Source organism: Virgibacillus sp. W0430 (genome assembly GCF_051846935.1).
In the GTDB taxonomy this organism is placed as follows: Bacteria; Bacillota; Bacilli; order Bacillales; family Amphibacillaceae; genus JBPYCR01.
In genome coordinates, this window is record NZ_JBPYCS010000006.1 from 57,672 (window position 1) to 115,342 (window position 57,671).

Annotated in this window: 54 protein-coding genes and 1 pseudogene (2 of these 55 cut by a window edge); 11 read left to right on the forward strand and 44 right to left on the reverse strand. The window is 38.6% G+C overall.

Translation table 11 applies throughout. The features are described from left to right. From ACLIBH_RS04930 to ACLIBH_RS05005, 16 genes are all read right to left on the reverse strand, one after another. A protein-coding gene (locus ACLIBH_RS04930; RefSeq protein ID WP_439315582.1) for a hypothetical protein crosses the window boundary here: on the reverse strand, window positions 1-83 show its 5' end (the start). The gene continues 280 nt to the left of window position 1, outside the view; the window shows 83 of its 363 coding nt (coding positions 1-83); its start codon is at window positions 81-83; its stop codon lies off the left edge, out of view. 47 nt (window positions 84-130) lie between these two features. Beyond that, complete coding sequence (locus tag ACLIBH_RS04935; RefSeq protein WP_439315583.1) at window positions 131-685, reverse strand: HNH endonuclease; 555 nt, start codon at window positions 683-685, stop codon at window positions 131-133. Next, the gene (locus ACLIBH_RS04940; protein WP_439315584.1) at window positions 678-806 is read right to left on the reverse strand and encodes a hypothetical protein; all 129 of its coding nucleotides are present in this window, start codon (window positions 804-806) and stop codon (window positions 678-680) included. The genes ACLIBH_RS04935 and ACLIBH_RS04940 overlap by 8 nt, the downstream gene beginning before the upstream one ends. A gap of 21 nt (window positions 807-827) precedes the next feature. Continuing rightward, window positions 828-968 (reverse strand): hypothetical protein, encoded by a 141-nt coding sequence (locus ACLIBH_RS04945; protein ID WP_439315585.1) that lies wholly within the window; start codon window positions 966-968, stop codon window positions 828-830. A gap of 86 nt (window positions 969-1,054) precedes the next feature. Then, window positions 1,055-1,294 (reverse strand): helix-turn-helix domain-containing protein, encoded by a 240-nt coding sequence (locus ACLIBH_RS04950; protein ID WP_439315586.1) that lies wholly within the window; start codon window positions 1,292-1,294, stop codon window positions 1,055-1,057. A gap of 41 nt (window positions 1,295-1,335) precedes the next feature. Further along, a complete protein-coding gene (locus tag ACLIBH_RS04955) occupies window positions 1,336-2,127 on the reverse strand; it encodes a hypothetical protein (protein WP_439315587.1) in 792 nt (263 codons plus the stop codon). Between the two features lie 65 nt (window positions 2,128-2,192). Next, the gene (locus tag ACLIBH_RS04960) at window positions 2,193-3,392 is read right to left on the reverse strand and encodes a hypothetical protein (RefSeq protein WP_439315588.1); all 1,200 of its coding nucleotides are present in this window, start codon (window positions 3,390-3,392) and stop codon (window positions 2,193-2,195) included. A 437-nt stretch (window positions 3,393-3,829) separates the two neighbouring features. Further along, window positions 3,830-4,057, reverse strand: coding sequence for a hypothetical protein (locus ACLIBH_RS04965; protein ID WP_439315589.1), 228 nt, complete (start codon window positions 4,055-4,057; stop codon window positions 3,830-3,832). A 588-nt stretch (window positions 4,058-4,645) separates the two neighbouring features. After that, on the reverse strand, window positions 4,646-5,212 hold the full coding sequence (locus ACLIBH_RS04970) for a DUF3102 domain-containing protein (protein WP_439315663.1): 567 nt from the start codon (window positions 5,210-5,212) through the stop codon (window positions 4,646-4,648). A gap of 375 nt (window positions 5,213-5,587) precedes the next feature. Continuing rightward, window positions 5,588-6,457, reverse strand: coding sequence for a tyrosine-type recombinase/integrase (locus ACLIBH_RS04975; protein ID WP_439315590.1), 870 nt, complete (start codon window positions 6,455-6,457; stop codon window positions 5,588-5,590). 795 nt (window positions 6,458-7,252) lie between these two features. Next, a complete protein-coding gene (locus tag ACLIBH_RS04980; RefSeq protein WP_439315591.1) occupies window positions 7,253-8,020 on the reverse strand; it encodes a helix-turn-helix domain-containing protein in 768 nt (255 codons plus the stop codon). A 176-nt stretch (window positions 8,021-8,196) separates the two neighbouring features. Beyond that, window positions 8,197-9,132, reverse strand: coding sequence for a tyrosine-type recombinase/integrase (locus ACLIBH_RS04985; protein WP_439315592.1), 936 nt, complete (start codon window positions 9,130-9,132; stop codon window positions 8,197-8,199). A 160-nt stretch (window positions 9,133-9,292) separates the two neighbouring features. Continuing rightward, window positions 9,293-10,822, reverse strand: coding sequence for a glutamine-hydrolyzing GMP synthase (guaA, locus tag ACLIBH_RS04990; RefSeq protein WP_439315593.1), 1,530 nt, complete (start codon window positions 10,820-10,822; stop codon window positions 9,293-9,295). A 52-nt stretch (window positions 10,823-10,874) separates the two neighbouring features. Next, entirely contained in the window at window positions 10,875-13,040 is a 2,166-nt protein-coding gene (locus ACLIBH_RS04995; protein WP_439315594.1) for a transglutaminaseTgpA domain-containing protein, read from the reverse strand. Continuing rightward, a complete protein-coding gene (locus tag ACLIBH_RS05000) occupies window positions 13,033-14,277 on the reverse strand; it encodes a DUF58 domain-containing protein (RefSeq protein ID WP_439315595.1) in 1,245 nt (414 codons plus the stop codon). Before ACLIBH_RS05000 ends, ACLIBH_RS04995 begins: the two co-directional genes overlap by 8 nt. Then, the gene (locus ACLIBH_RS05005) at window positions 14,277-15,239 is read right to left on the reverse strand and encodes an AAA family ATPase (RefSeq protein ID WP_439315596.1); all 963 of its coding nucleotides are present in this window, start codon (window positions 15,237-15,239) and stop codon (window positions 14,277-14,279) included. Before ACLIBH_RS05005 ends, ACLIBH_RS05000 begins: the two co-directional genes overlap by 1 nt. Window positions 15,240-15,728: 489 nt before the next feature. Here ACLIBH_RS05005 and ACLIBH_RS05010 point away from each other — a divergent pair, with 489 nt between their 5' ends. Further along, a complete protein-coding gene (locus ACLIBH_RS05010; protein ID WP_439315597.1) occupies window positions 15,729-16,586 on the forward strand; it encodes a YihY/virulence factor BrkB family protein in 858 nt (285 codons plus the stop codon). An 877-nt stretch (window positions 16,587-17,463) separates the two neighbouring features. On the opposite strand, the gene ACLIBH_RS05015 is transcribed toward ACLIBH_RS05010, so the two are convergent. From ACLIBH_RS05015 to ACLIBH_RS05035, 5 genes are all read right to left on the reverse strand, one after another. Then, entirely contained in the window at window positions 17,464-18,960 is a 1,497-nt protein-coding gene (locus ACLIBH_RS05015; protein WP_439315598.1) for an amidase, read from the reverse strand. Window positions 18,961-19,259: 299 nt separating this feature from the next. Continuing rightward, window positions 19,260-19,466, reverse strand: coding sequence for a transposase (locus ACLIBH_RS05020; RefSeq protein ID WP_439315599.1), 207 nt, complete (start codon window positions 19,464-19,466; stop codon window positions 19,260-19,262). Between the two features lie 329 nt (window positions 19,467-19,795). Next, window positions 19,796-20,518 (reverse strand): amino acid ABC transporter ATP-binding protein, encoded by a 723-nt coding sequence (locus ACLIBH_RS05025; protein ID WP_439315600.1) that lies wholly within the window; start codon window positions 20,516-20,518, stop codon window positions 19,796-19,798. Further along, the gene (locus ACLIBH_RS05030; protein ID WP_439315601.1) at window positions 20,518-21,159 is read right to left on the reverse strand and encodes an amino acid ABC transporter permease; all 642 of its coding nucleotides are present in this window, start codon (window positions 21,157-21,159) and stop codon (window positions 20,518-20,520) included. The genes ACLIBH_RS05025 and ACLIBH_RS05030 overlap by 1 nt, the downstream gene beginning before the upstream one ends. A gap of 92 nt (window positions 21,160-21,251) precedes the next feature. Next, the gene (locus ACLIBH_RS05035) at window positions 21,252-22,109 is read right to left on the reverse strand and encodes a transporter substrate-binding domain-containing protein (protein WP_439315602.1); all 858 of its coding nucleotides are present in this window, start codon (window positions 22,107-22,109) and stop codon (window positions 21,252-21,254) included. Between the two features lie 274 nt (window positions 22,110-22,383). Between ACLIBH_RS05035 and ACLIBH_RS05040 the strand changes: the two genes are divergently transcribed. After that, window positions 22,384-22,938 carry a DJ-1/PfpI family protein gene (locus ACLIBH_RS05040; protein WP_439315603.1) on the forward strand — a complete coding sequence of 185 codons (555 nt, stop codon included), beginning with the start codon at window positions 22,384-22,386 and terminating at the stop codon, window positions 22,936-22,938. Between the two features lie 116 nt (window positions 22,939-23,054). On the opposite strand, the gene ACLIBH_RS05045 is transcribed toward ACLIBH_RS05040, so the two are convergent. From ACLIBH_RS05045 to ACLIBH_RS05090, 10 genes are all read right to left on the reverse strand, one after another. After that, entirely contained in the window at window positions 23,055-24,266 is a 1,212-nt protein-coding gene (locus ACLIBH_RS05045; protein ID WP_439315604.1) for a CynX/NimT family MFS transporter, read from the reverse strand. Between the two features lie 125 nt (window positions 24,267-24,391). Further along, a complete protein-coding gene (locus ACLIBH_RS05050; protein WP_439315605.1) occupies window positions 24,392-25,618 on the reverse strand; it encodes a NupC/NupG family nucleoside CNT transporter in 1,227 nt (408 codons plus the stop codon). Window positions 25,619-25,714: 96 nt separating this feature from the next. Further along, window positions 25,715-26,533 carry a purine-nucleoside phosphorylase gene (locus ACLIBH_RS05055; protein ID WP_439315606.1) on the reverse strand — a complete coding sequence of 273 codons (819 nt, stop codon included), beginning with the start codon at window positions 26,531-26,533 and terminating at the stop codon, window positions 25,715-25,717. 51 nt (window positions 26,534-26,584) lie between these two features. Then, on the reverse strand, window positions 26,585-27,148 hold the full coding sequence (locus tag ACLIBH_RS05060) for a TetR/AcrR family transcriptional regulator (RefSeq protein ID WP_439315607.1): 564 nt from the start codon (window positions 27,146-27,148) through the stop codon (window positions 26,585-26,587). 177 nt (window positions 27,149-27,325) lie between these two features. Continuing rightward, window positions 27,326-27,712, reverse strand: coding sequence for an ectoine synthase (locus ACLIBH_RS05065; RefSeq protein ID WP_439315608.1), 387 nt, complete (start codon window positions 27,710-27,712; stop codon window positions 27,326-27,328). A 256-nt stretch (window positions 27,713-27,968) separates the two neighbouring features. Then, on the reverse strand, window positions 27,969-29,234 hold the full coding sequence (locus ACLIBH_RS05070) for a peptidase (RefSeq protein WP_439315609.1): 1,266 nt from the start codon (window positions 29,232-29,234) through the stop codon (window positions 27,969-27,971). Between the two features lie 16 nt (window positions 29,235-29,250). After that, window positions 29,251-30,432, reverse strand: coding sequence for a thiolase family protein (locus ACLIBH_RS05075; RefSeq protein ID WP_439315610.1), 1,182 nt, complete (start codon window positions 30,430-30,432; stop codon window positions 29,251-29,253). Window positions 30,433-30,844: 412 nt separating this feature from the next. Continuing rightward, on the reverse strand, window positions 30,845-31,507 hold the full coding sequence (locus tag ACLIBH_RS05080; RefSeq protein ID WP_439315611.1) for a 3-oxoacid CoA-transferase subunit B: 663 nt from the start codon (window positions 31,505-31,507) through the stop codon (window positions 30,845-30,847). Further along, entirely contained in the window at window positions 31,492-32,169 is a 678-nt protein-coding gene (locus ACLIBH_RS05085) for a CoA transferase subunit A (protein WP_439315612.1), read from the reverse strand. The genes ACLIBH_RS05080 and ACLIBH_RS05085 overlap by 16 nt, the downstream gene beginning before the upstream one ends. Further along, the gene (locus tag ACLIBH_RS05090) at window positions 32,166-33,545 is read right to left on the reverse strand and encodes an aspartate aminotransferase family protein (protein WP_439315613.1); all 1,380 of its coding nucleotides are present in this window, start codon (window positions 33,543-33,545) and stop codon (window positions 32,166-32,168) included. Before ACLIBH_RS05090 ends, ACLIBH_RS05085 begins: the two co-directional genes overlap by 4 nt. 191 nt (window positions 33,546-33,736) lie before the next feature. On the opposite strand from ACLIBH_RS05090, the gene ACLIBH_RS05095 reads away from it, so the two are divergent. Then, window positions 33,737-35,392 (forward strand): PucR family transcriptional regulator, encoded by a 1,656-nt coding sequence (locus ACLIBH_RS05095; protein WP_439315614.1) that lies wholly within the window; start codon window positions 33,737-33,739, stop codon window positions 35,390-35,392. A 168-nt stretch (window positions 35,393-35,560) separates the two neighbouring features. Here the strand turns inward: ACLIBH_RS05095 and ACLIBH_RS05100 are convergent, their stop codons facing one another. From ACLIBH_RS05100 to nadX, 4 genes are all read right to left on the reverse strand, one after another. Further along, window positions 35,561-36,301 carry an amino acid ABC transporter ATP-binding protein gene (locus tag ACLIBH_RS05100; protein ID WP_439315615.1) on the reverse strand — a complete coding sequence of 247 codons (741 nt, stop codon included), beginning with the start codon at window positions 36,299-36,301 and terminating at the stop codon, window positions 35,561-35,563. Beyond that, window positions 36,298-36,963 (reverse strand): amino acid ABC transporter permease, encoded by a 666-nt coding sequence (locus ACLIBH_RS05105; RefSeq protein WP_439315616.1) that lies wholly within the window; start codon window positions 36,961-36,963, stop codon window positions 36,298-36,300. Before ACLIBH_RS05105 ends, ACLIBH_RS05100 begins: the two co-directional genes overlap by 4 nt. 99 nt (window positions 36,964-37,062) lie before the next feature. Then, window positions 37,063-37,932 carry a transporter substrate-binding domain-containing protein gene (locus tag ACLIBH_RS05110; RefSeq protein ID WP_439315617.1) on the reverse strand — a complete coding sequence of 290 codons (870 nt, stop codon included), beginning with the start codon at window positions 37,930-37,932 and terminating at the stop codon, window positions 37,063-37,065. A 1,079-nt stretch (window positions 37,933-39,011) separates the two neighbouring features. Continuing rightward, window positions 39,012-39,791 (reverse strand): aspartate dehydrogenase, encoded by a 780-nt coding sequence (gene nadX / locus ACLIBH_RS05115; protein WP_439315618.1) that lies wholly within the window; start codon window positions 39,789-39,791, stop codon window positions 39,012-39,014. 868 nt (window positions 39,792-40,659) lie between these two features. Between nadX and ACLIBH_RS05120 the strand changes: the two genes are divergently transcribed. The 5 genes from ACLIBH_RS05120 to opp4C all read left to right on the forward strand — a co-directional run bounded on the left by ACLIBH_RS05120 (window position 40,660) and on the right by opp4C (window position 46,799). Then, window positions 40,660-41,649 (forward strand): ABC transporter ATP-binding protein, encoded by a 990-nt coding sequence (locus tag ACLIBH_RS05120; RefSeq protein WP_439315619.1) that lies wholly within the window; start codon window positions 40,660-40,662, stop codon window positions 41,647-41,649. Next, the gene (locus tag ACLIBH_RS05125; RefSeq protein WP_439315620.1) at window positions 41,646-42,683 is read left to right on the forward strand and encodes an ABC transporter ATP-binding protein; all 1,038 of its coding nucleotides are present in this window, start codon (window positions 41,646-41,648) and stop codon (window positions 42,681-42,683) included. Before ACLIBH_RS05120 ends, ACLIBH_RS05125 begins: the two co-directional genes overlap by 4 nt. Before the next feature lie 256 nt (window positions 42,684-42,939). After that, on the forward strand, window positions 42,940-44,751 hold the full coding sequence (locus tag ACLIBH_RS05130; RefSeq protein WP_439315621.1) for an ABC transporter substrate-binding protein: 1,812 nt from the start codon (window positions 42,940-42,942) through the stop codon (window positions 44,749-44,751). 161 nt (window positions 44,752-44,912) lie between these two features. Beyond that, the gene (locus ACLIBH_RS05135) at window positions 44,913-45,878 is read left to right on the forward strand and encodes an ABC transporter permease (RefSeq protein WP_439315622.1); all 966 of its coding nucleotides are present in this window, start codon (window positions 44,913-44,915) and stop codon (window positions 45,876-45,878) included. 15 nt (window positions 45,879-45,893) lie between these two features. Beyond that, on the forward strand, window positions 45,894-46,799 hold the full coding sequence (opp4C, locus tag ACLIBH_RS05140; protein ID WP_439315623.1) for an oligopeptide ABC transporter permease: 906 nt from the start codon (window positions 45,894-45,896) through the stop codon (window positions 46,797-46,799). 679 nt (window positions 46,800-47,478) lie between these two features. Here the strand turns inward: opp4C and ACLIBH_RS05145 are convergent. Continuing rightward, window positions 47,479-47,800 (reverse strand): annotated as a pseudogene (locus tag ACLIBH_RS05145) (IS5/IS1182 family transposase); the annotation flags it as partial. A 306-nt stretch (window positions 47,801-48,106) separates the two neighbouring features. On the opposite strand from ACLIBH_RS05145, the gene ACLIBH_RS05150 reads away from it, so the two are divergent. From ACLIBH_RS05150 to ACLIBH_RS05160, 3 genes are all read left to right on the forward strand, one after another. After that, window positions 48,107-48,781: an HAD family hydrolase gene (locus ACLIBH_RS05150; RefSeq protein WP_439315664.1), complete on the forward strand. Its 675-nt coding sequence runs from the start codon at window positions 48,107-48,109 to the stop codon at window positions 48,779-48,781. Window positions 48,782-48,880: 99 nt separating this feature from the next. Continuing rightward, window positions 48,881-49,396, forward strand: a complete 516-nt coding sequence (locus tag ACLIBH_RS05155; RefSeq protein WP_439315624.1) for a methylated-DNA--[protein]-cysteine S-methyltransferase — start codon at window positions 48,881-48,883, stop codon at window positions 49,394-49,396. Between the two features lie 109 nt (window positions 49,397-49,505). Next, window positions 49,506-50,471 carry an NADPH:quinone oxidoreductase family protein gene (locus tag ACLIBH_RS05160; protein ID WP_439315625.1) on the forward strand — a complete coding sequence of 322 codons (966 nt, stop codon included), beginning with the start codon at window positions 49,506-49,508 and terminating at the stop codon, window positions 50,469-50,471. A 295-nt stretch (window positions 50,472-50,766) separates the two neighbouring features. On the opposite strand, the gene ACLIBH_RS05165 is transcribed toward ACLIBH_RS05160, so the two are convergent. The 8 genes from ACLIBH_RS05165 to ACLIBH_RS05200 form a co-directional block, all read right to left on the reverse strand. Further along, entirely contained in the window at window positions 50,767-50,973 is a 207-nt protein-coding gene (locus tag ACLIBH_RS05165; RefSeq protein WP_439315626.1) for a hypothetical protein, read from the reverse strand. Window positions 50,974-50,985: 12 nt separating this feature from the next. Then, window positions 50,986-52,179 (reverse strand): ABC transporter permease, encoded by a 1,194-nt coding sequence (locus ACLIBH_RS05170; protein WP_439315627.1) that lies wholly within the window; start codon window positions 52,177-52,179, stop codon window positions 50,986-50,988. Next, window positions 52,176-52,874, reverse strand: a complete 699-nt coding sequence (locus tag ACLIBH_RS05175; RefSeq protein WP_439315628.1) for an ABC transporter ATP-binding protein — start codon at window positions 52,872-52,874, stop codon at window positions 52,176-52,178. The genes ACLIBH_RS05170 and ACLIBH_RS05175 overlap by 4 nt, the downstream gene beginning before the upstream one ends. Beyond that, window positions 52,871-53,968 (reverse strand): efflux RND transporter periplasmic adaptor subunit, encoded by a 1,098-nt coding sequence (locus ACLIBH_RS05180; RefSeq protein WP_439315629.1) that lies wholly within the window; start codon window positions 53,966-53,968, stop codon window positions 52,871-52,873. The genes ACLIBH_RS05175 and ACLIBH_RS05180 overlap by 4 nt, the downstream gene beginning before the upstream one ends. Window positions 53,969-53,971: 3 nt before the next feature. Next, on the reverse strand, window positions 53,972-54,643 hold the full coding sequence (locus ACLIBH_RS05185; protein WP_439315630.1) for a Yip1 family protein: 672 nt from the start codon (window positions 54,641-54,643) through the stop codon (window positions 53,972-53,974). A gap of 105 nt (window positions 54,644-54,748) precedes the next feature. Continuing rightward, on the reverse strand, window positions 54,749-55,858 hold the full coding sequence (locus ACLIBH_RS05190; protein WP_439315631.1) for a LolA family protein: 1,110 nt from the start codon (window positions 55,856-55,858) through the stop codon (window positions 54,749-54,751). Next, the gene (locus ACLIBH_RS05195) at window positions 55,855-57,303 is read right to left on the reverse strand and encodes a HAMP domain-containing sensor histidine kinase (protein WP_439315632.1); all 1,449 of its coding nucleotides are present in this window, start codon (window positions 57,301-57,303) and stop codon (window positions 55,855-55,857) included. Before ACLIBH_RS05195 ends, ACLIBH_RS05190 begins: the two co-directional genes overlap by 4 nt. After that, on the reverse strand, window positions 57,300-57,671 hold the 3' portion of the coding sequence (locus ACLIBH_RS05200) for a response regulator transcription factor (RefSeq protein ID WP_439315633.1). The gene runs 330 nt beyond the window's last position; the window shows 372 of its 702 coding nt (coding positions 331-702); its start codon lies beyond the right edge, outside the window; it ends in the stop codon at window positions 57,300-57,302. The genes ACLIBH_RS05195 and ACLIBH_RS05200 overlap by 4 nt, the downstream gene beginning before the upstream one ends.

A 57,671-nucleotide genomic window follows, 5' to 3' on the forward strand; every position in this document is an offset into this window, starting at 1 on the left:
CATGGTTTGTCGAGTAAACATCGTCCATTGCCAGCATAAGTTGCGCAATTATTCTTAACGTGTTTTTGTATATCTCGCTGCATTAGTCCGCATCCTCTTTTTCGATAGATTACTATAATTAACCATCAACTTATCCGTCCTCCGTTTTATGTTCTTGCATATAATCGTCATACTGCTGTTGCAATTCCTGCTCAACTTCTTCATACGTCCTTTTTGACAAGTGCGCTTTAACCTTTATTACGTAATTTAGATTCGCCCAGTGGAAACTTGGATTTTCTTCATAAAAAACTAGCAAGGGCTTATTACCTTTCCGTGAATTACATGTCTTGCAAATAATTGCGAAATTACTCGTTACGTGCCTTCCTCCCAAGCTCAAAGGCGTAATATGGTCAAATTCAGGTGTCGAATCGTAAAACTGAAAACAATACGTACACCTATCTGCATTTAATTCGTATAGCTTTTCAAACGATTCTTTATATGTTTCAACCGGAATCGGGTACTTGTCTTGTCGTTCGAACAATCTTCTAAACGCTTTTGCTGGTTTGGTGTTAGATTCAAACTTACAAGCCTTACACCGTGTCGTATATCCGCTTTTATACCTCTTATCAATCTCGAATAAATCCAATGTCTTTTTCTCGTTACATATTCTGCATGCTTGCGTTTGTTTGTCGATAATTTTACTCATTACTGCCACTTCCGGCGATTTCTTCGGTATCACGTAACTTAATAAGTGTCTGCTTAGTGTCAATCGTTAATATTCCTGCTACGGCTAAAAACGGTAAAACAATTAAAGTGATAATCTCCACTCCATTCCATCCCCATTCCATTCATTTTTTTAATTTTAACTCGGTTTCAATTTCCTTTATGACCTTATCAATCTCTCGATGTACATAAGTTTTATTAGTCTGCTGTAATATAGCAAGTGCTTGCAAGTAGCTTGTTAATGCTTGCGCTCTTTTATCATCCATTCCGTTCCCCTTTCTGTTTGTAAAATTTCCTGCTTGACTTTAAAAGCAGGTTGACATATAATTAAATTGGGTAATTATTGAATTAATTAAATTGAAACATTAAAAAAATAATTATTAGTGTGATTACGACGTTCTCGATATTCCATAAAGTCCGCGTCTGTTACATCGAATTTCAAAGCAATTTTTGAAGCTAATCCCTCCGAAACTGGTCTGTAATTTGCTTCGACGTTTGCAATAGTGGAGTAATGTACGCCTAACCATTCTGCGAAGCGTTCTTGAGTTAAACCTTTATACATTCGAATGTCTCTAATTAAATCGTTTTTCATTGTTAAACCTCCTTTGATTTATTAATATCTCACTATTAAGCCTAAAAAATAGGCTCTGAACTTTTCCCCTCTATAATATAATGTAACGTGTCTGCCCTATCTTTGACCTTTTTTGACCTTTTGTCAGAATATCTTTCACTCTCTCGTCTTCTTTTTGCATTAACTTTGCAGCTTGGTCTTAAATCGCAATATTTCCGCCTCATATCGTGCTTATAATAAACCTCACCGCACTCCTCGCATATCGCTATATGTTCAATATCTAAGCGTTTAATGCGTTTCAATGTCGCTTTATAGTCCTTGTGATACTTTTCCGAATAAGTTGATGCATATTCCTCCGCATTTGCTTTAACCTTCTCGATCATATCCATAAACCCGTCGACTGTCAGCGCTGGCTCAACTTCCTCGATAAAATCCAGGTATAAATCCCCTCTCGCTTGATACACGTTAAATTCCGTGTATAACCCCCGAGGCTTATCCTCGGCCTCGTCCTCATCGTCGTATCTATCAGTAAAATCAGTGGGCGTCTCATGTTCGTTTATACTGTTATCTCGATTCGCCTGTGTCTGCGGACTAACGGTTAATTTCGTTTCGTCGTCCTCTGCTCGAATTATAAAATCTCCGAGTATCTCTGCGACTGGATATTTCTTAAACTTAACGTCTGATTCTCGATGATAATATGCCGGGTGTCTAACTGAATATGTAGTTATATCGTAGCCCTCTGTATATTGGTCGATAAATTCCTGCGCTAATTCTGCTCGATCCTCGTCGTTTGCTTTCGTGTAATGCTTATACCACAAGTCATATAATGCGCCTTGAATAATGTTTGTCGTCAATTCTCATATCCCCTTTTTAGTTGAATTTTAGTTGTTGTCCCCTTATATAGTGAAATGAACGCTTTTTATATCTCGTAGTTAGCCCACTGCTTCAATAATCTACGCATACGCAATGAAGGTAAATATAAATTAATAGGATCGCCGTTTCTGATGCGCGACCTCCACACCCACTGAAGCATGTCCGATAAAGCGAGTAATTCCTCGTTTACCCTTACTCCGTTATCTTGAAAGAATGATTTTTCATAAGGATTCATAAAGCGACTGAATACGTACATTAGCGCGTGCCTATCCGCATAATCGTTGGTAGCTCTCGTATTAACTGGAATGAAACCTTTACTGTACCCGCGTCCTTTTAAATCGTGCTCAAAGTCCTTTAATGTCGTCCATAAAACCTCGTCTGACTTAGCTTTTGCAATACGTCGAATAAACGAATACATACTACGTTGTATTGCTTTGATTTCACTTTCAGTTCGTCGATTCATCCAACCTTTACTGAATGAGAATTCGCTATTCTCGCCGTGCTTGTTATGATCTCCCTCGTATAAATTGATTAACTTAAATAGCTCGGCTCTATCGTCTGCTTTGTTGTCATAATCTACAATCTCGTTATCTATCAAGCTATGTTTTTGATATGGTATATCGTACATGTCGAAATAGTACCGCTGTACTTGCGCATCGAATAAATACGTTAAGACGATTACTTTATTAAAAGCAGCGAACACTCGTGGCGGGAACGCCCATATTAGAAATTTATTACGGTGATAGTAAAGATTGCCCGCCTCTGCCAATAATCGAATGTCATCGAACCGACCGCTTTCGTATTCCGCCTGCGTCGCCGTCCATTTGACCGCATTATTTTCGAGTTTAATAAATTCTTTATCGAGCAATACTCGCATATCCGACGATGAAACAGTCGCCTTATCGATAACGTCCATTACCTCGTCAAGTATTAGCGTATAATCTGACGCCTCTAATAATTCGATAAGCTCATCGTCTGCCATCTCGAAAAGTGAATGAGTAGCCACAATATTCTTTCCGTCCTCGATAAGACGTTTTAAGCTCGTTAGCTTGCGTCCGCCTTCTACGTTATTGCTTGGCGCTTCAAACTTGCGTGACTTGACCGAATTTTGAATACGGTCGATTTCGTCAAGGAACGGCGTTATATAAATAAACTTGCGCCCTTCTTCCGCGTTCTCTATTTCCTCGATCATCTTCGTTGTCTTTCCTGCGCCCATTACTGCGTCGATAACTCGTACATTTTCCATTTAATCGTCTCCCTTTTCGTTGTATTTTAGTAGTACGTGCGCATCAAATGTGCACGCCTTATTTTTCATCTCCGTTTATCGACCGTTTACTCGACTATTCTACCGTTTACTACGCTATTTGATTAACGCCCTTATAGGAGGTATAGCTAAATGTGCACGCATATAATAGTTATTATCGACAGTGTTTTATACAAGGTGTGTTTGTTATTAATGAAGCGTTCGAGTTATGCGGTTTTTGCATAATCTCGATATGTTTTAAGTTCTTTAAGTTCAAGAGATACCGATTCGGGCTATCGCCCTCATCGGACGTATCGTTTATTAACCCTATATCGAATATTTAAGTTCTGCCGAAAATTAATATACAGCCGTTTTATATCGGTGCACATTTTCGACTACTCCCTATAAGGGAACGACTTACAAACGTTGATATGAAGCGGTTAGCGTGGTGCGCCGTGCACATTTGATGTGCTGGCGGAATTATCTTCGCCCTTTATTCTTCGCATAATATCGCTGAATGCCTCGTCAAACTCTCGGCTGGCTTCGAACTTAACGACAACCTTTCCGCTGTACTTGCGTGAAGTAGCGAAGTCCACGACGTGAAAGCCTCGGGCGATTAGTTCCCTCGCTACTCGAAAGCTCAAAACACTCCGTAATTTATTCGACATTGATTGACCTCCTTTCTTTTCTATCCGTTTTCTCACATCGTAATAAAATATATAAGCAAGCTCTCAAGCCTGCCGCGTTTCTCATTCTTATAAATAACTGGGCGTGTTAATAGCACCCATCACATCTAAATTTTTGGAATGGTACTTCCACCTCTTATAGTGACTAACCACTTAAAAGTTCGGTTAAATCATGAAATCGCCTTTTCCTCTCATCCATAAGGTACGTAATCGGCTAAAAGTTAAGTACCCCCCCCAACCATTGTTAAGTCTGTTCGGGGTACACCCTTATAGGTACGTAATCGCCCGTTTGTTACTAAGTATATAAACCTCTCCTCATATTAAGATAATTGAACCAAACGCCTAAAAAGCGGAATTAATTACGAAATTAATTCCCCTCCCCTGCGTATTAAGATAAGTGAACTAAACGCCTAAAAAACAACCAAAAAAGCTAATTGTCACAAATTCGTCACATTTGAGGGTATATCCGAACTAAATCCCTCGCTTTTTAAAAGTTAGTCGCAAATATTCGCCCTACATACTTATCCGAAGCTATAACGTTATTTCGCACGTTTCAACTCCCGCAATTCCTTAACGGTCAAATCCTCCGAACTTTTCCGCATACGCTTCGAGTCTCCGCTTAACCTCGTCGTAATCATGAGGCGTATTATCTATCTCGACGTATTCCGTCTTAGTTTCGTACCTAACTTCAACAGGCTTGTCTGCTTTCTCTGCAAGCTCCTCGTTTTCAATCTCTATCCGCTCCCTTTCCGCCTGCTCCGCTTTTAGTCTGCGCTTCAACTCTCGCAATTCCTTAACGGTCATATCTTCGGGCTTTTTCGTTTCGCCTCTAGCGGTAACGTGTTCGGATTCGCGTTCGGCGGGCGGAATCTGTACAAGCTCGTATAATGCGTTAATCCCTAAATTACGTGACGTCACGTGTTTTGATTCCCCGAATTCCTCATACACTCGCACGAATCTCCGTGCCGAGTCCTGCGTCATATTAATCGTTTCGAGCCATGCCATCCATTCCCCATGCGCTAAGTCGTTCTCCTTTACGTGCTTCAACCGCCTGCCTATCTCGAATATAGCTTCGCCTGCTACGCGCTGATATGCGTTGATTTCCGCCGTGATAACGTTAATGTCTTGCGATAGAATTAATCCCCCTACTACAGTATCGTCCTGAGAACCTTAAAAAGTGGGACAATTAAATGCAAAAAACAAACCTGCGTCAACAAGTCCGCCTTACTTTTCGGCTCTATTACGCCCGTCAAAGCGTTTTCCCGTTGCGGAATTGTAAAACGTCGATGAAACGGAAGTTATTTCATAGATAGGCCCGCCCCTCTTTTCAACCCCCCAAGTGAAAAAATATTGCGCGAATCCTTGACCCCCTTGGAACGGAAACAATATCGAGCCTACCCGCGGGGGTATCTACGAAATATAAAAAGAGACGAACGAAATTAATCGCTCGCCTGCTCCGATAGCTCCCTCGCACTCTATTCATATCTTGTCGTCATAACTACATCCTTCTATTTAATCGTATAAATTCTCAATTGCTTTTGCTTTCTCTTCTTCACTTGGCGATGAATACCAAGCGATCATGTCCGCGGAAGTATGACCTGACAAGCTCATAATTAAAGCCGTTCCATGTCCGTTGTCTACGAGCTGCTTAACGTAAGTATGTCGAAGCTGATGCGGAGTAACTTCGTAATGTTTTAACATCGTTTGAACGCTTCTCCGACTGATTCGCTTGCCGAGTTGCGAAGTAAATAGAGCTTCTTTCCGGTCATTCCCTCGCTGCTCTAAGTAGATGCGAATTGCTCGCCTTGTCTCCGCTCCTATCGATATTGTTCGCTCTATACCGCCCTTGCCGTCCCTAACGTGTACCTCGCCTTTGCGCTCCCCTATCGTCACATCTGACCTATCCAAAGCTACCAACTCGCCTACGCGCAAGCCAGCGCCCAGCAACGTCATAACGATAGCATGATCCCGCTTGTTCGCCTTCCTATCCGTAAGCCTTATTATCTCATTGCGCTTATTTCTCGATAACCATTTCGGAGCTTTACTGTGATTACGTGCTATCCGAATGATCCGTATATCCTCGATGGCTTCCGATTTGCCCGCCCACTTGCTAAACGCCCTTATCGCTGCATACTCTCGATTGACGCCGCTAGGCTTGCGCTTCTCGACCGTTTCAAGCCGTTTGACGTATGCTTGCACGTCTGATCTAGCATATCCCCGCAAGTCCGTTCCTGCGCCGTTTAGGTAGCGTTTGAAGCGTTCTAGCGACTGCCGATAGGCTTTAATCGTATTATCCGCCCTGCCTCGCAAGCCTTCCTCTATGAAGCGATTAATGTCCGCATCATCTGCCGTTCTAAACTCGATTACGTCCGCCCTATTCATCGCCCAATCCCTCCGATAATAATTATGCGCAGGTTTTTCTTACTGCTAATCCGTCGAATATGCCGTCATTGCCTGCGTTTCTATTTCGAATATAGCACATAATACTAATTATGCGCAAGTTTTAAAAGTGGGAATTACGGCAAAGCAGCGCTGGGAATCCGTATTATATTCGAAAAGCAAGGGCCGATATTTCGGAGGTTCTAAAGAATCGATAAAGGCGTATATTTGACAACCTCAAAGCGTTTAGGGAGACGTCTGCCAAAGCCCCACGTTTGATAAATCTAAATACTTGCACCTAAATCTCCGCAAATACTAAAGTGTACTAAAACGCCCTAAATCGTAATGAATCCTATTCCTTCTATATACCGTCAAGTATAAACGCTTGATATTTGCCGTTTTAGTAAACGTCTTTATCGCTATAACAACCCCCTAAGTTTTCGGAAGGGCTTCGCTAGGATCGCAAAGGCTCATTAAGGCGCATATTCAACGTATGCAAAGCGTTTGGGTAAGGTCAAGCAAACGCCTCTCGGCTCGTATTTGTTGCGAAATGTTAACGTAATATAACGCAAATACTCGCATATACTAGCGCCTAATTGTCCGATATTGTCGGCAATTTTCGGAAGGTAAATTCGCGATTTTACTAACGTGTACTAAAGCGAACTAATTAGCCATAAATCCCGTTCCTTCTATATACTGTCAAGTAAAAATGCTTGACTTACTTCGTTTTAGTAAACGTCTTTCTCTCGACTTCCGATCGCATCGGACATCGCCCTATTTTCGCATGCTAGTCCGGTGTTATGTCCGTGCAACATTATCGAGAAATAAACGCCTTGATAACCGCCTTATGCTCGCATATAAATAAGCCTCTAAGTTTCGTATATGACCGTCTTTATATCGTCTTATGACGTCGAATATACATGCTTTAAACGCCTTTAAATGCGACTCTATGCGTATATTTGCATGCGGTCGATACTTCGCCTTAAACACGATGCCCACGTACTTATATAGCTCGCTGCCGTAGAAGAAAGGCGTTAGCATATCGACGATTTCGGCTGGCGTGTTATTTCGAATTGATTCGTTAATAAGACGTTCATTCTCGATTCTATCCGTATGGGTATCATATGTATTACTTGAATTATTGCTTAAAGAGTAAATAGTTTCGAAACGATCTTCCGCCCCTTCATCGCTTGCCTGCGTTGGTTCTTCGACTTGCTCTCGCTCTGACATTTCCGCGCTGACATTCGAAGATAAAACAATGTAAATATTAGCGCCATGCCCGCCCGATTTCTCTCGAATAAATTCCTTGCGCTCAATCATGTCCAAACGTTCCAGCTTGCGAATAGAACGCTGTACCGTGCGTGTAGTTCTGTCGATAGCCTCAGCGATAGTGTCCGCCTTTAAATGCGCTGCGCCTTTATATTTAACTGAATAACGCCCGATCATAAGAAAAATATTGCGGTCTGTTTCGTTTAGCTCGTATTGATTGCGCTGGATATGATCGTTAATAGATTCGTTTAATTCTTCGACTGATTCAAACGTAGAATAATCGTGTAAATAATTCATTTTCGATAAGCCTCCCCAATATTAGAAGGCGCTACACACAAACGTATGTTCGTTTAAAAGACGTGAATAAATAAGCCTTTACATTTCGTCTTTTTTTCAATACAATATAACTTAGTCGGGTAGCATTGTATAGACGTTCTTTATACGTTTGTATGATGCGCCTTTTTTGTGTATTTTTATATTAATTTAATAGGTATGTCGTTTAATGGACTTGTTTTGCGTCCTATCGAGATAATATCGTTTATGTCTAACCCTCTTAGGTATTGCGCCGTAATGTCGATATTGCTATGACCTAGCAAGCGCGATAAGGTATAGACGTCAATGCCTTGTCGTATATGCTTCTGCGCAAAGTAATGACGGCAATCATGCGGACTACAACGTATTTCTTTTCTTATACTAACTTTCTTGCCTGCTCGATTGAGTATTTTATTAACATTGGAACGAGACATGCCTTCCGCCTCTTGATTAAGAAAATAATTATCGTCGATAAATTCATTCGGAATATGTTCAAAGCGCAATCTCCGCGCCCTTTCATATCGCTTCATCTGTCGCCTCATCTTTTTAGATATATAAATAAAGCGCTCATGACTTCCCTTCCCGCGAATGAATATGCGGTCAATGTATATGTCCTCGTTCTTAATGCCGACTAATTCACTAACTCTGACGCCTGTTTCAAACATGAATACGAGTACAGTCTTGTCTCGAATATTGCTATAAGTTTGCGAGCCGGTCGAATCAATAAGCTGTTTAACTTCATCGTCCGTAAACGTCGTTATAACCGTGCGCCCCTCTTTTAAGTTCTTAATATCAACCGCTGGATTATCTTCTTTTGCGATAATCTCCAATTCTACGAGAAAGTTAAAGAACACTTTAAGCGTGGCTAGCCGGTTGTTTATTGTGATATTCTTCTCGCTCCCCAGCCGTTGCCTATGACGTATAAATAGCTTTATATGACGCGGTGTAACTTCCGTAACGTCGTCGATGTTTAGCTCGTCGATCGTGTATGTTTTCCAATCATTTAAGCGCCATTGACATAACGAGATATACTTTTTAGATAATCCTCTAATCTGTTGCTCGAACTCAAATTCTTTTATAGCCTCAACGATTTTCAACGCAAAAAAGCACCTCCTCTACTTGTAATAAAGTAAAAGAGGCGCTCATAAAAATACTTTTTATAGTTGCGCGTTTTCTCGTATTATTTTATATCGTGATGCCGCGAATAGCTTAGCGTCAATATCTGCGCTGATCATCCGTATTACCGAACAAATGTTCTCATTCCCACTCAATCGTAGCAGGCGGCTTGCTCGTAATGTCATACACGACACGGTTGACGTGATCCACCTCAGATACAATTCGCGAGGATACTTTCTCTAGTACGTCCCACGGTATACGCGCCCAGTCCGATGTCATTCCGTCTACGGAATGAACAGCACGTAATCCTACTGTGTAATCATATGTGCGTGCATGCTCTGCTACACCGACACTGCGGATGTTTGGCAGGATAGCAAAGTATTGCCAAATATCACGATCTAAACCGGCATTTGCTATTTCTTCTCGTAAAATCGCATCTGCTTCACGAACGATTGATAACTTATCCTCCGTCACTTCGCCAAGTACACGTATACCTAAGCCTGGGCCTGGAAACGGCTGACGCCAAACAATTTGATCTGGTAAGCCAAGCGCTGTACCGAGCTTTCGTACTTCGTCCTTGAACAGCATGCGGATCGGCTCAATCAATTGAAATTGCATTTCTTTTGGTAGGCCGCCAACATTATGATGAGACTTTACTACTTTGCCTGTATCTGTACCACTTTCAATTACATCGCTATAAACCGTACCTTGTGCTAAGTATTTAACATCTGTTAGTTTATTTGCTTCATCATCAAAAACTTCGATAAATTCTTTACCGATAATTTTACGCTTTTTCTCTGGATCTTCTACATTTTTCAGCTTGGACAAAAATCGTTCCTGCGCGTCTACTTTAATAACATTCATAGAGAAATCATCCGCAAGCGACTTCATTACTTGATTTGCTTCATTTTTTCGCAATAGTCCGTGATCCACAAAGATACACGTTAATTGGTTTCCTATTGCTTTATGTATGAGTGCTGCAACGACAGATGAATCAACGCCTCCACTTAATGCACATAAAACTTTTTCGTTACCAACCTGTTGTTTAATTTTGCTTATTTCGGATTCCATAAATTGCTCAATAGTCCAATCGCCGTGGCAGTCACTAATCTTGAATAGAAACTGTTTTAGTACTTCCATGCCTTGTTCTGTTTCTGCAACTTCCGGGTGAAACTGAACGCCATATAGGTTGTTAGACTTATTGCTAATAGCGGCAACAGGCGTTTCTTCACTTGCAGCGTCAACTGAAAACGATTCTGGCACTTTTTTTACAGCTTCGCCACGACTCATCCAAACAGTTTGTTCATTTGGTAATCCAGCAAAAAGGCCTGAATTATCATGAACTTTTATCATTTCCTTCTCGTGTGTTCTTGCACCAATTTGTTCTATTTCTCCACCAAAATGAATTGTCATTAATTGCATTCCGTAACATATGCCTAGAACTGGAATTCCTAATGAAAATATTTCTTCATCACAACGGAAGTTATTTTCATCGCCAATTTGATGTGGTCCGCCAGAAAGAATAATGGCCTTTGGATTCATCTGCTTAATTTCTGCTGCTGTCAGCTTATGGGAGTGGAGTTCACTGTATACGCCTAGCTCCCTAATTTTTCTAGCCAACAACTGATTATACGAACTGCCAAAATCCAATACAACTACCATCTCATTCATCTTATCTACCCCTTACCTTTTGACTGAATTTGCAAGCGGAAAATTATATTCATTAGACGATCCGTTTCATAAATCGCTGCCACGTATGAATAAATGTTTCGCTATCCATGTTCTTTAGTTTATCATTATACAGGATTTGTTCATAACAATTTGTTAAAAATTCCATTTCACCTGTGCCAATTTTTTCATCTATTTCCATTGCATACTCCCTTAACGTCTGATTAGGACGCTTTGTAGCAACTTTTTTTTGCAATACTTTCAATAAATAGAGGTACGCTTTTTCATATGTGGAATCTTTGTTAGTATGTACTAATTCTTTAAAAATTAATTTTGTTTGCCATCGAAATCGTGTCCGATAAGCAATTAGAAAGGTAAAAATGATCATTAAACTAACGACTAAAAGATAACCCCAGCCAACCGTTCGCTCATTTTGCAGCGACTTTTCTTTTTCACTCGTTTCAATCGGCTCGTCAGCAGGAAGTTCGGGCTCGGATGACTCAACTTCTGTCTGATCTTCCGATGACTCCGATTCGGTATAAAAATCAGTTAAGTTGTTAAACCCTTGTGTCGGTTCAAATGGTACCCATCCAATTAGCGGAAAGTATACTTCTACCCAAGAGTGTGCATTCGCATTTGTAATTTCATACCAATTTAGCACCTTTTGCTCATCTTCATATTCCACTTCGCCTATTTTATCTCCACCTGTAAATCCTTTCACCCACCTTGCAGGTATATCCAATGTACGAAGCATAACGACCATTGAAGTAGAGTAATTGTCGCAATAGCCGCGTTTCGTATCAAATAAAAACTGATCTACATAGTCTTCTTCACGTGGAATTGGTATGTTTTCAGTCTGATAGATAAAGCCATTTCGATTAAAATACTGTTCAATAGCTGTGACCTTTTCATAGCGATTTGTTTTTTCTGCAGTAATTTCTTGAGCTAAGGTAGCAATGCGGTCGGGCAGTGTATCCGGTAATTGCGTGAACCGATCACTGATTTCCACTGGGTCTTGATTGCTTGCATCTTTTAATTGATTAATGGAAAACTGTGGCTTTTCATATTTTATTTCGTATTTATCCACACGTGCTGGTTGTCCGTCTTTTTCTATTTGAAATGCTTCCGTTTGCGTATGTAACAGCAGTTGGCCTATAGATTCTGCTTGAACTTCTCGTATGCCATACGGATAAACTAATTTATTAATTTTGCTAGCTGCTTGAAGCTCGATCATTGCTTGTGCTTGTTCAGTAGGTACACGATCGGTAAATGTACGTAAGCTAATATCGAAAGGATGCTGTGAACTGATCGTTTTTCCTTCAGCCTGTTCCCACCCTTTTCCAGTATAGACATCTTTTGTTTCGATCCGCCAATAGTGCTTTTCGTCCGCTACTGCATGAAAGACCGGGGTGAAATCTTGTTCAAAGGAACCACCTAGTTGGGAATCATCTTCACCATAGCCTACTTTCTTTCGACTAAAGTCAGTTCCATCGTCTTCCACTACACCTACTTTTTTAATAAAAGGAACTGGATCCGGCCACTGTGGTCCTACTTTAGGTGCGATAAAACCAATCATCGTTGAACATCCGACTACAACAGCAAGTGGGATAATCCAAGCGGGAAAATGCTTAATCCAACTGAATTGCAATGCTTCCTGCTCCGCCTTTTTAACAACATTTGTTACACCTAGAGCTATAAATGCCAATACAAACGTCCGGATGATTGCTAAATCGGCTTCATAGTTTGTAAACGTATCTAATATCGTAATATAACTAAATGTAAGTACGATAAATAAAAATATTCGTTTCGCTTCAACAAACCAGTAGTATATTAAATAGCTCATTAACCATATTAAACTGAGCAGTAAAACACTGCGAAACATATCTGTAATTCGATACCACTGCTGTGTCCATATCGCATCTGTGTTCAAAACAACTTCCATCCAAACGTCCTTTAGCCAAATAAAGCTAAAAAAAGAATCTTGTATATACAAAGCATGAACGATAAAGAGCAAGCCTATACCTTTTAACAAAAGTACGATCCACCAATTAATCTGGAATAAAGATATAAGGAAGCAAAAGACAGCAAATATGATAAAAACCGCACTATTACCCGTATCTGTTACCGCTTCTAACGGATAAAGCCATTCTAGAAATAAAAAAAGCCCGCACATATAAACGAAGTATGGATATAAAAATGGGGTTGAATTCCTTCTACGCACGAGCCTTCACCTCAATTACTTTACTTCTCCACTGTCTTTCTGTAACAATAAAAACATCGATTTTTTTGCTACGAAGTGTCGATATTAGCTCTTTTTCTTTATCGGATCGGTTCATTTTGAAGTCAATATAAACAAGTACTGTTGGATAATCCTGTTTACTTAGTCGCACCACTTGTTCTGTAAAGCGATTTTCCAAGTATGTCGTAATGATAATTAATTCAGATGTTTGATTGTTCTGTAAGTGTGTTGTATTCAAAGAAAGCGAGTGTAGTCGTTCAGTTGGCTGTAAGGCCGTCAAATGATGCACGACCTTTGTTTGTTCACTCCCTGATTTAGATAATTGAAATGATGTTATTTTTTTACCAACTGTCGTGAATGTTACGTGATCATTTTGCCACTTCCTGTTAGCCGTCCACGCAAAGGCTATTTCAATGGCTGCCTCAAACGCATTCAAGTTCATGTTTTTACTGGAAGTAGCATCCAACATAATTTGCGTACTTTTTTTGCCTTCCCGCTCAAGCTCTCGAGTCATTAATTTATTATTGCGTGCCGTTTGCTTCCAATCAACTAAAGAAAGACTGTCGCCGGGGAGATATTCTCTACTGCTCATTGCAATATTCGATTGGTTGAACGCAAATATAGAGTGTGCAGCCGCTTTTTCCTGTTTCTTACTTCCCCTTTCCCAACGAACTACTCGTTTTCGTGGATAACATGCAAAAACGTGATCCTCTAAAAAAATATGCTCTTTTTTAAATAAGCCAAATAAATCGCCAACTTGGATACGAATTGCTTTTAAATGATGATCCCCTCGTGGAATTGCCTCTATGTAATACGTGTGAGCTATATTGTTGCGAAACCATGGAAATAATAGTTGTCTTTCTGTTGCTGTTTCAACTTTCTGTACTCGTTCTCTTTTGTTTAGACCAGTTCTTAGCTCTTTTGGTAATAGATCCTCGACTACGCAATACGCCAGTGGGAATGGTATGTTACGGCGGATGCGTATTGTCACCGCTATACGATCGCCTGCTTGAACAACCGAGCGAGATAGCTCCCGTGACACACCCCATTTTGCTAGCGGATAAAAATATAGGCCGACAAGATAAATGCCTATTGGTAGAAAGCTAAAGAACAAAAACCAGCTAACGAATCCCCCTTGAAACATAGCGTACGCAAACAAGATAATAAAAAGGAAACCGATACAAAGAAACCGGATAAACGCTCCGTACTTCTCTTTCATTAAAAGGCTTCCTTTCGAATTGGAATTTCACTACTTTCTATAATGGTTGAGATTACTTCTTCATTCGTTATTCCTTCGTAGTTACTTTCCGCTGTTAAACGAATTCTGTGTGCAAACACATACGGAGCTAAATACTTAACGTCATCTGGCAAAACATAGTCACGACCAGAAATATACGCATATGCTTTTGTTGCTTCCATTAATGCAATAGATCCTCTAGGGCTAACACCTAATGCAATATGGTCATGCTGGCGAGTTGCTGTTGCTAGTGTAATAATATAGCGCTTAACATTTTCTGCAATATACACTGTTTTTATATCTTCTTGAATTGTTAGCAATTCTTCCTTAGTTAATACAGGAGAAAGACTCTGAAGCTTCTCTTCTCCTGAAGTTCCGTTTAAAAGCATCATTTCTTCCATAAATTCAGGATAGCCCATTTTTAATTTAAAGAGAAAGCGATCCAATTGCGCTTCTGGCAAGACGTATGTTCCATCATACTCAATTGGATTTTGGGTAGCCATTACAAAAAAAGGATGGTTTAAAGTCATTGTTGTCCCATCTACAGTAACACTGCGTTCTTCCATACCTTCTAATAAAGCAGATTGGGTTTTGGGAGACGTGCGGTTAATTTCATCAGCTAAAATAATGTTTCCAAAAATAGGCCCATTGCGAAACTCAAACTCCAATTTTTTCGGGTGAAAAATGGATACCCCAGTGACATCGGAGGGCAATAAATCTGGGGTAAACTGAATCCTCTTAAAAGTACAATCAAGTGATTTTGCAAGCGCTCGTACGAGTATCGTTTTCCCCACTCCAGGGACATCCTCTAGCAAGACATGACCGCGCGCTAATAGTGCTACTAGACTTAATGTAATAACCTCTTTTTTTCCAATAATTACGTGATTTATATTTTCAAGTACCTTTTTAATTTTTTCGCTATTCGAGTACGGCTGATTTTCCATAATAACCTCCTACAATAACTTCCTAATGCTTCTATATTTACTATACTAAAAGCATCCGCTATTATCCAACCTCTATTTAAAAATAGATTAAGGCAAGATTTTAAATGGCTATTAAGAACTTAAAAAACACCCTTTAGTGTGGTGCTAGTAGTGATGATTAGGTTTTTTAAAAATTGGCATAGTCGTGAGATTCGCAGCTATGCGATTGTATCGCTTTTTGCAGGGGATGGGATCGTGTTTTCGGATTAGCTAAAACACAGTCCGCTGCTTGTACTTTGGCATTCATTCGTATGAATGCACTCAGCTTCTTTACATATATTAAAATTTGTCGTTGTTAACGAGATGTCAACTTTCATTCCTTCTCCGTCAAAATATAAAATTACGCTTCTCACATTAAAGGGAAAAAGTTAATTTAGAGCATTTTTGCGTAACTTTTTTAAAAAAGGGTATAGAGTCTTCTAGATACATTTTTAAAAGGGAGGCATCATTGTGCACGTACTATTCGATTACGCAAAAGCACTTAAAGCTGAATTTAAAAAGGATAATCTTACGATACTTGCAGCTGCGCAAGCCTATTATTACTTGCTCTCGGTTGTTCCGTTACTAATCGTTTGTTTTACGATCATTCCCTATTTAAACATGGATCCATCCAAAATTTTCTCTATAATAAATGAAATGCTGCCAAGTGGGCTTTCTACTATATTTTCAGAAAATATTGGAACCATTATCCAACCACGCGGCGGGTTACTAACATTTGGGATTATTGGTGCACTATGGGCCACTTCAAATGGTATTAATGCTTTTATTAAAGCAATTAATGAGGCATATGAAGTAGAGGAAGAAAGATCGTTTATTAAGGTTCGACTCCTTGCCATCGGTTTGACCGTTGGAATGATTGTAGCAATTATCGTATCTCTTTTATTGCCCGTACTAGGAAATGTCATTATCCATTTTGTGGAATCGTGGATTGGGATTAGTTCTGCAATGCTCGTATTCTTGCAAGTATTCAGATGGGTACTTAGTATTTTGGTAATTAGTTTAATTTTGCTCGGATTATATCATTTCGCACCTAACAAAAAAATCCCATTCAGCCATATAGTTCCTGGTGCATTCATTGCAAGCTCCCTATGGCTAATTATCTCATTCGTTTTTTCTTTTTATGTGAGCAATTTTGGCAATTACTCAGCAACTTATGGAAGCATGGGCGGTATCATTATTTTAATGATCTGGTTTTATTTAACTGGATTAATCCTAATGATCGGTGCAGAAATTAATGTTATTTACCATCGAAATAAGCAAAGGGCAACCCCAGCCAAAGCGATAAATAAAACGAGCATAAACAAATAAAAGTCGTGAAAACCATATCCAGGAGCTAAATCACTTGTCGATTCACTTAAGGGTACAGATACTTTACCAATTATAAGAATGGAATCATGCTTTATTTCAAGCGAAAACCTGTAGAACAAAATACTATATAAAGAAACACACGTCAATGCAAACTATACAGCAGATTGAGTCAAGTATTTGTGGGTGTTATTTTAAGAAGTTAAAAAACCGCTCTTTGTATTCGTTAATTTTAGTATTGATTCCTAGCGACCGCAGAGGAGGCTGAAGCCGTGCCCGCGGAAAGCATCCACCTGCAGTGAAAATCAACGGTGTTATTCATGTGTATATCGTTCGAAGTAAAATTGATCACATATTATCTAGTTAGATTCGTGCATCTGTTCCCCCACAAACATTTTACGCATACTATACAGCATTGACGTGTGTGCAATAATGACCACTACTGACTGGAACGAAAAGTCGTCGGACTCCTGCGAAAATGGCACAATTCCGAAGATCACTGTATCGACTCGAGTAGAGGAGCTACAGAAGCGGAGGCCGTGTACGCGGAAAGCCTGTCGGCTGTAGTGCAAGTCAGCGAAATCAGAGTACAAGCTTGTTTTCGTTCTACTTCATTAGTAGGTATTCCTCTACTTAAAACACATCACCAACGTCATTTGACAAAGAGCCAACTTATGTCGGTACGGCACTTTCTATATGCGCGTGGCTCATTATACATCCTCGAGCTAAGGAGCTTGCAGAGAACGACCGTTTCCTAGCATAATTCCCTATATGCCCAAAGCGAATCAGCACATTGTTCGTTTTTTTGGGTTGTGCCTTTGAATTATGCCCCAGTCCCGATCTTTCCTACAACTGCATTGCACGTAAGTATGGATTCAATTTACAAAAAGTACGGATTTCCATCCATACCTACCCATAAATCCGTTTGCTCGAGCTCATAAGCGAGTTTCAGCAGCTGGTCTTCTCTTCCTTTTTGTGCAATTACTTGAACACCAATCGGCAACCCATTACCTGCAACATGAACTGGTAAACTCATTGCTGGCTGCCCGGTTAAGTTGGCAAGTTGCGTAAATGGTGTATATGTCAGACTCGGTAAAAACATGTCATAAATAAGTTGTTGCTGCGCTTCTTTACTCGCTTCTTGAATGGAAGTTTTTAACTCCGCTTGCTTCTCCTTAGAGAAAGTGAGCTCACCTACACGTGGTGCTGTGAAGGCGGTGGCAGGAGTAATATAAAAATCGTATGTTTCATGTAGCTTTGCCATATGAGCTGCTGCAACATCCCAAGAGGATAAGCTTTCCGAAAACTCAACTGCCGATACGGAATTCCCAGCTACATTTAACATCCACGTTTCGACTTCTACATCGTCAGCCGTAAGCTTCCGACCAAGCCCACCTTCTAGCTGCTTAATCACTGTAGCCATTTCGCCGCTATTCATAATAAAATAGTCCTTCATTAGCTGTATTCCATCAACACCATTGTCTTTTTCATCAACACTGTGCCCTTGATCTTCAAGCCATTTAACTGTTTTTTCAACCGTTTGCTTCGCATCTTCTGAAACTGGAGTACCTACTGGAGATTTAGTAGTAAAAGCAATGTTTAACGGTTTTGAAAATGGTTGCTTCATTATCTCTTTATAACTTCCTGTAAACATAGGAGCTTGAAAAGCCGCTTCTGGTTGATTCACTTGTAAAACGTCAAGCATTGCGGCACTATCTCTTACCGTCCTACTTAACACAAAATCAATTGCTGCACCTTGCCATGCTCGTCCCGCACCTGGCCCTACAGGTGTTCGTCCCCGTGTTGGTTTTAATCCGAATAAGCTCGTAAACGATGCTGGTATTCGAATTGACCCTCCCCCATCACTTGCACCTGCTAATGGCACTACTCCTGCAGCAATCATTGCTGCCGATCCACCACTTGATCCACCAGGGGAAAACTCCTTGTTCCATGGGTTACGTGCAGCACCATGCAATTGAGGTTCTGTAATGTTTTTTAATGCAAATTCAGGTGTACTCGAATGCCCCATAAACAAAAAACCTGCTTCTCGAAACTTTTTCGTAAAATGAGCATCCTGTTCGGCAACAATCTGTTTAAGTAATTTCGCCCCGCCTGTAAGCCGCTCTCCAGCTATTGCCTGGGAAATATCCTTCATTAAAACAGGCACCCCCGTAAATGGCCCCCGTCCATACTTCCCATGCTTTGCTTCTTTCATCACCTTTTCTTTTCGATGATGTGCAATTCCATTCAAATCTTTATTTACATTTTCTAATTGCTCAAAGCTAGCCTGCAATAACTCAGCCGGAGTTATTTCTTTTTTGGCGATCAATGCTGCCATTTCTGTAGCATCTAAATTGACATATTCATGTACGTTCATAAATACAATCCCCTTTTCATTATTGAATAAAAATAGACTTCCATTTAAGTGTAACGCTCCTAGTCGTGCAATCCCAACGTATACAGCTATTACTATAAGTGTACAGCACATTACACGTAAAAACCGGTTCTTTGTCAAACGACGTTAGTGATGTATTTTAAGTCGAGGAATACCTACTAAATCTGTAGCTCCTCTACCCGAGTTGCTACAGTGATCTTCGGAATTGTGCTATTACCGCAGGAGTCCGTCGACTTTCGTTTCAGTCAGCTTAAAGATATGTTTTGTATTGTATTTTGTTTCTACAGGGTTTCGCTTGGAATAAAGCATGATTCGATTCTATAATTCAAGAAACTTCTGCATCCATAAGCGAATCTATTAAGTACTTTAATTTTGTTGTTGAGCCCTTCATTTCGCCCATTGTTATACGAATAAATGAAGCTATTCTTATGGAAGATCGTATTGTCTGCATTTTTTAATTCCACTATTTTCGCACTATGTAGGGGCATAGTTTACTTTCCATCGACATATTTATAGGCCTTTACTTTGTGCGTTCCATCATTTACACAACTTCCTTCACATTTTTTCCTACCAAAAAAAGTATTGTGATTTTTCTTCACCAACGTCCTTTATTCTACAACCTAAAAACCGCACGAAGATGACTACTTCTCTCGTGCGGTTTCATTTCTATTCACTTTAGGAATTAAACGGTTTATAATAAGCTTCCATTTTCCACTCAAAAGATGTTTCTTACCTGCGAGCAGCAGATAAGTGCGTTTTTTATAATTATTTATAGAGATCAACACATTGCTTCGTTTATTCGTTTAGTAATCGATGCTTATAATATTTTACCTAAAAATGATTTCAAGCGCTCGCTTTTCGGATTACTAAACAATTCATTTGGTTCACCCTCTTCACGAATTACACCTTCATCTATAAATATGACACGGTCGCCAACCTCACGCGCAAATCCCATTTCATGTGTCACAACAACCATTGTCATTCCTTCTTGTGCTAGTTCTTTCATGACACTTAATACTTCTCCGACCAATTCTGGGTCAAGTGCAGATGTTGGCTCATCGAATAACATCACCTTTGGATTCATCGCTAGCGCGCGCGAAATGGCTACACGCTGCTTTTGACCCCCGGATAAGCTTCCTGGATAGGCATTCACCTTATCCGCTAAGCCAACTTTTTCAAGTAAGCTTTTCGCCGTCTTTTCCGCTTCTGCTCTTGAAACTTTCTTCACTTTCATTGGTCCAAGAACAACATTATCTAAAACAGTCATATGCGGAAATAAATTAAAGTGCTGGAATACCATACCAACCTGGCTTCGCAGCTCATTAATATTTGTTTTTGGATCCGTTAAATCTACCCCATCAATTTCGATACTCCCAGAAGTAACATCTTCAAGTAAATTTAAACAACGTAAAAACGTACTTTTTCCAGACCCGGAAGCACCGATAACACAAACAACTTCCTTTTCGTTAATTGTATTTGTTATTCCTTTTAATACTTCATTCTCACCGAACGATTTGTGTAAATCTGTTACCTTAATCACTAAACATCCAACCTCCGTTCAACTCTACGTAAAATTAACATGGATGGAATGGTAATGGCCAAGTAAAAAACACCTACCATTAAGTATGGTTCAAAATAGATGAATGTGGAAGATGCATAATACTTACCTTGATATAATAGCTCGTTCACAGCAATAGCTGAGAATAAGGAAGTATCTTTCAAACTAATGATGAATTGATTTCCTAAAGGAGGGATCATTCGCTTAAAAGCTTGAGGCCAAATAATGTAACGCATCGTTTGTGCAGCATTTAAACCAATTGAACGACCTGCTTCCGTCTGTCCTTTATCAATTGATTGAATACCACCCCGTACAATCTCGGCAATGTATGCGCCTGCATTTAGTGCAATAGCAATAATTGATGCTGTAATTTTATCCAAATTAATACCAATTAAATCAGCCAACCCGAAGTATATAAATAGTATTTGTACAAGAATTGGCGTTCCTCTTATAATTTCAACGTAAACGGTAGATAACCCAAAAATAAACTTGTTTTTGGATAATCGCCCCATACCGGTAAATGCACCGATAACAAACCCAATTGCAACACCTACTATTGTAATAATAAATGTTAGTTGTATCCCTTTCCATAAATAGGGGAGTACGCCGATAATATGATCCATAAATGACTCACCTCATACATATATTAAGATAGAAAAGCGTGACACGAGGATCACGCTTTTGCTATATAATGCTTTTCAATTTAGAGTGCTTATTATGTGCCCTCTGGACGATCACCAAACCATTTTTCATAAATGTCATCGTACGTTCCATTTTCTTTAAGGGTAGTTAAAGCCTCATCGATTTTGTCGCGAATTTCAGAGCCTTTCGGGAACCCTATACCGTAATCTTCACCAGTTAACTTCTCTCCAACTGTAATGAGTTTACCGCCAGCTTCTTTTTCAGAATAGTACTGAACGTTTGGCAAATCATATAAAACGGCATCTGCTCGTCCTGCTAAAACGTTTTGATACGCTTCTACAATTTCAGGAAATGCTTCTGGTTTTGCATCGGTATTTTCTTTTAAGTATTCTTCACTTGTGGAACCTACACGAGTTGCGACTACTTTACCATCAACATCATCTATCGACTTAATTTCATCTACATTCTCTTCATTTACAGCAAGAATCAACCCTGCCTCATAGTATGGCTGCGTGAAATCGATACTCTCTTTTCTTTCTTCAGTAATCGTCATTCCCGCAATCCCAATATCAAACTTGCCAGACCCTAGCCCAGCAACAATACCCGAGAATTCCAAAGTTTCAATTTCAATTTCAATTCCTGCTTCTTCTGCAAGTGCAGTAATTAAATCAATGTCAAATCCAACTAACTCACCGGACTCTTCATCCAGGTATTCAAACGGAACGTAGGCATTATCAGTTGCAACCGTATATACCTCTTTGTCACCGCTTTCATCTGTGCCATCAGTAGATTCAGTATCGTCAGCAGCCTCTTCTGTTTCATCGTTTGCATTGTCCGCTTCTTCCGTATCACCATCATCTGATGATCCGCATGCTGCTACAAACAGTAGTAGCAATCCTAGCAGAAAAGTAATAATGAGTTTCTTATTCATGATTTACCCCCTAAAAATATTTGTGATATACGATTATACCATAAATAGAATTAAAAAAAAGAATATTTACATAAAAAACTATTATTAATAGATTACAACTATTTACAGAAAGCTAGTTCCTAAGCATTATTAAACCGTATATATAAATAATAATTTCTTTTTACATAATCCTTATTACCCACCCAATCCTTCCTTATAAAATCTGCCACATGAAAGAAGGATTTTTTCTCTTTTTGTTTAATAGAGTACATAACAATGAAAAGGAGTGAAGCACATGTCTAAAAAGGTTTTAATTCTTATCGGAGATGCAGTTGAGTCCTTAGAAATTTATTACCCGTATTACCGATGTTTGGAAGAAGGCTATGACACTACGATCGCTGCTTCAACAGTTAAAAAAATTCATACGGTTGTTCATGACTTTACAGATTGGGAAACGTATACAGAAAAACCAGGTTATTTAATAGACGCTCAAATTGCATTTGCCGATATAAATCCTGAGGAATACGAAGGGTTAATTATTCCAGGTGGCCGAGCACCTGAACATATTCGATTAAATGAGCACGTTCCTAAAATTGTAAGCCATTTTTTTGAACAGGATAAGCCAGTTGCAGCAGTTTGTCACGGTAGTCTTGTTCTAACAACAGTAAAAGAGCACTTAAAGAATCGAGCAATAACGGCATATATTGCCTGTAAGCCCGAAGTAGAGGCAGCAGGTTGTACATATATTGAAGCGCATTTGCATGTAGATCGTAACCTTGTTTCCGGTCACGCTTGGCCAGACTTGCCTGCTGTAATGAAGGAATTTATTAATTTACTCGAGGAATCGTAATTTACAAAAAACATAAATTATAAATAATGAAATCTGTAAGCATTTAAAGGATCGGAATTTCCTATAACCTTTAAATGTTTACAGATTTTTATACGTAAAGAAATATAAAAAACGTCCTATAACACAAATTTATTTCTTCCCGACTTCATTCCAAAGTATATTGCTAATAAAGAAACAACAAGTAATATTAGTAAAGGAACCGTCCAATCATTTGTAAAGTCATGTAAAAAGCCAATTAAGATTGGTCCTATTGCAGCTAATAAATAGCCGACAGTTTGAGCCATACCGGATAAAGCAGCTGCTTCTTTAGCATTTTGCGTACGAAAGCCTAAAAACGCTAACGCCAAAGCAAACCCACCACCTAGCGTAACACCTATAAACAGTGTACTAATGTAAGTGAGTACAAGTGACTTGCTTACAATTAATCCGAGATAACCCAATACACCAAACGATCCGGTTATACATACGATTATTGATTGCGATTTATATTTCCCTGCTATCATAGGTGCAAAAAAACTAGCAGGCAATCCTAGTAACTGAGCAATTGCTAATAACCAGCCTGCCGCTCCAAGACTTATACCAGAATGATGAAGTATTTCAGGTAGCCATGATATTGTTACATAAAACAAAAAAGATTGTAATCCAAGGAAACATGCAACTTGCCATGCTAAAGAAGAACGCCAAAGATTAATGTTTGAACCACTCGAACTTAATTGGACAGTTTCTTCACGATCTACCTTGTTTTTCAATGAATATATATAAATCCATAAAATCATTCCAAATAGAGCTGGTACTGCCCAAACGAGTAAGGATATTTCCCACCCTAGATTCCAGCCAACCGCTAATGGAATGCTCAAACCAGAAGCAATAGCAGCAAATACACCCATCGCTGTAGAATATAAACTGGTCATTAACCCAACCTTATTCGGGAATTTTTCCTTAATTGCACTAGGTAGTAATACATTACAGATCGCTATCCCTATCCCGACTAATAATGTTCCCGCTATAAGCAAAATCACGAACGATGTCGAGCGAATTACAATTCCACAAACAACTATCCCTAATCCTAAAATTAATGCTCGTTCATTTGAATATTTATTCCCAATCTTTACAGCAAAGATGGACATAAACGCAAAAACAATTAAAGGTAATGTGGTTAGTAAACCAACCGTCGTGTTAGAGATACCCATATCTTCACGAATCATTCCTATTAAAGGACCAATGGAAGTAATAGATGGGCGTAAGTTGATTGCTACAAATATTATTCCAATAATGAGCATACGATAATAAAGTTTAATATGATTGTCTCTTTCATGATGTTCTAACAAATAAAAACTCCCTTTTATAAAATGCCTCTGTATTTTCATTCATAACAGAAACGTTTATTATTTTGAAAAAGGATTGGTTCCAGCTCATTGTAGTTCATTTTTGCATCATATCGTTTGTCCTGTTTTTATAAAAACATTGTAACGATAGCACCATTTAATAGATTAGCGAATGTAGCTGCAATTAATGCTTTGAACATTAACTTTTGAATTTCGATTTTACGCTCTGGAACGATGTTAGATAACATACCAACAATACTTCCGGCAGCACCGAAGTTAGCAAATCCACTTAATGCAAAAGTTAATATAGCCAACGTTCTTTCTGAAACCTGATCTAACGATGTAGATAACGAACCAAAGGCAACAAATTCATTTAATAAAAACTTTTGAGCAAGAAAGTTACCCGCAACTAACGCTTCATCCCAAGGAATTCCGATTATCAATGCAACTGGTGCAAAAACATACCCAAAAACTAACTCTAAAGATAAATTATCCAAACCGATGAGGGATCCACCCCAACCAAGAATACCGTTAATTAACGCCATTAAGCCAATGAATGCCATCAACATTAAGCCTACATTAATAGCAAATTGCAAGCCTTCCCTTGAACTTACGAAAATAACATCGACAATATTTGTTCTCTCCGTATTTTCACCTAATGAATTGACAACTTCCTTCCACTCGTTCTCATTGATTGCTTCCGTTTCCGGAATCATAAATTTTGCGATCATAATCCCCGCTGGTGCCGACATCACTGCTGCAGATAACAAATATTCCATTGGAATTCCCATAGTAGCTAGTCCGATCATTACAGCTCCTGAAACAGAAGCTAATCCACCAACCATAACAGAAAACAATTGAGAACGCGTCATGTTTGCAATATACGGCTTTACAACCAAAGGCGCTTGCGTATTTCCAACAAAAATGTTAGCTGCTGCCGCTGCAGATTCAGAATAGGATGTTTTCATCACTTTAGAAATAAATCCACCGATATATCGAACAAAAAACTGCATAATTCCATAATGATATAATATAGCGATTAGAACAGTTAAAAATATGATCATACCTAAGACATTAACTCCCCAAACAGCTACATCTCCGCCTCGATCTGCTAAAGGACCAAATACAAAAGCTAATCCAGCATGCCCAAATCCAATAATATCTGTAATAGCATTTGATACAAACTCTAAAATATTCTTTCCTACTTGCCATTTTAATACAATATATCCAAATATAACCTGTAAAACAAACCCGATCGCAACTGTCTGAATATTAATCTGCTTTTTCTTTTCTGAAAGTAAAAATGAAATTAAAATAATAACACTACAACCAAATAATCCCCATAAAATATTCATTCGTACACCCCTTTGCGCGTCTTATTATTTGTATTTTTCGTGAAGAGTTTCACCTTTAATCATTAAAAGCGAAACTCTACACAAATTAAAAGTAGCTTATATAGATTTGATGACGTTCTTCACTAAATGCGTGAACGATTTCTTTGACTTTGCCGCAACTGCGATAACGTCTTCATGACTTAAAGGCTCATCTAAGATTCCACACGCCATATTTGTTAAGCATGAAATACCTAGTACATTTAGGCCACCGTGAATTGCTACCGTAGCTTCAGGAACGGTCGACATACCAATTGCATCGCACCCGAGTGTCCGAATCATGCGGATCTCTGCAGGTGTTTCATAAATCGGGCCACTCCACCAGCCATACACCCCTTCTCGGAGCGTGATTCCATTTTCTTCTGCAACGTTTTTCGCAACGCCTCTCAGTTTTTTACTATACACTTCAGATACATCTGGAAATCGAGTGCCTAGTTCATCATTATTTTTACCTATTAATGGATTTGTTCCAACTAGATTGATATGATCTGTAATTAACATAAGTTCACCAGGATTAAATTCTGTATTTACAGCACCACATGCGTTTGTAATGATAAGGTTTTGCACACCAAGCGCCTTCATTACTCGAACTGGAAACGTTACTTCATCTAAAGTGTAACCTTCATAATAATGATAGCGCCCTTTCATAGCTACTACTGTTTTGTTTTCAAGCTTTCCTAAAACTAATTCATTGGCATGTCCTACTGCATCTGATTTTGAAAAATAAGGAATTTCCTCATATGGAATCACGACAGCCTCTTCTAATTCATCTGCCAAGCTGCCTAATCCTGATCCTAAAATAATTCCAATCTCAGGAACATGATTTGTCTTTTCCATAATGTAATTTTTCGCCGATACTATTTCTTCAGTTTTATGCATGATTACTCCTCCTTTTATAGTAGACCAGTCTATATAATAACGTTAAAAAAATTATTTCCCTAATAATAACGGTATTTTTTCTGCAACAACTTTTAGCGCTTCTGCATTTTTCTTTGCTAAAGATATAACAAAAGCACCTTGTATCATAATATTGATCGTTGTCCCGAGGTTTTCCGCCTCCTTTTGATTGTATCCTTGTTCAACTAGTTTATTCGCAAACTCCGTACTCCACGCATCAAAAACTTCTTGACATGCCATTCTTAAGTTATCACTTATTGAAGCTGTTTCTAATACTAATGCGGTAATCGGTACGCCATGAAAATAATTATCCTTTTCAAATCGATTTGCACTATCTAATATAAATTGTTTAATAGATACGACAGGGTCTGTATATTTCTCTAAATTCCCTTTGATAAAAGCGGTTACATTTCGATTTGTCCATTTAACTGCTTCAAGCGCCAACTGTTCTTTTCCTTCTGGGAAATGATAATATAAAGAGCCTTTTGGAGACCCACTATGTTCAATAATATCATTAACGCCAGTGCCAACGTATCCACGCTTTTGTAATAAAAAAGCAGTTGATTCAATCATATTGTCCCGAGAGTTTTTCTTCATATATTCGTTCCCCTCATCGAATATTATATAAACCAGTCTATATATTTAAATGGTATGACATAATAATAAATGTGTCAACATAAAATTGCACTGTTTTTCTTCCTGCCAAATATTAACTTGTATTGACATCAGTGCATAAAAAAAAGGCTGAATCGCGCCAGCCTTTTTCTTCGTTCACTACTCAGTAAGTAATGGATATACCCCGTCTTCGTCGTGCGTTTCTGTTCCCACAAGCGCCGGGTTGAACACGCAAACCATTCGCATTTGGGTTTTTGCTCGTAAATAATGCTTGTCATTTTTATCTAATAGATACATAGTTCCAGCCTTTAGCGGGTACACTTTTCCGTCCTCTACTGTTTCTACTTCACCTTCGCCTTCGATGCAATAAACTGCTTCGATATGGTTTTTGTACCAGAAGTAGCTTTCTGTACCTGCTTTGATAATCGTATCATTCATACTGAATCCGACGTTATCTTTTTTCATGATAAAACGACGACTCGTCCATGTTTCACCCGATGTTTCGTCTTCCGTTCCGATAATATCTTCCAATGATTTTACGATCATGCTGCATTTCTCCCTTCTTTAATTACATAACACCGACAAGTATAACGTACTTTGGTGGCGATTACAAAAAATCTTAATAAAGTTTGATGATCGATTACTGTCCTAGACATAGAGGAAAAGAATTAACGAAAACGATGGAAGCTCCATTGACAGTGTTATAAGATTTTTTAAATTATGTTGCACTGTAACGATTGTTTTATATGCACTAACAACGTCCCGCTACGATGAAAAATGAATTATTTTTGGGAACTACGTTTTACTTATCGAAGTTACACCAATCAATAATTGTACAAGCAATAATCTCTGCTGCTTCGAATATTTTCTCAAGCTCGATATATTCATTCGGATAATGCGCTACATCCGTTACCCCTGGGCCGAATACAATGGAAGGCGTATTTCCTACTCGTGTGAGAAGTCCTCCGTCCGTACCCCATGGGCATGCTTCAATGATAGGCTGTTCATTTGTAATAGCTGTATAATTTTTCTTCAGTACGTTCATTAACGGATGATCATTCGCAATTTCTCCTGGTATCCATCGTGCACCGTACCATTCAACTTTAACAGGACATTCTGTAAACCATGGATCTATTTCTTTAAGTTGTTCGATCCAATTTTCCAGTTCTTTTTGTACGTCCTCTACTTGTTCATTTGGCGCGATCCCGATTCGCCCTTCCAATTTAACGACATCCGGTACGGAAGACGGCCAATCTCCTCCTTCAATTCGTCCAATATTAATTGGAACTGGAATTGGGACTTTATCATACAGTGGATCATCTATTCGTTTGTTTCGTACTGTTTCCAGTTGTTTAATATGGTTGATAACTGGAATGCTTTTTTCAATTGCACTAACACCTAAATACGGTGTTCCTCCATGCGCTGTTCTGCCCTTTACAATTAACCGAAACCATTTTGAACCAGGCTGCTTAGGGAATAATCTCATATTAGTTGGTTCGGGGATAATGGCTGCATCAGCGGTATATCCTTTTAGTAGAGCCGCTAACGTTCCTGCACCACCACTTTCTTCTTCTACAACACTTTGAAAAATGACATCTCCTTTTAATTGTATATTTAACGAGCGAATAGCTTCTATTGCGATTAGCAGAGACATATTCCCACCTTTCATATCGGTTGTTCCACGTCCGTACATTTTTCCATTGATAATTTCTCCACTATAAGGGGCATGTTTCCATTGCATTTCTTCTCCTTCTGGAACTACATCGACGTGCCCATTTAGCACAATGGAGCGTCCTTTTCCGCTTCCTTTCAATATTCCAACGACGTTCGGGCTCCCTTCAAATGCTTCTCTTGAGGAATAAAAGTACGGGTGTTTTTTTAACTGTTCGCCGTCAAGCTCCCAAATATCAACGAGGAAGCCTAATTCTGTAAGTTTATCCACAACAAGTTCTTGAACCTTTTTTTCATTCCCTTGTACACTTGGGATTTGAACCATTCTTTGAAGAAAATCGACGCTCGCTTGTTTGTTTTTCTCAATCCAATTGCTTATTTGCGCTTGCTTCGTCAACGTGCAACACCCTTTCTTATACCGTCATATTTTCATAAATAACACAAATCCCCATGCCTCCGGCCATACACATTGTTACTAATCCGAAACGTGTTTCTGATCGAATCATTTCATGCATAAGACTAACAGTTAATTTTGCCCCCGTTGCACCTACAGGGTGTCCGAGTGCAATCGCTCCACCATTCACATTTACTCGCTCTGGAGGGAGCTGCAATTCCTTTATTACGGCAATCGCTTGCGCTGCAAATGCTTCATTTAATTCGAATAAACCGATATCCTCGATGGATAGCTTTGCTTTTTTAAGTGCTTTTAGCGTTGCTGTTACTGGTCCAATACCCATAATTGCATGATCGACGCCGGTACTTACATAAGCCTTTATTTTAATGAGTGGCTTTAAGCCTTTTGCTTCTGCTTTTTTATTAGACATCATTAAAACAGCGGCAGCACCATCGTTCATCGGACACGCATTTCCCGCTGTTATAAGCCCATCTTCTTTGAAAACTGGCGACAATTTCCTCAAGCTTTCCATATTAATATCATGACGAACCGATTCATCTGTGGAGAAGATTGCCATTTTTTCTTTTGTTTTAATTTTCAACGGAAAAATTTCTTCCTGGAGCTTCCCAGATTCAAGGGCATTTATTGCTTTACAATGGCTTTGGAAAGCAAACTGATCCTGTTCTTCCCTGGATATATTATATTTGTGAGCAAGTCTTTCGGCTGTTATTCCCATATGTTCATTCCCTAATGAACACGTTAAGCCGTCAGCTAACAACGCATCTTCCAGTTCTATGTTTCCGAATTTCGCTCCCCATCGATTTTTCACGAGATATGGAACGTTACTCATGCTTTCTGTACCACCTGCGATAATTGTGTCGTCTTGTCCGGATGCGATTGCAGCAGCGCCGTTAGTTATCGCCTTCAAACTAGAGCCACAAGCTTTTATCACAACATATGCGGGCACTTCTTTTGGAAAACCGGCACGTTGGGATGCAATTCGAGCAGAATTTAGTCCGCCTCCATGCACATACCCGTGCCCAAATATAATTTCATCCACATCAGCTTTTGACACATCTGCGTTTCTCACTAACCCTTCTAAAACGTGTTGCGCCAGCTCATTCGCTTGCACGGATCGGAGTGCTTTTCCAAATGCGCCTACAGCTGTACGAACACCAGATACGAGAACGACTTCATTCATGTTCAATCCTCCTTGTATATTTTAAAAATGACTTCTATAAAGTACGGAATACATTCAAGTATTCGGATAGTAATTAATTAAGAAGCAAATTGCTAGCATTCTCGCTCATGGAATCTACTCGCTTTCCACGGTCGAATGGTGTACCTCCTCGTATTAGGTAATGTGCCCAATAGAGCCGCTTCCCTCGCTCCGCTCTGTCCAGGGGATTCGATTCATTCTCTTTGAGACTGGAGTCGCTGCCTTCCACTACAACTACAGCATTAAAGTTGTCTAACTTTTATGAACGAAAAGACTTTACTCAAAAAACGACAGCCTTTCAGTGGCTTCTCCCTGCTGTCCTGTGAGGATCCATTCCTAATTTTCCAGAAGCTAATCCGAAAACCAATGAATTCGTTCGTTGGACGTTTTATTATTATTGAATCGTCTTTATTTCATCTGAAATATTTAATGGGGCAGCGGTTTTTAAAATTACTTCTTCTACATCGTACGGCTCCATTACCTCTATTAAAGTGAGACCGTCACGAGATACTTCAATTACCGCCATATCGGTAATAATTAAATCTACACAGCATTTCGCTGTCAATGGCAAGGCACATTGTTCAACGATTTTGGAGTTGCCTCTTTTATCAAGATGGCTCATTAAAACAATTACTTTTTTTGCCTTTTGAGCTAATTCAATTGCACCACCCATACCAGACACAATTTTACCTGGTACGATCCAATTCGCTAAGTCTCCTTTTGTACTAACCTCAAACGCACCTAATATTGTAACGTCCAGTAAGCCGCGCCGTATAATTCCAAATGCGGTAGTGCTATCAAAGTAGGAAGCACCTGGTACAACTGTCATTGGTAAGCCACCAGCATTACATAAGTTCATATCTTCTTTTCCTTTTTCCGGTGCAGGGCCTGTACCTAATACGCCATTTTCAGCATGAAACATAACTTCCATCGCTTCTGGCAAATAGTCCGCCACTAACGTCGGCATTCCGATTCCGAGATTTACAATCATTCCGTTTTTAATTTCTTTGGCAGCTCTTGCTGCTATTTGATGCCGTACACTTACTCCCATGCCCACTTCCAATTCACCCCTTCGCTTAAAATAATTCGATCGATAAACGCACCTGGGGTTACAACGGATTCCGGATCGATTTCCCCCATCGGTACTATTTCATCTACTTCAGCGATTGTGATTTTTCCCGCCATCGCTGTTAAAGGATTTGTATTGCGCGCACTTTTATCAAAAATAAGATTTCCAAACGAATCCGCCTGCTTCGCATACACAATCGAAACGTCAGCAGTTAGTGCCTCCTCTAATAAAAACGATTGTTCTTTTATTTGTACAACTTGCTTTCCCTTTGCTACTAAACCATCCATTCCGATATCGACAAGAATGCCACCTAGGCCAACTCCACCAGCTCTTATTTTTTCTACAAGTGTACCTTGGGGATAAAAAACGACTTCCATATCTCCTTCATGCATGCGTTTCCCAGCAGTAGGATTAGAACCTATATGAGATGCAATTAGTTTTTTTACATTTCCATTCGTGACGAGCCTTCCGACACCGACATTAGGAAAGCCTGCGTCGTTTGCTATAACTGTTAAACATTTTATATTTTTGTCGAGTATTGCTTGTATCAAGGTAGGTGGGTTTCCGATTCCACCAAATCCGCCGACCATCACTGTCATACCACTTTCCAAACCATTCAGTGCTTCTTTTACAGAACAGATTTTATTCATTGCACCCCCGCCTTCCCGCTCATATTTAAATGCCCCTGTTTTATTAGGAAAACCTCAACTTCCATTAATGTCTTACTTAACCGTGCAATTAGTTCATCTATCTCTACCGTTTGAATGGTGAGTGGAGGAGCAATAATTATTGCGGCACCACTTAACCCGTCTAGCCCCGCTGCAGCTGGATATACGAGTAATTCATTTTCAAATGCGGTTCGCACAACTAAGTCGGTAAGCTGAACATTTTGAGAAAAGGTCTCTTTCGTTAATTTGTTTGCTACAAATTCAACACCAACGAATAACCCTTTACCACGTACATCTCCAATAATATTTGAAGTATTGGCAAGTTCTTTTAATCTATCGAGCAAATACTGCCCTATTTCTTCTGATCTTTTTACTAAATTATGCTTTTCTATATATTCCAATACTGCCAATGATACGGCAGCCGACTGAGGGTTTGCACTGAACGTATGTCCACTCATAATTGATTTTGATCCTTCCAAAATCGGTGCCATTACTTGGTCACTAACGAGTACAGCCGCCATCGGCGTGTAGCCAGCAGTCATTCCTTTCCCCATAGCAATCAAATCTGGAACAACCGGATTCCAATGTTCGATTGCAAACATCTTTCCAGTCCGACCGATACCAGTCATTACTTCATCGGCAATGAACAAAATATCATTTCGCTTACATACGTCCTTCATTAAATGAAAGTAGCGATCTGAAGGGGTTAAAGCTGCGCCTGCAGCACCGACAATCGGTTCAGCTATAAATGCGGCAATGTGGTCTTTTCCTAATCGATAAATTGCTCGCTCCAATTCTTCAGCGTAATACACATCAACATCTAAATCGCTTACATTCGTTGGAGGTCTGTACGCATAAGGAGCGGACAAAGTAGGGTAAGGTTCAAGTATTGAGGAAAAACGTTCCCGTCTCCCTAGATGCCCGGACATGGATAAAGCACCATTCGTTATTCCATGGTAGCTCATCCATCGAGAAATAATTTTATTTTTCATTGGCATTCCTTTTTCCTGCCAATATTGAATAGAAATTTTCATAGCTGTCTCAGTAGCTTCTGATCCGCTATTTACAAAGAAAGACCAATTCAAATCACCTGGTGCCAATTCACTAAGCTTCTTCGCTAAAGCTTCTGCAGGTTCATTTGTAAACTGTGATCGATAAACAAATGATACACGTTCTGCCTGCTCTTTCATCACTTGAATAATCTCAGTCACGCCGTGTCCAATACTAGCCGTAACGGCTCCAGATGAACCGTCTAAATACTTTTTTCCTTCCTTATCATAAAGATAGATTCCTTTTCCATGAGTAGCTACACGGTATTCTTCATCCAATATGGGCTTTATTAAATGGGTACGATGCATTTTATCACCTCTTGTCAAAGTAAAAACATCAACATAACTTAGCCAGTTTCTAGTACAGTAAGCTTGCTGCGATTAATCAAATTATAAACAATCTATATCAGCTATCCATTCGACCTCGGAATAGAATTTTCTGACCATTCATTGTACACTGTGTATAATATTACCTATATTAATAGAGGAGATGGGGATGAATGGCACTCAGCATATATGAGGCACTGCAATTGCCAGTAATGAAAAATACGAAGCTCGTTGCTGGTCACGAAGGCCTTGCAAACAATATTAAGTGGGTAACGATCGTTGAAGTAGTAGAAGATACACGCCGCTTGCAGGAAGGCGAATTTCTTATTACTACTGCATTCGGACTTGATAAAAATGAGGCACAAATTAAAGAGTTTCATAAACTGCTAACTTCGAATAAATTATCAGGAATTGCTATATATACGAGCTTCTATATGAAAGAAATCCCTCAAAGCTTTATTTCTGCTGCAAATGAAAGTGGTCTACCTTTAATTGAAATCCCTACTGATATTAACTTTTCAGTTATAACGAAAGCACTTCTGGAGCAAATTGTACATAACCAAATGCATATGTTAGAGTTTTCAGCGACCATTCATCGACAGCTGACGAAGCTAGTCTTGAACAACCGAGGTCCTACTGAAATTACAAATACACTCGCTAAACTAACCAATTCCACAACTATCATCTTCAATGATTTTTATGAAATCATACATCACCATAGAAATGAAGACACGATCACACTCGGTCACCAGGCAACAATACACATCCATGATAAACAATTGAATTTAAAGGCTCATTTATTGGAGTGCATGAAGCAGGAAGCGACCATTCATAAAGCGATTGATCCTTATAAAATAACAATATGTCCAATTATTGCAAAGCAAGCTTGCTATGGCTGGGTTGTAATTATTAAGCCGATTGAAAAGTGGAAAGAGCTAGACGAAATTGCAGTAGGTCATGCTGCAACAATTTATGCGATTGAATCGTTAAAAAAACAAGCAGTTGAGGAGACTAAAATACGTCTACAAGGGGACTTTTTAGAGGATATTTTTAACGAAAACTATTCCGAAAACGAAATTGTCATCGAGCAAGCAAAAAAACTAGGATACGATCTAACGGTTCGTCAAACTGTTATTTATTTCACTTTTCAAACAAATGGAATAGAAGCTGAAAAGCAAATCGACCAATTATATTATGTAATAGAGCAATTGTTACAGCAAAAAAACAAGCAACACCTTATCCAATCGAAGCTAGATTCTTTAACACTTCTAACGAATGTTACTGGCGATTCAACTACAGAGATGCGGAAAAGCTGTTTTCAATTAGCAGAAGAAATTAATGACCAGTGGAAGTATTTCTTTCCAAAACAGCCATTAGCTATTGGAATCGGTCGACATTATGATTCGATAGATATGCTTGCAAAATGTGCGAGAGAAGCACACGATGCAGTAAAGCTATCCAATTTACTTCATAAGCAAGGGAATATTTATTTATATGAAGACTTAGGTATGTATGACTTGCTTCTGGAAATGAACCGTTCTGGCATTGAGTTACGTACGATATATGAAGATTGCCTTCAAAACATTGTACCGACACACGATCAGAGCATTGATCTAATTGAAACATTATATGTATATTTAAAAAATAACCAAAGCATTCAAATGGCTGCCGATGAATTATTTATTCACCGCCATACGCTGCGATACCGGCTCAATCAAATCGAAAAAAGAACCGGACTGAATATAAAAGTTGCCGATGACCGGTTAAGGCTACAAATGGCTGTGATGGCATACAAATTAGTCGAGGCTATGGAGCATGCGACACTCTAATTTGCTTAACCTGTTTCTTTCTATTTATTTACCCGAATTAAAATATGGCGTAATTTTCGTCCGCCTTATTTTAATTCGGCAATGAAAAAAACCCTTCACATGTACGCCCTTGTATACATGAAGGATTTCTTTTACTGCCTCATTTAAATAAGAATTCTGAAAGTAATATTATAATACTTTACTTAAAAACTCTTTCGTTCGCTCCTCCTGTGCATCCTCAAAAATTTGTTCAGGAGAGCCGATCTCTACAACAGAGCCTTGATCTAAATAAACGACCCAATCCGCTACCTCGCGGGCAAACCCCATCTCATGTGTTACGACAACCATAGTCATGCCTTCTCGTGCAAGCGCTTTCATCACTTCAAGCACTTCTCCTACAAGCTCTGGATCAAGTCCGGATGTCGGCTCATCAAATAACATAATTTGTGGTTTCATTGCGAGAGCACGTGCAATCGCTACTCGTTGTTGCTGCCCTCCTGATAAGGTTCGTGGATACACATCTGCCTTATCAGCTAAGCCTACTTTACCTAGCAGTTCTTTGCCAATTTTAATTGCTTCTTCTTTTTTCATTTTTTTCACATAAACGGGAGCTTCTATAATATTTTCAATAACGGTCATATGTGGGAATAAATTGAAATGCTGAAACACCATACCAGTACGAGCGCGTACTTTATTTAAGTCATCCTTTTTCGGATCAACCTCTTTCCCTTCTAAATGAATCGTCCCACTTTCTTTCACTTCCAAGAAATTCAAGCACCGCAGGAGTGTACTTTTACCAGATCCGCTCGCACCAATCAGCACGACAACTTCACTTTCTCTCACTTCTAAATCGACATCTTTTAAAACATGCAAGGAACCAAAGCTTTTGTTTAATTGGTTTACTTTAATTGCTATATTTTTATCACTCATGTACTTAATCCCCTTTCACTTCTAGATAATCGATGTTCAATTCTGTTTACGATAAAGGATAAGATAAGTACGAGCAATAAGTAATAAATCCCTACAATAATATATGATTCCATCGCAAGCCCAGTCGCCGACTGAATTCGTTGAGCACGGTTAAATAAATCTTGAAATCCGATGAAAGCAACGAGAGAAGAATCTTTCAAGGCAATAATAAATTGGTTACCCAATGGAGGTATGGCACGTCTTAATGCTTGAGGTAAGACAATTCTACGCATAGACAGTCTATAGGACATACCTAAACTTCTAGCAGCCTCTGCCTGCCCTTTATCAATCGATTGAATCGAGCCACGAAATATTTCAGCTATATATGCTCCGTTATGTACGCCAAGTGCAATGCCCCCCGATAAAAAACGACCCAAATCTACAAAATGAACGAGGCCAAAATAGAGTATAAATATTTGTACGACGAGCGGCGTACCGCGAATAATTGTAATATATAAATCTGCAATTATATTTAATAGCTTAAACTTTGATACTTTCAAAAAGGCAAAGAATAATCCAATCACTAGCCCTATAATGAGCCCGAGCACCGTAATTTTAACGGTAGCTATTATTGCATCCTTATAACCGGGCATTGTTTCTATAAACAGCTCCCAAAAGGTCATTATCATTCCTCCTAATACATTGAAGTTAGCCTTTTTCCTTGATTTTAACTTCTTATAAACAGTCTGTGCGCACGTAAGTTGTGCGCACGTCATTAAATTTTATTCTAAAATATTCTCTCCAAACCATTTGTTGCTTATTTCTTCATACGTTCCATTATTAATTAATTCGTCTAAGGCACGATTAATCTCATCAAGCAACGGCTGATTTCCTTTTCTTACTGCTGCACCAATTTTTTCTTCAAGTATTAGATCACCGACAGGCTTAATGTCTAAGTTATTTTCATCAATTTGTACTAAACCGACAATTTTATCGGTTAACACCATATGCAGTCTGTCTGTACCCGCTGATAAATCTTGCAAGGCTACCGTATCGGATTGATAAGTAGATAAATAGTCTTCCGTTATGTGTTCTAATACCGTATCTTCATAAACACTATTACCAATTACACCGACTTGCTTTCCTTCCAAATCATCCCATGTTTCGATGTCGTCTGTATCCTTATGCACATAAAACAACGGTCCGGATGTATAATAAGGTCTGGAAAAATCCACCACCTCTGCTCTTTCATCTGTAATGGTCAAACTCCCTAAAATAACATCTATGCGATCTGTGTTAACTTCTTCCAGCAGCGCGCCGAAGTCTTGTGTAAACACCGGATTCGGTTCAAGTCCCATTTCTTCGGCTAAAGCATTGCCTAGATCTACTTCAAAGCCTGTTTCATTTCCGTCTAAATCCTCATAGTTAAATGGTTTATATAACCCACTTGAACCAAATGTTAACTTCCCTTCTTCAATAGTAGTAAATGAATCACTTTCCTCTTCTTCTTCTGAAGCTCCTTCTTCTTCACTTACAGCTTCTTCCTTTTCCGGTTCAGCAGTTGCATCTTCTGTTTCTCCTGAGTCACCACATGCGGCAAGCAAACCAATTAGTAAAATACCTAATAATATACTTAAATAATACTTCTTCATTTTTCCCTCTCCTTTTTATAAAAATAGTTGTTTTTGTTTGTTTTGTCTTTAAAATTGTACCCCTTCTTAAAATGACGTGATGTATATCATTAAGAAGTTATCTAATCGTATCAAGTAAATGGTAGCGATTTCATTATCCAATAATCTTAATAATTTGAATATTTTTTGTACAAAGTGTACATCGTAATTTAATTTCTTAGATTGTTCAAACACTGTATAAATCACTTATTAACAATAATTTGTAGCTTGACACGATAGAACGTTAAGCTTTTCTTTACTGTACCTTTTATTATAGCAACCTAGTGATAGCGCTTTCATTATACGATGCGGTCAAAATGGGCTTTAAATAGTTATACGACCCGTATATGTAAATATAAAATGCAAGATGCCTTCGGGGGGGTGGGAGCACTGAAAGATTAGAGCATCTCAACGTTCTAACTTTCTTCATGTATATTACTACTCATATAGTATATTTAGGCAGTAATCTTAGCCAATTTATTCTGCTTCATTTTTGAGTTATACAAACTTTATAACTCCGTTACTTTCACTTCAGGCGGACGCTTTCCTCGGGCATTGCTTGAACCTCCTCGCTCGCAAAGAGCGCTCATTCTGGGGTCTCCAGACGCATGCTTTCCCATTAACGAGGCTGCTGATCAACGTTCAGACGAGGGATATCCCAAAGCGGCTAAGACTTTAGTTTCAATGTTTTCTCACAATCATTCCTTATACTGCAGTAAATTGATGTATGCTGTAAAAGAGCACCGTTTACTTACAACCAATTATAACACAAGCCTTTATCAATACGAACCGTTACTTTGAAACTAGCAAATAGGTCCACATATTTGTCAGTCTTATTTAAAGTAATAAAACTCCCTTTATAATCATACATTTACATTTTTTCCTACTTAGCCAAGTACATATACACGTTACATATAAAAACGAGCAGCTGCTATGTAAAGTGAGCTGATCGTTTTATATGTCTCCGGAAATATTCAAATGTAGCTATTTTAAAATGGGAGGATCTCCTTTAACAGATGAATTCATGCAAAAACGCAAAAACATATCTTTATAAGAATCTATTAACAACCTATTTTTATTCTATCCGACAACCTTTGCAATGTTCCTCTAATGCTCATCGCTGCCAAGTAACTTGTTTTTGGATTTTCAGGGAGCGGATTGTTCGTCACTGTAAAGGTTGCATTTCCAAACGCCCCATTCATTTCAATCGTGTGGATGTTATTTTCTATCATCGGATCCGCAATGATCGTTACATTCGTTTTGTCCATACCAAGCCCAGCAAGTGCTAACACAATTGAAACATTTATATTTTTAGGAAATTGCTTAATCGCGTCCGATGCCTTTCCTTCGAAAACAACCTTAGAGCTCTCAACCGGCTCACGTACTAACGTATGGGCTGGCTTTCTTGTCGTTAAAGATACCTCTGAAATTGCTTCAGAGATATAGGCATTTTGCAAAAGATCCAGTCCTCCGATTGCTCCGGATGGCAAGTATATATAGCGATTATTTTGTTCTGCGAGTGTGTGCAATCGTTGCAAAAATAGGTGATCCGATAAAACACCTATGCTTATTAGTACAACATCCTTTTTTTCTACTACTTTTGGCAACAACGACTGAGCAGCTTCAATATTTGCTGCTTCAACGATAATATCAACATCAGCATGTAGAAATTCTGTTAATTCTGTATATAAATTTACACCATATGTATTTTCTAAATGCTTATATTTATCAATGTCTCGTACGTATACGCTCGTAACCTTAATATTAGACTGCTTTTCAACTGATAAATTTTCCATTAAATACGTCGCAATCGCACCAGCACCAATTATACCAACTTTCATACTTTCGACCTCCTCGCTTCATCTATTATCTACTATATTATAACAACTTTCAAAAACAATCCTTTTACAGGTTGAGTCACGTATTTCTCGGTGGATATTTAGAACCTTGACTCTTAACGAAATTGAGTGAATCGAGTACTTTAGAGAATGTCCAAGAAAATCTTGTTTTTCAAGCAATCTAAAGAAGTATCTTTTAAAATTAGTTGAGGCGTTACCTGCGGAAAGCGAAGTGTACCCGGATGGAACACAGCAGACTCAATCTCGCTTTAAATCTTTAAATAAAATGCTGTTCTTTTGTGATTTTTTAAAAATGACAATTATGAAATTGACTCATTAATGTGTGTAAATCAATTGGCTCTCCAACACGAGTAAATGGAAGTGCGTGAGTCCAGCATGAGGAAAAAAATCGGTAAGAATCTATCGTGTTAGATGTTGATTTTGTTAGAAATTTTCTTTCATCGTCTCATCGAATTGATAGACTGCTTTTTTCGATCCTCCGTTTTACAACTTTCTAAATAAATTTCGGATATTGTTAATTCAAAAGATAGGTAGAGCTCCTCATACAACTTCCTATGGCTAAAGCAAAATGACCTAGATAAGTAAATCATATTATTGCCAAATAAAGTAGCCTTTACAAGACTAGCAAATGCTGTTATAGATTCTCTGTTTTAAAAGTTTTACAATCATTAAATTTAAAGTGAATATGTGCTACACCCTGTACATAACATATAGTGAACAACTGTTAAGGAGCTTAACTACTATACTTCTTATTATATCACACTATTACTTTACTTTATGAAAGTGGTGCATAACGAGTTAATGAAGTACTATTTTCTAACTTCCAACCATAGAATTGGAGTGTTAAATAATGACGAAACAGCCTGTTTTACATATCGAACAGTTAAAAACATACTTTTATTTAGACGATAAGAAGACTGCCAAAGCCGTTGATGACGTTTCCTTTTCGATTTATCCAGGTGAAACAGTTGCGTTAGTAGGTGAATCCGGAAGTGGCAAGAGCATGACCGCTCTTTCGATCATGCAATTAGTTAACAAACCTGGAAAGATTGTAGACGGAAAGATTTATTTGCACGATAAAAACTTACTAACAATTAATCACAAACAAATAGCAACGATCCGTGGGAATGAAATATCAATGATTTTCCAAGAACCAATGACCGCGCTCAATCCTGTATTTACAATTGGAAGTCAAATTACTGAAATTTTACGTAAGCATAAAAAGCTATCAAAAAAAGCTGCACACGATAAAGCTGTCGACTTATTAAATATGGTTGGCATTCCTCGTGCAAGTGCCGTAATGAAGGAGTATCCTCATCAATTGTCTGGCGGAATGAGGCAGCGGGTTATGATTGCGATGGCTATTTCATGTGAACCGAAGCTATTAGTAGCTGACGAGCCTACGACAGCATTGGATGTCACTATTCAAGCGCAAATCCTTGAGCTGATTGCCCAATTAAAGAAGCGGTTTAATATGGGACTATTACTAATTACGCATGATTTAGGGGTCGTTTCTGAATACGCTGACCGCGTAATGGTTATGTACGGTGGACAAATCGTTGAGCATACAACAACAGATCAACTATTACACAATACGAAGCACCCGTATTCCAAAGGATTATTAACGAGCTTACCCCACCTTGAAAAAGAAGTAGATCGTCTCGGGTCAATAAAAGGTACTGTTCCCCCTGCGTACCAATTTCCAAAAGGCTGTCGCTTCTCAACGCGCTGTCCATACGTTATGGATGCGTGTAAGAAATTGAATCCTCCCTTGAAACAGATAAAAGATGACCACTTCGTTCGCTGCTATTTATATGAGGATGAGGAGGAGCTTGTATGAAGTCGTTAAATTCGATTAAAAAGAACAAAGTGGATCACACGTTACATGTACATAATAAATTATTAGAGATTAAAAACGTGAAAAAGTACTTTCCTATTAAAGGTGGTGTTTTAAAGCGAACAGTAGGGCAGTTAAAAGCTGTGGACGATATCTCATTCACTATATTCAAAGGGGAAACGTTAGGTATTGTTGGCGAATCTGGTTCAGGAAAATCAACGTTAGGAAGAACGATTTTGCGACTGACCGACCCTACAGAAGGAAAGATTTTATTTCATGGCATCGATTTAGCCAAACTTAACCAGAACCAAGTTCGACCGTACCGCAAAAATATGCAAATCGTTTTTCAAGATCCTTTTGCATCTTTAAATTCAAAAATGAGTGTTCAACAGTTAGTAGAAGAACCATTAATTGTACAAGGTCGATTACCTAAACACGAGAGAAAAAAGAAAGTATATGACATTATCGAAAAGGTTGGCTTACGTTCTTCAGATGTTCAAAAATATCCACATGAATTTTCAGGTGGGCAACGCCAACGAATTAGTATTGCTAGAGCGCTCGTTATGAAGCCTAATTTCGTAATTTGTGATGAGCCGGTTTCTGCACTTGATGTATCTATCCAATCTCAAGTTTTAAATTTAATGAAGGATTTACAAGATGAATTACAATTAACCTATTTATTCATTGCTCATGATCTTAGTGTTGTTAAACATATTAGTGATCGAGTTGCCGTTATGTACTTAGGGCGGTTTGTTGAGCTTACAACGAAAAAATCATTATATCAAAATCCATTACACCCATATACGCAAGCACTACTCTCTTCTATCCCAACAATACATATACATCCAGGACAAAAAGAAAAACGTGAAAAAATAATTCTAAAAGGCGATTTACCTAGCCCTACAAATCCTCCGTCTGGATGCGCATTCCATACAAGATGTCCTTATGCTTTTAAGAAATGTTTTGAGCAACGACCCCAATTGCAAATGGTGGAAAAGGACCACTACGTTGCATGTCATTTATACAATCCAAAGTAAATGTACCGTGTACATCATATCATCATATTTTATAGGAGGTGATGCGTCCAATATGCAGCTTACGTCAAATGACTCTACATTGTGAAAGACGCTAAAGTACTATGCCACGAAAGTAATAAAATAAGTTTAAAGTTCTCTTAAAAACACACGATCTGTTGCACGCCCATTTCTATTAGTAATGATACGTATTTAATGGAATGAATGGAATTATGAGGCGTAATTCAAACGCCAAACTTTCGCTTGAGGGGGAAATCGAATGATCGATCGAAAGCAACTATTTACTTTATTAACGTTGCTCTTACTGTTTGGAGTACTTCTTTCAGCTTGTTCGAAAAATTCATCGTCTGAAGCTCCAGCTGAAACAGATACAAAAGAAGGCGAGTCTCAAGAACAAGAGGAAGCGGTTGATTCCGGTGAACCGAAGCAAGGAGGAACAATCGTTGGAGCAATGTATTCCGCACCAACAGGGATGTTTAACCCTATTTTTTATGAAGAAGCATACGAAGCAAACATTATTGACTTTGTATTTGAAGGGTTATTTAGTCAGGACAACAGTTTAAATTGGATCCCTAATCTAGCTAAAGAGTGGGATACGAATGATGACCATACCGAATTAACCGTAACATTAGAAGATGGTGTGAAGTGGCATGATGGTGAGGATTTTACTGCTGAGGACGTGGTGTTCACGTATCAAATGATATCTGATCCAGATTATGTAAAGGCTGGTGGAATTCGAACGAACTACGTTACACAATTGCTAGGATATGATGCGTACGTAGCAGGCGAAACAGATGAATTTGAAGGCGTTGTAGCTGAGGACGACCTTACCGTAACGTTTAAATTTGCAGAGCCGAATATTAATCCGGAGTTTTCGGCAAGCTTTCTCATTATTCCGAAGCACGTATATGAAGATGTCCCTGTTGCAGAAATGCCAGAATTTGAAGCATCGCTTCAGCCGGGTAAAGTAATCGGTACAGGGCCATTTAAATTTACCGATATGATTGAAAGAGAACAGTACGTACTAGAACGCAATGATGACTATTGGAAGGCACAGCCTTACCTAGATAAAATTGTATGGAAGGTCGTTGAACAATCTGTAATGACCGGATTACTGGAAAACGGAGAAATTGACTTTGTTGCTGAGCCAGGAGGAATTGCTCCACCTGATTATGAAATTGTTGACGGCTATGACCATATAAATATTATTGAGCAAGCTGATTTTGGCTATCAATTATTAGGATTTAAGCATAACCATCGCACAGCAGAAGATGTAGAGTCTGGTGAACTAAATCCAGATAATTGGAACCCTAACAAGAAAATACCTAAAGAAGTTCGGCAGGCGATCGCTTGGGCTATTGATCGTCAAGCACTCATTGGAACAGGCCCTGGGCAAGGCTTACTTCATGGAAAAGGACAAATTATTAACTCACCAATCGCTGTACAATTTTGGGCGCACGATAAAAATGCTGCCGTAGATTACAATTATAATCCCGACAAAGCTGCTGAAATTCTTGATGAAGCTGGCTATAAAATGGGAAATGATGGGTTCCGAACAGACCCAGATGGCAATGAGTGGGTTATAAATATGGACTATCCAACTGGGAATGAACTGCGTGAACGCTCCGCTCCAATTATAAAAAAATATTTAGAAGATGTTGGAATTAAAGTTAACTTACGACAGCCTAAGGAAATGTCTGCATACGTAGAAGGCTTAACAAATGATAATACCGACTGGGATTTATATTTATTAGGCTGGTCTCTCGGAAGCGGTGATCCAGATCCATTAGGCTTATGGGGGATTAAAGATGCATACAATTTCTCGCGCTGGAATAACGAAGAATCCCAAGCAATGCTTGAAAATGCTTTAAAAGCACCAGAGGCATTTGATCAGGATTATAGAAAAAAGATTTATTCCGAATGGACACATTTGTTCTCTGATGATTTACCAGCACTTATTTTGTACGCACAAAACAATCTATGGGCACATCATGTCGATATTAATGGAATCGATCCACGCCCTTACACAATGTATGCAAACACACACTTATGGTGGCTGGACCGCGAATAATTTATGAATAAAAGAGAGACTGAGACATATAGCGTTTATATTTATATGTACATTCCTTTAGCGCAATTGACGTAAAGGATATGAAAAAAGCGAAACAACTTCTGCCGTTTCCTTTCGCTAATCACCTTTGTCTCAGTCTCCTCCTACATGGAGGGCTGACTATGTATAAATACATTATAAGAAGAATCATCTTATTCATACCAATGCTGCTGGCGTTATCTATCGTTGTTTTTGGACTAGCAAAAGCTGCGCCGGGTGATCCATTTACTGGTAAAATTCTCGACCCTAATGTGGAACCAGAAGTATATGAACAACAAAGAGAAGAACTGGGGTTTAATGATCCTATTCCCATACAGTATTTAAATTGGGCTGCCTCCTATTTAAAAGGAGATTTTGGGGAATCGATTGTCTTTAATGGCCGATCCGTACAAAGTCTAATAGTAGAACGTTTTTCCAATACATTATATTTGGGTATGTTTGCGCTATTCATCACGTTAATCGTTGCCATTCCAATTGGCATATTCTCTGCCCGTAACCCGTATTCATTTTTAGATTATACAGCGACGACTTTTGGCTTTATGGGGTTAGCTATTCCAAATTTCTTTTTTGGACTTGTTGTAATCTATCTGTTTTCCATTAATCTCGGATGGTTTCCTGCCCAAGGAACAGTATCAAGCACAGATGTTTCTGGCTTAAAGGAGATTTTCGATCGAATTCATCATCTTATATTGCCTGGTATTACGTTAGGTTTAGCAGGAACAGCAACCTATATGCGTTACATGCGCTCAGAAGTACTCGATGTTTTGGAAAGTGATTATATTCGAACAGCAAAAGCAAAAGGTATGACCGAAAAAAGCGTTTTATATAAGCATACATTGAGAAATGCCTTAATTCCTATAATTACACTAATGGGTTTTGAGCTAGGTGCTGTACTTGGAGGCGCTATTATAACAGAACAAGTATTTAACTTCCCTGGTATTGGCTCCTTATTTATCGGTTCTGTAGTTAACCGGGATTATCCGGTTGTAATGGCAATTTCACTATTTTTGGGGATTGCAATTTTGGTCGGAAATTTATTGGCAGATATATTTTACAGTATTGTTGACCCAAGAATACGTTATGATTGAGGGGTGTTCGTTTGCATGCAAACGAAAAATTATGATCCAGCCGTTGAATTAGAACCTTCAACAGAACATAAAAGTCCGTTTCAACTAGCGGTAAAGCGCTTTTTAAAAAACAAATTAGCGATAATGGGTGTTATTATACTCATTATTATTTCTCTAACAGCAATTTTTGCTCCTTTAATTACAAATCATGATCCGACAAAAGGGGATTTATTGTTTGTGGAACAGTCTCCTACTAGTGAGCATCTTCTCGGAACCGATGCTTCAGGAAGGGACAACTTCGCTCGTTTACTTTATGGCGGCAGAGTATCTTTAACGATCGGTGTTAGTGCGATGTTGTTTACAGTTGCTATCGGTGTTGTTTTAGGTTCATTAAGTGGGTATTATGGTCGCTTCATCGATAGCTTTATTATGCGCTTAACCGATTTAGTGTTAGCTTTACCATTTATAGTTTTAGCATTAACGATTATTGCCATCGTTGACGAAATTACAATCTCGATATTTGTTACAATTATCGCGTTAACAACTTGGCCTACGTTAACACGGATTATTCGAGCAACATTTTTATCATTAAAAGAACAAGAATTCGTTCTAGGGGCGCGTGCGATTGGAACGCGAGACTTTCGAATTATATTCAAACATTTCCTTCCCAATGCCATTGGTCCGATTATCGTAAATGCTACCTTATTAATGGCAACAATGATTATTGCCGAATCCGCTCTAAGCTTTATCGGAATGGGAATTCCTCAACCAACACCTACGTGGGGAAATATGATATCTGAAGCGCAAAACATTCGTATACTTCGGTATCATCCTGAGGCATGGATTCCACCTGGTCTCTGCATCTTAATAACGGTTCTCGCCATTAACTTTATAGGAGATGGGCTACGTGATGCATTCGATCCAAAAAGCAACCGAAGATAAATAGCGTAAATATTTATCTTCTTTCCTATAATAATTTTCTAAATCACATGTTGGATTGAGTACGTATAGCTCACTCCAACATTGTTTTGTTCTTTGTCTTTTTTATGTTGTTTAGGTAATAAATTTGTTTCGCTTTTTTAAATGCTAAAAGTGCAAATACCACTATAAATAACGTAAGTGAGTCAATTTCATAATTGCCATTTTTAAAAAATCACAAAAGAACAGAATTTTAAAATCCACTTAAAAACTTAAAGCTAGATTGGTGTCTGCTGTGTTCCACCCGGAACCACTCCGCTTTCCGCAGACAACGCCTCAACTAATTTTAAAAGGTTGCCCCAAAACTTTTAAAATGGATTTTCGGCTGGATTGAGGCAAGTATTTGTCGGTGTTATTTTAAGAAGTTAAAAAACCTCTCTTTGTATTCGTTAATTTTAGTATTGATTCCTACCGACCGCAGTAGATATACACTACGCTTTCCGTGCCCGCGGAAAGCATCCACCTGCAGTGAATATCAACGGTGTTATTCATGTGTATATCGTTCGAAGTAAAATTGATCACATATTATCTAGTTAGATTCGTGCATCTGTTCCCCCACAAACAGTTTACTCATACTTTCGGCTGTTGCTTTTTCTGCAGGAGTCTGCGTGGATCCGGATTCCACACAGACGAGTTGGCGTTGCTATGCAACTAATTTAGATGCATTGTACATTAAGGTGTCTATATCAAAGTGAATTTTTGCTCGATTACCTGCTCTGGAACGAACATTGTTTAATTGAAAGAACTCTTTTAAGATACGCATTAATTCGCTCAACGGCTGTACATCGATTATAAATAATTTCCCAAGCTTTTGATCCCCAAGCTGAAGCTGTATATCTTCGAAGATCTTTGGTTATCTTCACCTTAAATACTTTTTGACAAATGCCTTCAGTAGCCAATGGACAATCGATAAATTCCTTGGGGCTTGTGTATTTCAAGGTCTCGTATTTGGAATCATAGCTATCATTTGGGGAGGTACTTCTTTTTTACGTTTTCAAACCCTTGCCCTGTATCGGATTGGAATTATGAAGTTCATTCAAGTAATAAAATAAACTCCTTGGAAGATTTATTATCTTCAAAGATAACGAACAGAAAGACGAAGAGTAATGTACCTGTTTGGGAAAGATTTGCCGAAGAATTTAGCCATACCTAAATCTGCGCTTTCCAAATCCAATCGCTTTCTACTTAACTGAAATAGTTCTATTTCATTGCGAACCTCCTTAAAACACGATATCCTTTAACTATAATTAGGAGTATAAATAGAGAGATTGGTGAACTACATGCGCCTAGCAATCTTTGATTTTGACGGCACAATATATAAAAAAGAAACATTTAAACTATTAATGAATCATTTAAAGCATCACAAGCTATATCATAAAAAGTTCAAGCAGTTTTATCGAGCCATCCTCCCCCTTTACATTTGTTACAAATTAAAGATCTATCCAGAAAGTAAAATGAAAGAGCGCTCTATGAAGCTATACATGGTCGCTTTGGAAAGCTTATCGGAAGAAGAACTTCATACATATTTTGGAGAGTTAGCCAAAAAAATGTCTAATGATTTTAATGATCGTGTCTTAAACCGTTTAAAACAACATAATGAAGCAGGCGATCACGTTATGCTCGTTTCAGGTGCGTATACACCGTTATTAACAGCTGTTACAAAACAAATGCACCTCCATTTCGATACAATCATCGGTACAGATGTTCCATTGAAAAATGGGAAGTTCGACCAAACTGTGCCGTTTTACCACATTCAAGGAAATCGGAAAACCGAAAAAGTCCAAGAAGCTCTGAAAAACAAGCAAGTCGACTGGGAAAATAGCTTTGCATACGGAGATAGTTATTCCGACCTTTTCGTACTTCAACTCGTCGGAAATCCCGTAGCAGTTCAACCAGATGCTAAGCTATTGGCAATCGCTAATGAAAAGGATTGGGAGATCATTTAATTTGCACTACATTGTACGATGGTAAAGCAGGCATTGTTTTACACTATTATTTAAGTTTTTCAGATTTACAAATAACTTGATTAAGTAAGGTGGATGAGAATGGGGAAACAATCGATCTATTGGACGAGCTACCTTCATAAAAAAACGAATTGGGAGATTTACCTAGCAGCGACAGATTTTGGGTTATGTTATGTAAGTTTGCCAAATGAGCCATTTGAAGCATTCACCAGCTGGATAAATAGACGGTTTAAAAATTACAAGCTAATTAAAACGGAAGAAAAATTTGCAACGAACATTAAGGAGGTAAACAATTATTTAAATGGGGAACGTTTGCACTTCTCCTGGCAGCTTGATCTGAACGGAACAGCTTTTCAGCAATCGGTGTGGAATGCTTTGTTAAATATCCCGTACGGGCAGACAGTCTCCTATTCAGAAATAGCGATTCAAATTGGGAATTCTAAAGCAGTACGAGCAGTTGGTACTGCTATTGGGGCAAATCCTTTACCAATCATTGTCCCCTGTCATCGAGTAGTCGGAAAGGATGGGTCGTTAACCGGCTATCGAGGTGGATTGAACGTTAAAAAAGCATTGCTAGCTATAGAAGGTGTAATGTAACTTTACACACTCATTTAAAAACCGACGTGTTATATATACGTACAAAGGGAACATAATACTAAACAATGAGGAGGTTTTATCTATTAATAGCGAAAAATTCCAAGCTCTAATGGTATCAAATGATAAGGACACGTTTTCTGTAGACATTGCCAATTTAACTTTAGATGATTTACCTGATGGAGAAGTTATCGTCCGAGTGAGCTATTCGAGTGTAAATTATAAGGATGGGCTCGCAACAATTCCTGATGGAAAAATCGTAAAGTCATTTCCTCACATTCCTGGCATAGATCTTGCTGGGGTAGTTGTTCAATCAGAGGATGCGCGATTTAAGCAAGGAGACGAAGTAATCGCTACTAGCTATGAAATTGGCGTTTCTCATTTTGGTGGGTTTAGTGAATACGCACGAATTCCCGGGGCGTGGGTCGTCCCTCTACCAGAAGGGTTATCTCTTAAAGAAGCAATGATTTATGGTACCGCGGGATTTACCGCGGCACTATCGATTCAACGTTTAGAAGATAATGGGATTACCCCAGAAAGTGGCCCTGTTCTTGTTACGGGTGCTACTGGCGGTGTGGGCAGCTTGGCGACTGCCATGCTGGCAAAGCGTGGTTATAACGTAACTGCAAGCACTGGAAAGGATTCGGAACACGCTTATTTAAAAAGCCTTGGCGCAGAAGAAATTATTCAACGCTCTGCTTTACAAACTGACAAAGTAAAGCCGCTAGATAAGCAACGATGGGCAGCAGCCGTTGACCCAGTAGGCGGCTCATCACTCGCATATGTACTTAGCTCAATAAAATATGGCGGTTCAGTTGCTGTAACTGGTTTAACAGGAGGTACAAAGGTTCCAACTAGTGTATTCCCATTTATTCTTAGAGGTATTAATTTATTAGGAATTGACTCTGTATACTGCCCAATGAATGTTCGAGAAAAACTGTGGAGACGAATGGCAACAGACCTCAAGCCGAAGCAGTTAGACTCAATTAGTACCGAAATAGACCTTAACCAATTACCTCACACGCTTTCAGACATTCTAGTGGGAAAAACAAAAGGTAGAATGGTTTTAGCGTTTTAGACTACGCAAGCCTCTTGCTAGAATCGTACCGATCTGGCTGAGGAGTGTAAATTGCTATGCCTCCACGGAAAGCAAGCTTCTCCGGTAGAAAGTGAGCACGTCAAAACGCGCATTTCTCAATTTCAGGCGCTCATTGATATTCGTGGACTTTTAATTGAAATACAATGCTTTACCAACGTTGATTGAAAAAGATAGGTTCCATTCATCCAATTTTGATGATGGAACCTGTATGTTATTAATATGCTAATGTAGTGATTTCTTATTTTTAATTTGCGCTTGATCGGTTTATTTACTTCTAATAATAAAAACCTGTAATGTTTAATAATAATACAACAATAAGTGAAGTTGCTGCACCGACACCTAGTACAGTAAAAACTATTTTCCATTCCTTCGTCTCTAACCAGATGCCTATTGAAACTAGGCCAGTTATAACTACCCCAAAAAATAAAGCCGCATACGGATTAGAAGGGGTAATAAAATCATTCCAATTTAACCAATGCATGAAGTATCCCCACTATTCATATCGAAGTGATTCAATCGGATCTAGACGTGAAGCTTTATTTGCAGGAAGAATACCAAATATAACACCGATTACCATTGAAAATAGTATGCCTCCAATAATGACTGGCAATGAAACGAGAGGCGGCCATCCTGCAAAATGAGACACGAGAAGTGCAGCTCCAGTTCCTAACACCATGCCTATTATTCCGCCAATTAGTGTCAGTGTAATTGATTCAATTAAAAACTGAAAGAGGATTTGTCCGCGCGTTGCACCTAACGACATGCGCACACCAATTTCTCGCGTTCGTTCCGTGACAGAGACGAGCATAATATTCATTACACCAATTCCACCAACGAGTAAGGAAACACCAGCTATACTGCCAATAATTGTTGTCATAATACCAGTAATTTTTCCAATTCCTTCTGCAATCTCTTCCATATTTATTATTTGATAAGCGTCTTCTTTCTCATGAATACGATTTAATAAATCCGAAGCTTTTTCGCCTGCTATTTGTAAATCTTCGGGGTTTTTTGTTTGTATAGACACTTCACTAAATGCTGTTTTTGCAAATACTGATTGCCATGTCTTCTGTGGCAAATATACCTCATTGGAATTGAATGCAAGAAAACCTGTCTCACTTTCTAATACCCCAACGACTTCAACTGGTTGGGAGCCAATATAAATTACTTCCCCTAATATTTCCTCTCCGTCTAAAAGCTCCTCTTGGAAGGATTCACTTACAATCGCAGCCCTGCTTCCACTTAAAAAGTCAGCTCCAATTAAATTTCTACCTTTTGCAATTTTTAAGCCTCTTACATCCAAAAATGCCTGGTTTATACCTGTAATCGAACCGTCCGTTGTTTCCTCTCGAAATCGGACAGTTGTCATTTCCGAGCTCGTTGCAACGACCTTCCAAACTTCTGGAATTTCTTTTATAACGTCAATGTCCTTCTGTGTAAACGGGTCTTCCAACCATATATTTGGATTCGATTGAATTTCTTCATCAGAAGGCATATACATGAGTTCGATCGTGTTCGATTCACCGACAATTTGTGATTTCAGTACGGCCTCGCCGCCTTGACCTATCGCTACGACTGCAATTACTGATCCAACGCCAATAATAATACCGAGCATTGTTAAAATTGAACGCATTTTATGCGCACGAAGAGAAGAAAACGCCATTTTAATATTTTCCATTATACTCACGGATGACTTCCCTCCCCATGAGCAGTCTGTTCGCTGCCGATAAGCTCCCCATCACGAACAAAAACGACTCGATTTGCATATTGGGCAATTTCTTCTTCATGCGTGACTAAAATTATGGTCGTTCCTTCTTTGTTAAGCAATGTAAACAAATCCATTATTTGCACACCTGTTTTCGTATCTAATGCTCCTGTTGGCTCATCTGCCAATATAATTTCAGGGTCGTTTACAATTGATCGAGCAATGGCTACCCGCTGCTTTTGTCCCCCAGAAAGCTCATTAGGCAAATGTTTCATTCTGTCAGAAAGCCCTACCTTTTCCAAGGCAGCAATCGCTTTTTCCTCGCGTTCTTTTTTAGAAACACCGCCATAAATCATTGGCAATTCAACATTTTGTAACGCATTTAATCGGGGAAGCAACTGAAATTGCTGGAATACGAATCCGATCGATTGATTTCGAACGTGAGCAAGCTCTTTTTCCTCGTATTCCGATACACGAACTCCGTTAAGGAAGTATTCACCGCTTGTCGGTTTATCAAGGCAACCAATTACATTCATTAATGTCGATTTACCTGATCCAGAAGGCCCCATAATCGCAGTAAATTCGCTGTCTTGAATTAACAAATTAATATTTCGAAGAACCTGAACTTCCTCTTTTGCGACCATATAGCTTTTAACGATATTTTTTAACTCAATCATTTAGCTTCCACTTCCATCCCGGCTGTAATATCAGCAGGATTTACAATTACATGGTCATCTTCTTCGAGACCATCCTTAATTTCAATACGCTCGGTTGTAACCGAGCCTATTTTCACTTCTTTCTTTACAGCTCGATTGTTTTCGACAACATAAACAAAATTTGTATCTTCTTCTTGTTGTACAGCCTGTAATGGTAGTGTAGTTGTTTCTTGTTTACTCGTCTCAATCTCTATTAACATCTGAAAGCCTGGCTTCAAATGGATGTCATCCTCTACCGTTACGATAATAGAATATTGAACACCCGAAGTACTATCTTGCATTTCTCCAGATTGATCAGGTAGATCAGCAACAAGACTTACCTTCCCGCTCCATTCTTCATCCGGTACCGCATCCGATGTTAGGATAACATTTTGTCCTTCTTTAATTTTTAACGTGTCATATTCGGAAATTGTTCCTTCTACGATTAGATCATTTAACGAACCAATCCGTACGAGTGGTTTTCGTTGCATTTGTTCTGTACTTGCTGTTGCTTCTTCATCAACAGAAACGACCTTACCGGCAATATCACTTGTCACTACGAGCGCTGCCATTTGCTGTTCAATCGCTTCTTTTTGCAGCTGAATGCGTTCTAGCTCAATAGTTGCTTGCTGTTGCTGGAGCTTGATTTGATCATGCTCTTCCTGCAACATCTCATTATCTTTGTCCCTTTCAAGCTGCTTATCAATTTCTTTATGTTTTTTTCTTAAGTTATTTATTTCTAAGCTGCTGGAGCGAAGCTGTAAATCATTTTGCTTCTTTTCAAGCTCCAACTGCTTGTTTTCGTAACGAACAATTTCCGTACCTTTTTCAACCGTATCGCCTTCTTCTACAAAAACCTCAGCAATTTCTCCCTTTTCCGCTTCATAGTAAATGTTTTGTTCCTTGTTTAATTTTAACGTGCCAGGAACCATTACTGTTTCTTTCATCGTTTCTTTTTCTAATTGACTTGTTTCAACCTTTACACTGCTACCAGCTTGGCCTTGCCACACATTGATCCCAATTAATATTCCTACTAGTAAAACAATTCCTATTCCAATCCAAAGCTTTTTTTTCATTTATTATACTCCTGTAAATCCATTTAAAGCCGCACCGATCATTGCAAAAACAATCCCTATTACGAAGAAAATAATTGCAATTGTCCAAGCAAGACCTTTCGATAATCCAGCTACTTTATTTAAGCCAATCGCAGATAAAATAACTACCCAGATAGAGAATACTTCAAAGCTATTTAATACAGCGCCTAATACACCATCCGCACTAACGAGTGAGCCAAGACTCGTAAACATTATGTTTTGATCTTCTATTTCAACACCTACAGCTGCCATAATTGCTCCATTTATTAATAAACTAATAGCAGAAATAATTAAAATATACGTATTCATAGAAAACAATTGTTTAAACGTCACTTCTGATTTTGCTATTTTAGCAATAACCCAATAAATAAAGCTCGAAATGAGTACGGTGAAAATCGGAATAAATAAACCACCTATTACACTACCTACAGCAGCAAAGGTTTGTATCATTGCTAGCGATTCAGCGTCCATACCTTCCATTTCCATACTCATATCTACACCTAAAGTCGTTAACCATGTGCCGATTATGAATAGTATCGTAACGATGATCATTGCACCCCAAATTTTTGGTCGTTCTTTAATTCGTTCGAATTGTTCGGTCGGACTCGTAATCATTCCAAGCAATGATGGGTTTTTTACATTTGTTTCTTCTGTCATGTTCTTCATCTCCTTTAATTTATAAACCGTTAAAATCCTATTGGTACATTAAACTATTATTTTAAAATATAAAACTTAATCCGTTTACTCTATTACGCAGGTTTGCTATGAATCTGTCTTAACGAACTCCATTTCATCCGCAAGAGATAACAATTCTTCCAACGTAAAATGAGGATCATACAATGAAACGGTGTAGGTGAAGCCTTCTTCTTGCCAGCTTAGTACGCGTGTATCACCCCCGTCTATAAACTCACCCTTATGGTTGCGAACCGTTACTTGCTCGATCCCAGGAAGCTCCAGATCCTCTAGATCGGTAGATTCATCGATCACTTTTGATACACCAAGCTCCAGCAAAGGCAATCCATCCTTTTTATACTCCAAATCAACTACCTTACTAGGATACTCTCCGGATGATTCAAACCATTCAATTGTATCCATTTCCCATTCTTCCTTTTGAAAGACTAGGAAAGAATCATTAAACCTATCTGCTGCTTCTGCAAGAGTTATTTCTTCAGATGAATGTAAACCGGAAATATCCTCAATCGTCACATCGTCCGGTAAATCAAGTGTAAATAGCTTCTCCTCAAAAATAGGATCAAACTCAATTTTTTTGTAGACGAATTGTATTTTATTGTCTCCTGCTTCCGTTACATATTTTAAAACCATCCAATTTTCTTTATCAACCCATATTTCTTGATTTCCAATTAACGTACTTTTTTCCTTTGGTTCAGCTACTAAATGGAAAGTATCCCGCCCTGCAACTTTTTCCTCCCCTGCTTCTTCAATGTGATGCGTATCGCGTATCATATCGAGAAGCATTTCTGCCTGTTCTCGTGGTGCAGGTGGGTTGTACGCAAGCACCTCTGGATCGCTCATAATGAATGCTCGGTTTTTTTCTTTTTCATATGTTTTTACAGATTTACTATCGTTCACCAGAATCGTTAAACCAGATTCATCCGTTATTTCCATCCGCATTTTCCCATCACCGTTGTACCATTCTTTTGTTTCCATATTTTCTATATCGTCACCGGTTTCCATCGTCATTTCTGCTTCTGCATAGTAAGCAAGAGCTTCTGTCGTTTCCTCTAATGCATTGTTTATAACTTGATCAGGCGAATACTGGCTTATCTCCGTGGAACACCCAAACAAGAAAACACCGAATCCAATAAAAAGTCCGACATCTAAAAGTGTACACCTTATATTTATTGTTTTCACCTACCTTTAGTTCTAGGGAGTGAACATAATACCGTTGTCCCAATACTTTCCTCGGAATAAATTTGAATGCTACCCTCATGCTTTTCAATGATTTGCTTCGTAATACTTAAACCTAATCCAGTGCCATGCGCATCTTTTTTGCTTCGTGCTTGATCCACCTGATACATTGGATCAAATACGTTGTTTAAATGCTCCTTCTTAATACCTTTCCCTTCATTTTGAACTACTAGATAAACATACTGTTCGAAGTTGAGGATGCTTTTATCAACAAAGTCAAAAAGCCATGGTATCATTGATTCATCATTTGCTGCAACAACCCATATGTGATTCCCCGAACGGCTGTACTTAATCGCATTACTCATCAAATTATCCGTAACCCGCATCATTTGTTTCGGATTTACTAAGAATGAACCACTTACATTTGAGCTTGCTTGCAAATGAATGTCTTTTTCTTTACATAACGGGTCATAGCCGGATATAAGCATATCGAAAAATTCCATTCCATCTACACGTACAAATTCAAGCTCATAAGAAGAAGATTGCAACAAAGTATATGTTAATAAATCTTCAAGCATTTGCTTCATAAAATCTGCTTTTTGAACAATGACTTGACGATATTCATCGCGTTCTTTAACAGATAATCCTTGTTCTTCATGTAACGATTCCGCATACGCTTTTATGGAAGTTAATGGTGTTTTTAAATCATGAGAAATTGTTGCGATCATAAATTCCTTGTCTTTTTGTTCCTTTTGAATCGCTTGTTGAGCCTCACTTATTTGTTTACTCATTCGATAAAAGTGCTTCTTTAAGATTCCAATTTCATCATTGCTCGTTTCTTTTTCTACAATTGTTTTCCCACTTGCAAATGCTGTCATATCAGTCATTAAGCAGCTTAATCGGACATTTAGCTTTTGATTAACCATCCGAACAACCGTAAAGTAGATAAGCATAAATAATGCGAGAAAGACACTGAACATAAATAAGCTTCGCCCTGAAACGTTCGATTTCCATTCTTTTCGTAAGAGCTCTACATTAAAAAAGCCAACCAATTCCTGCTCCTGAAAGACAGGTTGTCGATATGTGAACGATTGGTATCCTTGTTCTAGTGAGTATAAATTTTTATATAATTTCTTTTTTCCAAGTGCATTTAGTGTAAGGGATGGGTTTGATGCATAAATCACTAACCCATCTTGATTATATAAGCTGATTGACAGCTGTTCTGACTCCAATTGTTTAACTGGCGTCTTATCTGCATCGATGCGATACAACTGTGGCTGCTCTAATACCGATTTAATTTCTTGCAGCTCGATTGTTTTTTTAAAATATTCCTGTACTTTTTGATCGCTATAGTATGAATTAATCCAAGCAAACAATAAATAAGCAGCAAAGATTGGCAAAATCATTACAATGAGATAGGACAATAATAACCATGTTTTTAACTTCACATTAACTCACCAATAAATTGATATCCTTTTCCCCATACCGTCTGAATAAATACGGGGTTTTTAATTGGGTCTTTCAGCTTTTCCCGTAATGCTTTAATATGTACGGTTACCGTATGCAACCCTTCCCCGTCTACATAGTTCCATACATGTTCATACAGTTCATTTTTAGAGAAAACACGTTTTGGGTTTTGTGCAAGGACTTTTAATAAATCATACTCTTTTGAAGTTAAGCTAATTTCATTTCCGGAAAGCTTTATTTTTTGTTGCTCCCAATAAATCGTTAACTCATTCGTATAATCGGACTTCTTTTCATACACTGGTGTTCCTCGATATCGATTCCACCTTCGCAAGTGTGATTCTACCCGTGC

Coding starts and splice junctions, on each gene's coding strand:
- ACLIBH_RS04935 (WP_439315583.1), bottom strand. CDS start 685: ATGAGTAAAATTATCGACAAACAAACGCAAGCATGCAGAATATGTAAC.
- ACLIBH_RS04945 (WP_439315585.1), bottom strand. CDS start 968: ATGGATGATAAAAGAGCGCAAGCATTAACAAGCTACTTGCAAGCACTT.
- ACLIBH_RS04950 (WP_439315586.1), bottom strand. CDS start 1,294: ATGAAAAACGATTTAATTAGAGACATTCGAATGTATAAAGGTTTAACT.
- ACLIBH_RS04960 (WP_439315588.1), bottom strand. CDS start 3,392: ATGGAAAATGTACGAGTTATCGACGCAGTAATGGGCGCAGGAAAGACA.
- ACLIBH_RS04965 (WP_439315589.1), bottom strand. CDS start 4,057: ATGTCGAATAAATTACGGAGTGTTTTGAGCTTTCGAGTAGCGAGGGAA.
- ACLIBH_RS04975 (WP_439315590.1), bottom strand. CDS start 6,457: ATGAATAGGGCGGACGTAATCGAGTTTAGAACGGCAGATGATGCGGAC.
- ACLIBH_RS04980 (WP_439315591.1), bottom strand. CDS start 8,020: ATGAATTATTTACACGATTATTCTACGTTTGAATCAGTCGAAGAATTA.
- guaA (WP_439315593.1), bottom strand. CDS start 10,822: ATGAATGAGATGGTAGTTGTATTGGATTTTGGCAGTTCGTATAATCAG.
- ACLIBH_RS05000 (WP_439315595.1), bottom strand. CDS start 14,277: ATGAAAGAGAAGTACGGAGCGTTTATCCGGTTTCTTTGTATCGGTTTC.
- ACLIBH_RS05005 (WP_439315596.1), bottom strand. CDS start 15,239: ATGGAAAATCAGCCGTACTCGAATAGCGAAAAAATTAAAAAGGTACTT.
- ACLIBH_RS05015 (WP_439315598.1), bottom strand. CDS start 18,960: ATGAACGTACATGAATATGTCAATTTAGATGCTACAGAAATGGCAGCA.
- ACLIBH_RS05020 (WP_439315599.1), bottom strand. CDS start 19,466: ATGCCCCTACATAGTGCGAAAATAGTGGAATTAAAAAATGCAGACAAT.
- ACLIBH_RS05030 (WP_439315601.1), bottom strand. CDS start 21,159: ATGGATCATATTATCGGCGTACTCCCCTATTTATGGAAAGGGATACAA.
- ACLIBH_RS05035 (WP_439315602.1), bottom strand. CDS start 22,109: ATGAATAAGAAACTCATTATTACTTTTCTGCTAGGATTGCTACTACTG.
- ACLIBH_RS05040 (WP_439315603.1), top strand. CDS start 22,384: ATGTCTAAAAAGGTTTTAATTCTTATCGGAGATGCAGTTGAGTCCTTA.
- ACLIBH_RS05050 (WP_439315605.1), bottom strand. CDS start 25,618: ATGAATATTTTATGGGGATTATTTGGTTGTAGTGTTATTATTTTAATT.
- ACLIBH_RS05055 (WP_439315606.1), bottom strand. CDS start 26,533: ATGCATAAAACTGAAGAAATAGTATCGGCGAAAAATTACATTATGGAA.
- ACLIBH_RS05060 (WP_439315607.1), bottom strand. CDS start 27,148: ATGAAGAAAAACTCTCGGGACAATATGATTGAATCAACTGCTTTTTTA.
- ACLIBH_RS05065 (WP_439315608.1), bottom strand. CDS start 27,712: ATGATCGTAAAATCATTGGAAGATATTATCGGAACGGAAGACGAAACA.
- ACLIBH_RS05075 (WP_439315610.1), bottom strand. CDS start 30,432: ATGAATGAAGTCGTTCTCGTATCTGGTGTTCGTACAGCTGTAGGCGCA.
- ACLIBH_RS05085 (WP_439315612.1), bottom strand. CDS start 32,169: ATGAATAAAATCTGTTCTGTAAAAGAAGCACTGAATGGTTTGGAAAGT.
- ACLIBH_RS05090 (WP_439315613.1), bottom strand. CDS start 33,545: ATGCATCGTACCCATTTAATAAAGCCCATATTGGATGAAGAATACCGT.
- ACLIBH_RS05095 (WP_439315614.1), top strand. CDS start 33,737: ATGGCACTCAGCATATATGAGGCACTGCAATTGCCAGTAATGAAAAAT.
- ACLIBH_RS05100 (WP_439315615.1), bottom strand. CDS start 36,301: ATGAGTGATAAAAATATAGCAATTAAAGTAAACCAATTAAACAAAAGC.
- ACLIBH_RS05105 (WP_439315616.1), bottom strand. CDS start 36,963: ATGACCTTTTGGGAGCTGTTTATAGAAACAATGCCCGGTTATAAGGAT.
- ACLIBH_RS05110 (WP_439315617.1), bottom strand. CDS start 37,932: ATGAAGAAGTATTATTTAAGTATATTATTAGGTATTTTACTAATTGGT.
- nadX (WP_439315618.1), bottom strand. CDS start 39,791: ATGAAAGTTGGTATAATTGGTGCTGGTGCGATTGCGACGTATTTAATG.
- ACLIBH_RS05120 (WP_439315619.1), top strand. CDS start 40,660: ATGACGAAACAGCCTGTTTTACATATCGAACAGTTAAAAACATACTTT.
- ACLIBH_RS05125 (WP_439315620.1), top strand. CDS start 41,646: ATGAAGTCGTTAAATTCGATTAAAAAGAACAAAGTGGATCACACGTTA.
- ACLIBH_RS05130 (WP_439315621.1), top strand. CDS start 42,940: ATGATCGATCGAAAGCAACTATTTACTTTATTAACGTTGCTCTTACTG.
- ACLIBH_RS05135 (WP_439315622.1), top strand. CDS start 44,913: ATGTATAAATACATTATAAGAAGAATCATCTTATTCATACCAATGCTG.
- opp4C (WP_439315623.1), top strand. CDS start 45,894: ATGCAAACGAAAAATTATGATCCAGCCGTTGAATTAGAACCTTCAACA.
- ACLIBH_RS05155 (WP_439315624.1), top strand. CDS start 48,881: ATGGGGAAACAATCGATCTATTGGACGAGCTACCTTCATAAAAAAACG.
- ACLIBH_RS05160 (WP_439315625.1), top strand. CDS start 49,506: ATGGTATCAAATGATAAGGACACGTTTTCTGTAGACATTGCCAATTTA.
- ACLIBH_RS05165 (WP_439315626.1), bottom strand. CDS start 50,973: ATGCATTGGTTAAATTGGAATGATTTTATTACCCCTTCTAATCCGTAT.
- ACLIBH_RS05175 (WP_439315628.1), bottom strand. CDS start 52,874: ATGATTGAGTTAAAAAATATCGTTAAAAGCTATATGGTCGCAAAAGAG.
- ACLIBH_RS05180 (WP_439315629.1), bottom strand. CDS start 53,968: ATGAAAAAAAAGCTTTGGATTGGAATAGGAATTGTTTTACTAGTAGGA.
- ACLIBH_RS05185 (WP_439315630.1), bottom strand. CDS start 54,643: ATGACAGAAGAAACAAATGTAAAAAACCCATCATTGCTTGGAATGATT.